Annotated in this window: 47 protein-coding genes (2 of these 47 only partly in view); 21 read left to right on the top strand and 26 right to left on the bottom strand. The window is 47.3% G+C overall.

Annotated elements, in window-relative coordinates:
• The 4 genes from F0316_RS07070 to hcp-2 form a co-directional block, all read right to left on the bottom strand.
• Positions 1-373: the start of a phospholipase effector Tle1 domain-containing protein gene (locus F0316_RS07070; RefSeq protein ID WP_149560348.1), read on the bottom strand. Its footprint begins 1,757 nt before the window's first position; the window shows 373 of its 2,130 coding nt (coding positions 1-373); its start codon is at positions 371-373; the stop codon falls past the left edge of the window.
• Positions 370-1,158: a DUF4123 domain-containing protein gene (locus tag F0316_RS07075; protein ID WP_149560349.1), complete on the bottom strand. Its 789-nt coding sequence runs from the start codon at positions 1,156-1,158 to the stop codon at positions 370-372. Before F0316_RS07075 ends, F0316_RS07070 begins: the two co-directional genes overlap by 4 nt.
• Positions 1,155-3,206 carry a type VI secretion system Vgr family protein gene (locus F0316_RS07080; protein ID WP_149560350.1) on the bottom strand — a complete coding sequence of 684 codons (2,052 nt, stop codon included), beginning with the start codon at positions 3,204-3,206 and terminating at the stop codon, positions 1,155-1,157. Before F0316_RS07080 ends, F0316_RS07075 begins: the two co-directional genes overlap by 4 nt.
• 127 nt (positions 3,207-3,333) lie before the next feature.
• Positions 3,334-3,852 carry a type VI secretion system effector Hcp-2 gene (gene hcp-2, locus F0316_RS07085; RefSeq protein ID WP_001142930.1) on the bottom strand — a complete coding sequence of 173 codons (519 nt, stop codon included), beginning with the start codon at positions 3,850-3,852 and terminating at the stop codon, positions 3,334-3,336.
• Between the two features lie 287 nt (positions 3,853-4,139).
• Here hcp-2 and F0316_RS07090 point away from each other — a divergent pair, with 287 nt between their 5' ends.
• On the top strand, positions 4,140-5,624 hold the full coding sequence (locus F0316_RS07090) for a carboxypeptidase M32 (protein ID WP_000991030.1): 1,485 nt from the start codon (positions 4,140-4,142) through the stop codon (positions 5,622-5,624).
• Positions 5,625-5,845: 221 nt separating this feature from the next.
• The gene (locus tag F0316_RS07095; protein WP_149560352.1) at positions 5,846-7,582 is read left to right on the top strand and encodes a methyl-accepting chemotaxis protein; all 1,737 of its coding nucleotides are present in this window, start codon (positions 5,846-5,848) and stop codon (positions 7,580-7,582) included.
• Positions 7,583-7,656: 74 nt separating this feature from the next.
• Here F0316_RS07095 and vceB read toward each other — a convergent pair whose 3' ends face one another.
• The 3 genes from vceB to vceC are packed head-to-tail and all read right to left on the bottom strand — an operon-like array spanning position 7,657 to position 11,857.
• Positions 7,657-9,192: a multidrug efflux MFS transporter permease subunit VceB gene (gene vceB, locus F0316_RS07100; protein WP_000019058.1), complete on the bottom strand. Its 1,536-nt coding sequence runs from the start codon at positions 9,190-9,192 to the stop codon at positions 7,657-7,659.
• 9 nt (positions 9,193-9,201) lie between these two features.
• Positions 9,202-10,389 carry a multidrug efflux MFS transporter adaptor subunit VceA gene (gene vceA, locus F0316_RS07105; RefSeq protein WP_172625982.1) on the bottom strand — a complete coding sequence of 396 codons (1,188 nt, stop codon included), beginning with the start codon at positions 10,387-10,389 and terminating at the stop codon, positions 9,202-9,204.
• Between the two features lie 13 nt (positions 10,390-10,402).
• Complete coding sequence (gene vceC, locus F0316_RS07110; protein ID WP_149560354.1) at positions 10,403-11,857, bottom strand: multidrug efflux MFS transporter outer membrane subunit VceC; 1,455 nt, start codon at positions 11,855-11,857, stop codon at positions 10,403-10,405.
• 106 nt (positions 11,858-11,963) lie between these two features.
• Here vceC and vceR point away from each other — a divergent pair, with 106 nt between their 5' ends.
• A complete protein-coding gene (gene vceR, locus F0316_RS07115; protein ID WP_149560355.1) occupies positions 11,964-12,566 on the top strand; it encodes a TetR family multidrug efflux transcriptional regulator VceR in 603 nt (200 codons plus the stop codon).
• Positions 12,567-12,624: 58 nt separating this feature from the next.
• On the opposite strand, the gene F0316_RS07120 is transcribed toward vceR, so the two are convergent.
• The 3 genes from F0316_RS07120 to F0316_RS07130 all read right to left on the bottom strand — a co-directional run bounded on the left by F0316_RS07120 (position 12,625) and on the right by F0316_RS07130 (position 17,085).
• Positions 12,625-13,818 carry a DEAD/DEAH box helicase gene (locus tag F0316_RS07120; protein WP_149560356.1) on the bottom strand — a complete coding sequence of 398 codons (1,194 nt, stop codon included), beginning with the start codon at positions 13,816-13,818 and terminating at the stop codon, positions 12,625-12,627.
• Between the two features lie 181 nt (positions 13,819-13,999).
• Positions 14,000-15,298, bottom strand: coding sequence for a methyl-accepting chemotaxis protein (locus F0316_RS07125; protein ID WP_033930944.1), 1,299 nt, complete (start codon positions 15,296-15,298; stop codon positions 14,000-14,002).
• 95 nt (positions 15,299-15,393) lie between these two features.
• Positions 15,394-17,085 carry a methyl-accepting chemotaxis protein gene (locus tag F0316_RS07130; protein ID WP_000870881.1) on the bottom strand — a complete coding sequence of 564 codons (1,692 nt, stop codon included), beginning with the start codon at positions 17,083-17,085 and terminating at the stop codon, positions 15,394-15,396.
• A gap of 591 nt (positions 17,086-17,676) precedes the next feature.
• Here F0316_RS07130 and F0316_RS07135 point away from each other — a divergent pair.
• From F0316_RS07135 to F0316_RS07180, 10 genes are read left to right on the top strand one after another with little or no spacing between them, the layout of a single operon-like run.
• Positions 17,677-19,602, top strand: coding sequence for a methyl-accepting chemotaxis protein (locus tag F0316_RS07135; protein ID WP_001185437.1), 1,926 nt, complete (start codon positions 17,677-17,679; stop codon positions 19,600-19,602).
• 12 nt (positions 19,603-19,614) lie between these two features.
• Positions 19,615-21,177, top strand: a complete 1,563-nt coding sequence (locus tag F0316_RS07140; RefSeq protein WP_000200007.1) for a chemotaxis protein CheW — start codon at positions 19,615-19,617, stop codon at positions 21,175-21,177.
• A gap of 20 nt (positions 21,178-21,197) precedes the next feature.
• On the top strand, positions 21,198-22,274 hold the full coding sequence (gene cheB / locus F0316_RS07145; RefSeq protein WP_149560357.1) for a chemotaxis protein CheB: 1,077 nt from the start codon (positions 21,198-21,200) through the stop codon (positions 22,272-22,274).
• Positions 22,261-22,917 carry a HEAT repeat domain-containing protein gene (locus F0316_RS07150; RefSeq protein WP_000974697.1) on the top strand — a complete coding sequence of 219 codons (657 nt, stop codon included), beginning with the start codon at positions 22,261-22,263 and terminating at the stop codon, positions 22,915-22,917. Before cheB ends, F0316_RS07150 begins: the two co-directional genes overlap by 14 nt.
• A gap of 10 nt (positions 22,918-22,927) precedes the next feature.
• Positions 22,928-23,773: a CheR family methyltransferase gene (locus F0316_RS07155; RefSeq protein ID WP_001002907.1), complete on the top strand. Its 846-nt coding sequence runs from the start codon at positions 22,928-22,930 to the stop codon at positions 23,771-23,773.
• Positions 23,773-24,144 (top strand): response regulator, encoded by a 372-nt coding sequence (locus tag F0316_RS07160; RefSeq protein WP_000757478.1) that lies wholly within the window; start codon positions 23,773-23,775, stop codon positions 24,142-24,144. Before F0316_RS07155 ends, F0316_RS07160 begins: the two co-directional genes overlap by 1 nt.
• An 8-nt stretch (positions 24,145-24,152) precedes the next feature.
• A complete protein-coding gene (locus tag F0316_RS07165; RefSeq protein ID WP_001178896.1) occupies positions 24,153-26,426 on the top strand; it encodes a chemotaxis protein CheA in 2,274 nt (757 codons plus the stop codon).
• Positions 26,416-26,676, top strand: coding sequence for a hypothetical protein (locus tag F0316_RS07170; RefSeq protein ID WP_001143862.1), 261 nt, complete (start codon positions 26,416-26,418; stop codon positions 26,674-26,676). The genes F0316_RS07165 and F0316_RS07170 overlap by 11 nt, the downstream gene beginning before the upstream one ends.
• Positions 26,669-27,049, top strand: a complete 381-nt coding sequence (locus F0316_RS07175) for a response regulator (protein ID WP_000045526.1) — start codon at positions 26,669-26,671, stop codon at positions 27,047-27,049. The genes F0316_RS07170 and F0316_RS07175 overlap by 8 nt, the downstream gene beginning before the upstream one ends.
• A 7-nt stretch (positions 27,050-27,056) precedes the next feature.
• Positions 27,057-28,292: a methyl-accepting chemotaxis protein gene (locus F0316_RS07180; protein WP_019830140.1), complete on the top strand. Its 1,236-nt coding sequence runs from the start codon at positions 27,057-27,059 to the stop codon at positions 28,290-28,292.
• A 54-nt stretch (positions 28,293-28,346) separates the two neighbouring features.
• Here the strand turns inward: F0316_RS07180 and F0316_RS07185 are convergent, their stop codons facing one another.
• The 3 genes from F0316_RS07185 to F0316_RS07195 form a co-directional block, all read right to left on the bottom strand.
• On the bottom strand, positions 28,347-28,661 hold the full coding sequence (locus tag F0316_RS07185; RefSeq protein ID WP_000312388.1) for a DMT family transporter: 315 nt from the start codon (positions 28,659-28,661) through the stop codon (positions 28,347-28,349).
• Between the two features lie 145 nt (positions 28,662-28,806).
• Positions 28,807-30,321: a cryptochrome/deoxyribodipyrimidine photo-lyase family protein gene (locus F0316_RS07190; RefSeq protein WP_000411507.1), complete on the bottom strand. Its 1,515-nt coding sequence runs from the start codon at positions 30,319-30,321 to the stop codon at positions 28,807-28,809.
• A 155-nt stretch (positions 30,322-30,476) separates the two neighbouring features.
• Positions 30,477-31,883, bottom strand: coding sequence for an MDR family MFS transporter (locus tag F0316_RS07195; protein WP_000555325.1), 1,407 nt, complete (start codon positions 31,881-31,883; stop codon positions 30,477-30,479).
• Between the two features lie 86 nt (positions 31,884-31,969).
• Here F0316_RS07195 and F0316_RS07200 point away from each other — a divergent pair, with 86 nt between their 5' ends.
• Complete coding sequence (locus F0316_RS07200) at positions 31,970-32,920, top strand: LysR family transcriptional regulator (RefSeq protein WP_001891726.1); 951 nt, start codon at positions 31,970-31,972, stop codon at positions 32,918-32,920.
• Here F0316_RS07200 and F0316_RS07205 read toward each other — a convergent pair.
• From F0316_RS07205 to hrpA, 5 genes are all read right to left on the bottom strand, one after another.
• Positions 32,898-33,077 (bottom strand): DUF2256 domain-containing protein, encoded by a 180-nt coding sequence (locus F0316_RS07205; protein ID WP_032468907.1) that lies wholly within the window; start codon positions 33,075-33,077, stop codon positions 32,898-32,900. The two genes, F0316_RS07200 and F0316_RS07205, sit on opposite strands and share 23 nt — an antisense overlap.
• A 233-nt stretch (positions 33,078-33,310) precedes the next feature.
• The gene (locus F0316_RS07210) at positions 33,311-34,327 is read right to left on the bottom strand and encodes a lipoate--protein ligase A (RefSeq protein WP_149560358.1); all 1,017 of its coding nucleotides are present in this window, start codon (positions 34,325-34,327) and stop codon (positions 33,311-33,313) included.
• Between the two features lie 124 nt (positions 34,328-34,451).
• Positions 34,452-35,804 carry a molecular chaperone gene (yegD, locus tag F0316_RS07215; protein ID WP_000469656.1) on the bottom strand — a complete coding sequence of 451 codons (1,353 nt, stop codon included), beginning with the start codon at positions 35,802-35,804 and terminating at the stop codon, positions 34,452-34,454.
• 216 nt (positions 35,805-36,020) lie between these two features.
• On the bottom strand, positions 36,021-36,503 hold the full coding sequence (locus tag F0316_RS07220; RefSeq protein WP_000751962.1) for an outer membrane beta-barrel protein: 483 nt from the start codon (positions 36,501-36,503) through the stop codon (positions 36,021-36,023).
• Positions 36,504-36,642: 139 nt separating this feature from the next.
• Positions 36,643-40,572, bottom strand: coding sequence for an ATP-dependent RNA helicase HrpA (hrpA, locus tag F0316_RS07225; protein ID WP_149560359.1), 3,930 nt, complete (start codon positions 40,570-40,572; stop codon positions 36,643-36,645).
• Positions 40,573-40,773: 201 nt separating this feature from the next.
• Here hrpA and F0316_RS07235 point away from each other — a divergent pair, with 201 nt between their 5' ends.
• Entirely contained in the window at positions 40,774-41,124 is a 351-nt protein-coding gene (locus tag F0316_RS07235; protein ID WP_000647616.1) for a VC1380 family protein, read from the top strand.
• Between the two features lie 52 nt (positions 41,125-41,176).
• A complete protein-coding gene (locus F0316_RS07240; protein WP_172625983.1) occupies positions 41,177-41,635 on the top strand; it encodes a tellurite resistance TerB family protein in 459 nt (152 codons plus the stop codon).
• 100 nt (positions 41,636-41,735) lie between these two features.
• Here the strand turns inward: F0316_RS07240 and F0316_RS20305 are convergent, their stop codons facing one another.
• The 3 genes from F0316_RS20305 to F0316_RS07250 are packed head-to-tail and all read right to left on the bottom strand — an operon-like array spanning position 41,736 to position 44,051.
• Positions 41,736-41,864: a hypothetical protein gene (locus F0316_RS20305; protein ID WP_001911535.1), complete on the bottom strand. Its 129-nt coding sequence runs from the start codon at positions 41,862-41,864 to the stop codon at positions 41,736-41,738.
• Between the two features lie 55 nt (positions 41,865-41,919).
• Positions 41,920-42,450, bottom strand: a complete 531-nt coding sequence (locus tag F0316_RS07245; protein WP_001108807.1) for a 3'-5' exonuclease — start codon at positions 42,448-42,450, stop codon at positions 41,920-41,922.
• Between the two features lie 17 nt (positions 42,451-42,467).
• Complete coding sequence (locus F0316_RS07250) at positions 42,468-44,051, bottom strand: sensor domain-containing diguanylate cyclase (protein WP_000912203.1); 1,584 nt, start codon at positions 44,049-44,051, stop codon at positions 42,468-42,470.
• A gap of 536 nt (positions 44,052-44,587) precedes the next feature.
• On the opposite strand from F0316_RS07250, the gene F0316_RS07260 reads away from it, so the two are divergent.
• From F0316_RS07260 to F0316_RS07270, 3 genes are read left to right on the top strand one after another with little or no spacing between them, the layout of a single operon-like run.
• Positions 44,588-45,220: a DUF2760 domain-containing protein gene (locus F0316_RS07260; protein WP_148553266.1), complete on the top strand. Its 633-nt coding sequence runs from the start codon at positions 44,588-44,590 to the stop codon at positions 45,218-45,220.
• Positions 45,220-47,121 carry an Hsp70 family protein gene (locus F0316_RS07265; RefSeq protein WP_148553267.1) on the top strand — a complete coding sequence of 634 codons (1,902 nt, stop codon included), beginning with the start codon at positions 45,220-45,222 and terminating at the stop codon, positions 47,119-47,121. The genes F0316_RS07260 and F0316_RS07265 overlap by 1 nt, the downstream gene beginning before the upstream one ends.
• A gap of 59 nt (positions 47,122-47,180) precedes the next feature.
• Positions 47,181-49,997 carry an Hsp70 family protein gene (locus F0316_RS07270; RefSeq protein ID WP_172625984.1) on the top strand — a complete coding sequence of 939 codons (2,817 nt, stop codon included), beginning with the start codon at positions 47,181-47,183 and terminating at the stop codon, positions 49,995-49,997.
• 111 nt (positions 49,998-50,108) lie between these two features.
• On the opposite strand, the gene F0316_RS07275 is transcribed toward F0316_RS07270, so the two are convergent.
• Positions 50,109-51,185 carry a GGDEF domain-containing protein gene (locus F0316_RS07275; RefSeq protein WP_033837795.1) on the bottom strand — a complete coding sequence of 359 codons (1,077 nt, stop codon included), beginning with the start codon at positions 51,183-51,185 and terminating at the stop codon, positions 50,109-50,111.
• Between the two features lie 475 nt (positions 51,186-51,660).
• On the opposite strand from F0316_RS07275, the gene F0316_RS07280 reads away from it, so the two are divergent.
• A complete protein-coding gene (locus tag F0316_RS07280; protein ID WP_000434285.1) occupies positions 51,661-52,341 on the top strand; it encodes an MSHA operon transcriptional regulator in 681 nt (226 codons plus the stop codon).
• A gap of 50 nt (positions 52,342-52,391) precedes the next feature.
• On the opposite strand, the gene F0316_RS07285 is transcribed toward F0316_RS07280, so the two are convergent.
• The 3 genes from F0316_RS07285 to F0316_RS07295 all read right to left on the bottom strand — a co-directional run bounded on the left by F0316_RS07285 (position 52,392) and on the right by F0316_RS07295 (position 55,117).
• Entirely contained in the window at positions 52,392-53,723 is a 1,332-nt protein-coding gene (locus F0316_RS07285) for a GGDEF domain-containing protein (protein WP_149560362.1), read from the bottom strand.
• Positions 53,720-54,736, bottom strand: coding sequence for an ABC transporter substrate-binding protein (locus F0316_RS07290; RefSeq protein ID WP_032473871.1), 1,017 nt, complete (start codon positions 54,734-54,736; stop codon positions 53,720-53,722). Before F0316_RS07290 ends, F0316_RS07285 begins: the two co-directional genes overlap by 4 nt.
• Positions 54,737-54,892: 156 nt before the next feature.
• The gene (locus F0316_RS07295) at positions 54,893-55,117 is read right to left on the bottom strand and encodes a hypothetical protein (protein WP_000498504.1); all 225 of its coding nucleotides are present in this window, start codon (positions 55,115-55,117) and stop codon (positions 54,893-54,895) included.
• Positions 55,118-55,368: 251 nt separating this feature from the next.
• Here F0316_RS07295 and F0316_RS07300 point away from each other — a divergent pair, with 251 nt between their 5' ends.
• Positions 55,369-57,315: a tetratricopeptide repeat-containing diguanylate cyclase gene (locus F0316_RS07300; RefSeq protein WP_000780779.1), complete on the top strand. Its 1,947-nt coding sequence runs from the start codon at positions 55,369-55,371 to the stop codon at positions 57,313-57,315.
• On the opposite strand, the gene queC is transcribed toward F0316_RS07300, so the two are convergent.
• Positions 57,287-57,671, bottom strand: partial view of a 7-cyano-7-deazaguanine synthase QueC gene (gene queC, locus F0316_RS07305; RefSeq protein WP_000710448.1) — the 3' portion only. The gene runs 311 nt beyond the window's last position; 385 of the gene's 696 nt are visible here — the last part of the coding sequence; the start codon falls outside the window, past its right edge; it ends in the stop codon at positions 57,287-57,289. The genes F0316_RS07300 and queC overlap by 29 nt on opposite strands.

The following is a 57,671-nucleotide window of genomic DNA, read 5'->3' on the forward strand; positions in this document are numbered from 1 at the left end:
CTTGCGGTAATTTGGTCAAATCACCCGTCGTAATTTCTTGATAAACCACCGGGCCACTCTTGTGGGCACTGTAACTGCTAGAAAACTCTTCAACCGGTTTAGCTGTCTCTTCATTTCTTGGGTGACTTTTATCTTGCGCAGCTTTTAACCACTGATCGTAATCCAACTCAATTTCAACAGGACCGGGCGCAAGATTTTCAATCAGGATAGGTGAAGCATTAAGTTCAATTGGATGCTTATTTTTCATTGCGTCAATCAAAACACCACTCACACCTTCAAAGGGCTGGTTATGTTCATCCCGCACAATAATTTCAATCCAATGTTTGAGATTCTCACAAGGTTGACAATGTGGATGGGCACCTGTGCTACTCATGCTAATTTCTCCCGAATTTGCATTATTTCCTGAAGTTCTTGTTGATTAAGATGAAGAGCATCACTCATCTGCTCTAGAGTGGTTAATGAGGCTTTCCACAAGTGATTTAAAACTAAGTACTCTGCATTATCGTGCCCCAAATTAGCCTTCTTAGCTTCATCTAAAATGGTTTTAATCGATTGTTGTGGCTCATCAAGCTGTTCCATTACGTAAGGAAGCTTTTCCCAAAAACGTCGTTCTAAAACTTGGGCATGCACTTCGGTTCGATAAAGTGGCATCAAATGATAAGGCTGAATTTTCCACCAAGGGGCAGGTTGATAGATAAACTCGAAACTACGCGTATTTCCCCATTCCTGAAATACTCCTTGCTTAACGGCGGCTAATTTTTCTACCGGCCCTAAAAAATCGTTACGTTCCAGATCTCGCATCGCATCCAGCATAGGCAAAATGACCTGCCTATTATAAAAACGAAACAGTACTTCTTCGCCTTCCAGTGCTGCAACCAAAAGGCTTTGGAGATGGCTTAATAATTCACTTGTAGAACTATGACTGGTTAAGAAAATACCTTGCTGTAACAGCTCATCCGACAATTCCAGCACCTTGTCGGAGACAGGAATTAACCAAGGAGACAAACTCATCACAGGAGCAAATGTCTCGCCGTGAAATAGAATCTGAGTGCCGTCAAATCCTATTCCGTTATTCGCTGCGATGACGCATTTAAAAGCTTGTTGATCTAATAACCAGAAGGTGGGTGTTTTTTGCTCCATTAGCCACTGCTGAATCATGAGTTTGCTCCCGCTAAAGGACACACCTTCACCGCAGGAACATTCGCTTGCTCGGCCTGTAGCAACGCTTGGTAAGAGAGGGTTTGCGGTGGAGCCAGTGTCACGGCAGGCTCTAAGCCGCCCGGTAAGGCGGGCATTGCACCGCCAAAGCCGCTACCACTTCCGGCACTGCCGCCGGAATTGAGATTGACCAAAGCACCGGACAGATGCACCCCAGCCGGATCGACTTTAACAAAGCTGCCGCCCGCTTTAACGGTAATCTCGGAGCCCGCTTCAATCACGACTTTCTGTCCCGCTTTTACATGGATCTCTGTACCCGCTTCATTGACCCAAACTTTGCCTGTTTTCACATGCAGCGAGCCTTCAATACTCAGCACTTGCTCGCCAGTCACCGCTTCTCGACTTTCCCCTTCCACCGTCAGGTGTTGGTTGTGCTTAATCTGGGTGAACTGGTCGTTTTCAACCGTCAGATGTTGGTCGTGACGAATGACCGTGGTATGGTCGTTTTCAATCAAACCATCGAAGTCTTTCTGCGCATGCAGGTAGATTTGCTCTTTGCCCGCTTGGTCTTCAAAACTGAGCTCGTTAAACCCTTCCCCTTGGTGCGTCTCGGTGCGCAGCACGGTTTTGGTTTTGTGCTCTGGCAAGGTGTATGGCGGCGTGTTGGTCGCGTGATAAGTGCGTCCGGTAATAATGGGCTGGTCTGGGTCGCCGTTTAAGAAAGAAACAATCACTTCATGGCCGATGCGCGGAATGGCGATAAAGCCGTATTGGCTGCCCGCCCAACCTTGCGACACCCGTACCCAACAGGAGCTCTGCTCGTTACCGTTCGAGTAGCGGTCCCATGGGAAATGGATTTTCACGCGCCCGTGTTCATCACAGAAGATTTCTTCCCCTTCAGGGCCAACAACCGTCGCTATCATTGGGCCATCGACTTGCGGTTTAGGTTGTGGCTCGGCGCGCCAGTGAAGATGGCCCGGAATTAAGCTGAACTGGTTGTTGTAGGTCGTTGCACCACTGCCGCCCTCTTCTTGTAGCGCTTGCGGCTGCTCACCTTGGTGGTTAATAGAGACCACCACCCAATCGCGGTTCATCGCGGGGTCAAGGTGCTCTTGCAGGTCAAACTTATAGCCGGCACGCAGTAGCGGCTCGTTACTCTGCCCTGCAGCAGTGTGGGCATGGCGGCGCAGGTAGTCTAAACGGATTTGGCTAAAGGCGGCGCCGTTCACATCATCTTTGTAGCGTCCCGGCGCATCAAAATGTTGGTAGCGGGTTTGCTGATAATCCAGCTCAGTGCCCAGCACGGTTTGTAAAAACGAGTACGCCGGCTTTTTGAAGCTGTAGTCTTTGAGTTGAACTTCGCTCACTTCCGCTTGGGTGCGATAGGTTAAGCCGTGGATGTACGGCGTATCCATCGTGCCGCCCGCTAAAGCGTTGTACGGGATGGGCTCCGGCAATTTGCTTAAGCTGTCACTGGCATCACTGAAATAGAGGGTATGTTTGCCCGCTTCATGGACAAAGCTGTACACCAAGCCTTCTTCGGCAGCGAGGCGGTGCAGAAAGTCGATATCACTTTCACGGTACTGCACACAAAACTCACGCTGCACGCAATCACGCTTGAGTGCAAAAGCGTAATCGTTGATGCCCATCTCTTGCAGCAAGATAGAGAGAATTTCAGGGACAGTCTGCTTTTGGAAAATGCGGCTGTTGTGGCGCAGGGATAAGCGCTCTAAGGCAGGGACTAAAGTGAGTTCGTAGAAGGTGTGGTGATGGCCGATATCGCCTTGGCTAAAGGCACGTACAATGCCGTGCACGCGCTGCACCAACTGTGAATTGCGGTAAAGCTTGAGCTCAGCACGCTTATCGACCATCTGCTCAGCGGTCAGATTGGATACCCGACTCGCCAGTTGCACTTCGTAGCGAAACCCATAACAGGCTTGCCCTAAAAAAACACTATTAGAGAGTGACTCCTGCCCGTGAAAGCCTCTGACCACCAGAGTCTCATCTTCCAGCCCTTCCACCTCAATGCTGTACGCTAATGTCGCCATCCTGCCTTTCCTTCCCCTACATTAAAAATGGCAAAACCTTAAACCCACAATACCGCGCCAAACGATACTCTGGGTTTAAGGTTCACAGCCGCCCACCCGAAGGTGAGCGACATTCTCGCAGCGTAAATTACGCTTCGATTGGCTTACGCCAGTCATCAGAGCCTGAGGTGCCCGCGTTAACGTGGTCCCAAGTGATTTTGCGGTATGACAGAGACACAGTCACATTCTGAGTAAAGTCAGATTTTGCTGGGTCTTGGCAGTGTGGCATTTCACAGTGGATATCGACGATAGACGCGTTTTCCAGCTTAGTGGTGAAGAAGTTTTCTTGTTTGCCTTCGATAGAGGTACGGTACCACTTCAGCTCAACCGACTTCAGCTTCTCACCTGAAGAGAGCGCGTTGTACAGCAGAGGAACCGCTTTGTTCAGCGCCACAGTGAATTTGAATGGCTTGTGCACACGTTGGCCTGAAGGCTGACCAGATTGTGGGTCAGTCGGTACGGTTACGACGTGGTCAAACTGCTGAACCAGCATCTCATCTTCGTGGCCTTCAACGAATGAATCGCCGATAGAGTCAGCAGTACATGCGCCTGCAGTGATAAGACCCTGAGTTTGGCCTTCGATAGAGATATAACATGGAGTTGGCATGGCTATTTCCTTTCAATAAATCATTTTTAAATAAATGAATGAGTTAACGCGCTCTGCGCACCGTCGCGATACAAAGAGCAAGTGGGATGCCAACTTTTACACCATTCAAAATCAATAAGTTATAGAAATAGTCCCATCAACAAAGCAAAAAGCTGCCCAACGCTGAGCAAGATCTTGCTTGGCGGGCAAAAATCCTCTTGATGAAAAAACGCGCTTCTGATCACTTGGTTATCTGCACCTTGATTGATACACTTCGCTTTCGTTTATCGTCACGGAAGGCTATTTCCATGAATGCGTTCAATAAATTAGTAAAACATTCTAAAAAGATTTCTAACTTTAATCATTTGTCGTCCATCGTAGGTTGGGACCAAGCCGCCGTCATGCCCAGTGGCGGTGCTGAAGCGCGCTCACAAGCCATGGCAGAGCTTTCTGTGCATATCCATGGCCTAATGACCCAGCCACAACTGGCTGATTGGTTTGCCGAGGCAGAAAGTGAAACGCTCAATATCGAGCAGCAAGCCACCCTGCGCGAAATGAAGCGCCAATGGCAACAAGCGACGGTTCTGCCTGAAGCCTTAGTCGAAGCGCAATCCCTAGCTGGCTCCAAATGTGAACACGCTTGGCGTAGCCAACGCAAAAATAACGATTGGGCAGGTTTTGAGAAAAACTGGGCGGAAGTGGTCAAGCTTTCTCAAGAAGAAGCGCAAATTCGTGCCGAAGCAACTGGGAAAACCCCTTACGATGCGATGCTGGAGCTTTATGAGCCGGGCACAACAACCGAACAGCTCAATCGTGTATTTAGTGATGTGAAAACTTGGCTACCAAGCTTAATTGATGTGGTGATTGAAAAGCAGAGTAGCGAAAGCTTTATCGCACCTAAAGGCCATTATCCTGCTGAAAGCCAAAAAGCGCTGGGGCTGGATGTGATGAAGCTACTTCAGTTTGATTTTAACCACGGCCGACTTGATGAAAGTGTGCACCCCTTCTGTGGCGGCGTACCGAGTGATGTGCGCATTACCACACGCTACAACGAAAGCGAGTTTGTGCAATCGCTGATGGGCATTGTGCATGAAACTGGCCATGCGCGTTATGAGCAAGGTTTACCTAAGCATTTGGCCGGCACTCCGGCTGGCGAAGCGCGTTCGATGGGCATTCATGAATCACAATCTCTGTTCTTTGAGATGCAAGTGGGTCGTAGCCCTGCGTTTATTGCCCATCTAGCTGAACTGGCAGGCAAACATTTTTCGGCGATGAATGATCCGGTCTTCCGAGTGGAAAACATTCAAAAACTTTACACGCGCGTGCAGAAAGATTTTATCCGCGTCGATGCGGATGAACTCACCTACCCAGCCCATGTGATCCTGCGTTTTGAAATCGAACGAGATTTGATGAACGGCAAGATCAAACACACTGATGTGCCAGAACTTTGGGATCAAAAGATGCAGGCTTATTTAGGCCTAAGCACCAAAGGCAACGATCAAAATGGGTGTATGCAGGATATTCACTGGACAGATGGCAGCTTTGGTTACTTCCCAAGCTACACCTTAGGTGCCATGTATGCGGCGCAATTTATGGCGGCCATGAAGAAAACCGTGGATGTGGATGGCGCGATTCGCCGCGGCGATCTCTCACCGATTTTTACTTGGTTGTCTGAGAATATTTGGAGTAAGGGCAGCTTATTCAGTACCGATGAATTGGTTAAACAAGCGACGGGGGAAACCCTCAATCCAGAGCATTTTAAAGCTCATTTGAGTCAGCGCTATCTGAAGTAATCTTTCACGAACCCCACGAAATGTGGGGTTCTTTATTTCCTCAAAATCTCACGTCTTCACTGTCATTTTTCAGCGCAAACTAGATAATTTTTGTAAATGAATGCAACGTAATTGCAACAATGACACAGCTCACTTAATATGTGACCCGAACTTTTGTATGAGTTTATCAACGGCGCAGGAAATGCCGTTCAAATCGATCACTTTTAAGGATGTAAAGTGCTATGGCCCAACTCTCGTTTAAAAACAAGATAATTGCGCTGATCATCGCGATTATCTCGCTGACCATCATCACCTCGTATTTTAGTGTTAACTATTTTATCAGCGATTACATCAAACAGGCGGATAGCCAAAACATCACGCATAACATTGATTTGATGCAACGTAAGCTTGAAAACGAACTGAACAGCAAATTAGCTCTCGCACAAAGCCTGAACTTCAGCATGATGGATATTGGTGAAACTAAAGCGAGCTCTGGATTCAATAAAATCATAAAGATCGTCAACGGATATGCCTTTGATGATACGGGCAATATGAGCGAAGAAGATGCACAGCAGTATGTGAGTCTCGCTGAAAATCATGGTGATGCTGTGATGGTTAGCCCTGTGACATTCAATGAGGGACAGCCGACGATTACCTTTTCAGTCAAGCGTTTCGATGAGTCAGTAGATTTCTTCGTGTTCAACCTTTCCACCTTTAGTCAAATGATGACCGATTACGCAACCGAGGGCAGCTTTGCGGAATTGATGGCTAATGGAAATGTGATTTTCTCGGATAAGCAAGGGGTAAACCTCACGCCCATTACTCGTCCAATCAATTTTGCTGGACAAGATTGGCAGTTGATTGGCTACATCGATTTAACCGCGATTCAAGTCAATACCGATCAGCTCAACTGGAAAATTACCCTCGCGCTTTTAATCTGTGCCTTCGTCATTATTGTTGCCAGCGTGACTATGCTGCACGTTTCATTTAAGCCATTGAGCCGCCTTAACACTTTGGTTGCCAACCTATCACAAGGTAATGGTGATCTAACCCAACGTCTCGCCGTTGAATCAAAAGATGAAATTGGTCAAATCTGCAACTCCATCAACCTTTTCATTGAAAAACTGCAGCAGATGTTTATCGACGTAGCTGACTCATCGAAAGAGATTGATCGTGCCGTTGTACATTTAAGCAACCAAGCTCGTTCCAATCTCAATACGCTTAATCAACATACGCAAGAAACTGAACAAGCGATTACCGCCATTGAAGAGATGAGTGCTAGCGCAGGCTCTATTGCGCAAAGTGCGGATGATGCCGCACTACTTACCGAACGAACAAATCGTTATGCTGATGAATCAAAACAAACCGTTACCGAAGCTGTCAACAGTGTCAATGGACTGGTGAACCAAGTCTCCTCGATGGCAGAAACTATCACGCGTATGAGCGAGGACACGAAGCAAATCAATTCCGTATTACAAGTCATCGGCGCGATTGCAGAACAAACTAATCTACTGGCGCTCAATGCGGCGATCGAAGCTGCTCGTGCTGGTGAACAAGGCAGAGGTTTTGCGGTAGTCGCTGATGAAGTTCGTGCATTAGCCTCTCGAACACAACAGAGCACTTCGCAAATTAATGACATGCTCGCGACCTTAAAAACCACGACAGAAAACGTAGTAAAAGAGATGGACTCAACCCGTATTCATTGTGAAGAAACCGCTGAACGCACCAATCATGTGATGGATTCGCTCAATGTGGTGACTGATTCAGTCGCTGAAATGAATAATCTGAATACTCTTATCGCCACATCAGCGATGGAGCAGCGGCAAGTTACACACGAAGTGAGTAAAAACATGGCGGCAATTCAAGAGATGGTGCGTAAGCTCAACATGAATGCCGCGCAAGTCACCTCGGTCAGCAATGAGTTGCAAAATACCTCACATGCATTGAGTGATGTGGTAGGACGGTTTAGAGTTCAATAACGCTTTAGTCTTCACCACATTCATAAGCTCGAGAGAATAAAGGCGTAATGCCATGTGTATTACGCCTTTGACGTTTAATGAACAGCAGAGGTATCCACCGCTTGCTTGGGTTTTGGCGCAAACCAAATCATGCAGGCTGCAAATACAAAGATCAGTGCAATCACGATAAACAACTGGTTGGTTGCCACCATCACACTCTGATTTTGCAATATCCAGTCCATCGCAGAGCGCGTCTGCTCGGCACTCATTCCTGAATTTTGCATCGCTTGTGTCGCAACACCCGCTTTATCAGTTAAGCCTGCCAACTCAGCATGCACATAACGTGTTTCATGCTCCCATGAAGTGTTGATCATTGAGGTGGCAAACGCACCGGACAAGGTTCGGATAAAGTTCATCAAGCCTGCAGCTGATTCCATTTCGTGCGGTTTGACACTACCAAGGGCTATCGCAGTCAATGGCACAAAGAACAACGGCATGCCGATGCCTTGGAAAAATAAAGGCCAACTGATTTGCGAAAACGTCATATCTACTGTGTTAAAGCCACGCATGAAAGTCCACAGTCCAAGCCACATCACGCCAGCAAAAACAAAGGGCCGAGGGTCAAATTTCGAGGATAGATTGGCCACTATCGGTGCCAAAAATACCGCTAGAATCCCCATACTGGCGGTAGCGTGGCCTGAGATGGTCGCTGTATAACCCATGTAAATTTGCAACCATAAAGGTGTTACCACAGAAATACTAAAAAAAGCGCCGAACGCGAGTGACAACGTCACCATACTAATACTGTAACCTCGATGTCGGAATACCTTTAAATCCACGACAGGGTTTCGCTCCGTTAGCTCCCAAATCAAGAATGCAATGAAACCAATCACAGCAATCACCGCCAAAAACACAATGCGCGATGACTCAAACCAGTCATGATCCTTACCTTCATCCAACATTAATTGCAATGCGGCGACCCACACGACCAATAACGCCAGCCCCACTTTATCAATTTTTGAATGCGTCGTTTTGGTTTCAAATTTTTTCAGCAATTTCCAACACAGTAACGCCGCGGCAATAGCGAAAGGCATTTTGATGAAAAAGATGTATGGCCAACTGAGTTGGTCACACAACACACCGCCAAGAATAGGTCCCATGATAGGTGCCACGAGCGTGGTCATCGACCAGATACCAATCGCAGCATGGCTTTTGTTTTTGGGGAATATTCGCATCATCAAGGTTTGTGAAAGTGGCATTAAAGGCCCTCCCACGAAACCAAGCAGCACTCGAAACATCACCAGCGTGCTCATGCTATTGGCTAAACCACAGAGTAATGAAAAAACACCGAATAACAGAAAACAGGTGACAAAGACTCGAATAGAGCCAAATCGCGAAGCCAACCAACCCGTAAGAGGTACCGAAATCGCCTCTGCGACCGCATAAGAGGTAATCACATAAGTCCCTTGGCTAGTTGAAGTTCCTAGGCTACCAGCGATATTGGAGACAGAGACGTTAGCAATAGTGGTATCCAAAATAGCGAGAAAGTTGGCCATTGCCAGACACAGGGCACCGAAAAACAGTGCCCATCCTGACAGAGGTTGCATCTCATTGTCAGCGTTATGACTCATGGATTCACCTTAGCCTTGCTCTGATACTTTGGCGGCGCGGTACTGCACTAAGGTTTGTGGATCGGTAGTTCCAGCAGTATCTATCGTGGCAACCATAGATAATCCCACCTGCAATGGATAAGCTTGCAAATCTTTCGGATCCAACTCGATACGGATCGGCAAACGCTGCACCACTTTAATCCAGTTGCCTGTGGCGTTTTGTGCAGGGATCATCGAAAATGCGGAGCCCGTACCGCCGGAAAAACCAGCGACCACACCATGGTAGGTCACATCATCACCATACAGATCTGCCGTTAAGGTAACGGGTTGTCCAACTTTCACATCGCGCAATTCCACTTCTTTAAAATTGGCATCGACATAAATATGGTCAGTAGGCACCACGGTCATTAAAGGCATCCCCACCTGTACACGACGCCCAACTTGTACTTGGCGTTTAGCGACGATTCCACTGATCGGCGCACGAATCACCGTACGCTCGAGATCGATTTTCGCTTGTTCATAACGCGCTTTTGCCAGTAAGACTTCAGGGTTGCTATCGACGGTCGTGTTATCGGTCAACGCTGCATTAGCTTTTTGTGAGCCAATGGTCGAGAGCTTAGTTGCCTGTGCTTGCGCCATAGCCGCTTTTGCCGCATTAAGGTTTGCTTGTGCCTGCGCAAAACCGGTTTTGGCATTCGTCAGCTCTTCACCAGAAACGGAGCCGGAACGCACTAAGTCTTCCCGACGAGATAAATCGATTTTTGCTCGTTCAAAGTCCGCTTGCGCCGCTTTTAACTGCGCTTTCACACGCTGCTCATTGGCTTCTTGTGCTTCCACCATAGCACTTAAACCTTCGTCATTAGCGAGATAGCTACGTACATGGCGTTTTGCGAGTGCCAAATCCGCCTCAGCTTGAAGCAAAGCTAATCTCGCATCGGTATCATCCAGCTGTACAAGTACGTCGCCTTGTTTGACGTACTCGGTATCCACTACATTCACTTGCGCGATAATCCCGCCCACGGCCGGCGTGACTTCGGCGATTTCCGCCGCAGCATAAGCGTTGTCGGTGGAAATGTAGCGTGAACCGATAAAGTGCCAATAGAGTGCATAACTCCCCCCGGCAACCACAATTGCGGCCGCTAATCCGAGAAACCCTTTTTTACGCGATTGAGCTGCGCGTACACCATCAAATTCGGTGTTGCTATTATTTGAATTCATTGAAGATAACCTATTAAGATTCTGTTGTTTCAAAACCGCCGCCTAGCGCATGGATCAGCGCAAGATCTAAACTAAAAGCGCGTGACTGCAAATTGACCAATGCTCTTTGGTTATTGAGTAAAGACTCTTCAGCTACCAAAACATCGAGATAGGTGGCTAAACCGCCTTGATAACGGTTCGTCGCGATATGCAGTGCTTGTTCAGCTTGCTGTACGGCTTGTTCGGTTTTATTAATTCGCGCTTGCAGAGCTTGGCTACTGGTCACCACATCGGCGATTTCATGCAAGGCTTGCACTAACGTGCCATTGTATTGAGCGACCGCTTCTTGGTAACGAGCTTCTGCCGAAGTCAACTGCCCCTCTAAACGCCCACCCGTAAATAGTGGTAAGTAGATCGCAGGCCCAATTGCACCTGCGTCATTACCACTATCAAACAAATGATCCAGACCAAATGCCTGATAACCAATAAACGCTGACAAAGTGACATCTGGATAGAATTGTGCTTGCGCAATACCGACTTGCTGTGCTGCGGCTTCTGCCCGCCAACGCGCAGCGGTGATATCAGCACGATGCCCTAATAATCCAACGCCAGCCTCCGACGGCAAGCCATAACGAGAGGTCAAGGTGATATGGGGTTCTTCAATCGATGCAGCGCGATCAGGCCCTTGCCCCACCAAAGCGGCCAAAGCATTTTTCTGTAATTGGATCGATTCTTGAATACCAAGCAACTCCGCTTCCACACTCGCAGCAACCGCTTTCGCTTGGCTGACAGAACCTAGCGTTTCTAAGCCATTGGCATAACGTTTTTCTAAAAGCTCAACGGTTTTGTTGCGCACTTGTAGCGCGGCATGCACGGTCTCTTGATTGGCATAAAGACGAGCTAATTCGGCATAAGCATTAGCAATCGATGTGCTGATCATCAAACGCGCAGCCACACTCTCTGCCTCAGCGGCAGCAAGCTCGGAAGTCGCCGCAACAACCGCTGCGCGATTTTTTCCCAAAAAGTCAAAGTCATACTGAAAATTCAAGGTTAGAGTGCCATAGTCATTCCAACCATCGGGAGGCGTAGCAGATTGATAACGTTCACTGACTTTACTTTCCGTGGCGGATGCCGCTAACCCGAGATCAAATGATCGAATTGCGCCTGCTTGACGAGCAAAACCTTGTGCCCCTTTAAGCCGAGCCATTGCCATCTCTAACGATGGTGAGTGCTGCAACGCTTCCTCAATCAGATGGTTTAATTGTGCATCTTGATAGCGTTGCCACCAATTCGCTGATGGCCAGTCCATTTCAGCTTGGTGAGAAAATGTGTTTGTCGAGCTAAGCTCATTCGCTTCCCACATCGTCGCAAGATCAGGGTAATGATCGGGTACTGAGCAACCCGTTAAAACGAAAGCACTCAATAGAGAAGCCGTAAAATAAGGCGCTGCTTTATGCAACAAACCTACCGTTTGAACGCTATTTTTCACATTTGAAAACCTTATAACTAAACCGTACCGTACAGTTATACTCTTGACAGAAGGAAACCGTCAAGGGAAACTTATCCACAATTTCTAACTGGAAATAGATGAACTCATGCGGGTAAAAAGTGAAGAAAAAAGGCAAGCAATTCTAGAGATTGCTAAAGATTCCTTTACAAAACAAGGTTTTGAACAGACTTCCATGTCGCATATTGCGAAGATGCTAGGGGGCTCGAAGGCCACGTTATACAACTATTTCAGCTCGAAAGAAGAGATTTTCACGGCGGTTATGGAGTCATCAGCGACAGAGCAAATCGCCCTCTCTTTCCTCTCACTTGACCATAATCGAGAGTTAAAACCCGCCTTATTAGAATTTGGTTACAATTTTTTGAACTCGGTTTTAACGCAAGATGCGATGTCCATCTATCGAATGGCGATTCATGGAGCCGACCGATCTGCAATCGGCAGACATTTTTATGAAAATGGCCCGAAACGAGGTTGGGCACGTTTAAGTCGCTACATTACGTGCCAAATTGAATGTGGTTCATTGAAAGAGTGTGATCCTTGGATCGCCGCCATGCATTTCAAAGCATTGCTATCTGCACAATATTTTGAGCCCTTTTCATTAGGTGCGATTGAAAAACCGACCTCAAGTGAACTTAAAGCTACGACCCAACGCGCGGTAGAGGCCTTTTTATGCCTGTACGCAGCTGATTGAACTGAAAAATAGAATAGAAAAAGCCGGGAAATTCCCGGCTTTTTCTGAAGTGTTCGTATTAATCTTGCACCGCACGCTTATGTTTGGGCACATAGTTCAAAATCGAAATCGGCACGGGCTTTTTCGGCTCAAAGCCTTCTACCACGCGACGCTCAATCAAATGGCCTAAGCGGCTTTCAATCATGCACAGATTTTTGAAGTTGTCTTTTGAGACAAACGAAATGGCTTCGCCGACAGCCTCTGCGCGCCCTGTTCGACCGATTCGGTGGACATATTCATCGGCTGGGAAGGGCAAATCGTAGTTCACTACACGCGATAGCTGGTCAATATCAATGCCGCGTGCTGCGACACCTGTTGCGACCAAGTATTTGATTTTTCCTGACTTAAAATCTTCAAGTAGTTGGGCGCAAATGGCTTGGCTACGGCCACTATGAAACGCTTCCGCATGGATGCCCCGCTTTTCAAGTTGAGAAACGAGCTTGGCTGCACCATGTTTGGTTTCAATAAAAATCAATGCCTGATCCCACTGCTGCTCATTGATTAAATGGCTCAACAATGCGGATTTGGTGTCTTTATCGACGGTGATCAGCCATTGGCTAATATTGCTTTTTGAGGCTTGGTTGGCGGCAATACTGATTTCATGCGGATCGCGTACTGCGGTTTTCGCTAACTCACGCACTTTACGTGACAGTGTCGCGGAAAAAAGCAGAAACTGTACTTCACTCGGCAGGCAGTCAATGATTTTGTTGATCGACTCAATAAAACCCATATCCAGCATGCGGTCGGCTTCGTCGAGTACCACCATTTCTATCTCTTCGAAATAGACGGCGCGTTGCCCATAGAGATCCATCAAACGCCCCGGTGTGGCCACCAGCACATCCACGCCATCAATCAAGCGCTGCTTCTGTGCTTGTTCATCGACGCCACCAAACACCGCAAGGCTCTTTAAGCCCGTGTCTTTACCGTATTGCTCTACTTTTTCCGCCACTTGCATCGCAAGCTCGCGGGTTGGCACTAAAATCAAGGCGCGGACACGTTTTTTACGTTGCGTTTGCCCTTGGCGCAGTTTTTCCAAAATAGGCAGGACGAAACTGGCGGTTTTACCCGTGCCTGTTTGCGCAGCGGCAATCAGATCACGTCCCTGCAAAATCACTGGAATCGCTTGGGTTTGAATATGGGTCGGTTTTTGGTAACCAAGTTGCGCTACGGTTTGTACCAGAACGTCACTTAATCCAAGTTGAGAAAAAGACATGAATTTACTCGAGCTTACTGCCAGACCTAACAGAGGTCTAGCCTAAATATAGAAGGGTCAGATTCTAACACTAACCCAAGCAACCGCTGTGTTTTTTCTTCTTACAACGCTATTGTTTCAACATGAGATGATGAATGAAGCCATGGTTTAGGCTCACTACTGGATGGCTTTTCGGCTCATCTTATTTATCCACAATATCACTCACCGTTTTTTGTACATTTTCCGCTGCATGCTGAATTTGCTCAATCAAAGACTGGGTTTGTTGCAGCATATGATTGAATTCAGTGACTTTGGCTTGGATCTGCTCCATGGTTTGCCCTGACTGTTCGGTGAGTTGGCTGTTGCGTTTGACAATATTGTCAATTTCGCTAGTTGCTTGACTGGTATTCGACGCTAAACTGCGCACCTCATCAGCCACTACAGCAAAGCCACGTCCATATTCACCTGCTCGAGCGGCCTCAATGGCGGCATTTAAAGCTAACAAATTGGTCTGCTCAGCAATTTTGTTGATGGTTGTGACTATTTGCGTGATTCTCTGAGATTGAGATGAGAGGTCCGTCATCAATGCATTTGCACCCGCAATTGACTCTGTAATACCACTCGCTATCGTTGCCGCAGCGTCAATCATCTCGCGCCCCGACTCTGCCACACGAACCGTTTCTGCAGACGTTTGCTGAGCCATTTGCGACGCTTCTTTGGTTGCATGAGCTTTTAACACTTGATCTGTAACATCTGAAGCAAATTTAACAACTTGAGTCACGACACCGGCATCATTAAAAATCGGGTTATACGTCGCCTCTAACCAAAGATCTTGACCGTGGCGAGTGCGCCGATGGAATAAACCGGATTTAAACTCCCCTCTTGCGAGCTCACGCCAAAAGTTTGGATTTTCTTTATAGAAACGGTCATCACAAAACATACGGTGATGTTTGCCAACAATCTCTTCCAGTCGATAACCCGTGGCTTTGAGAAAGTTCTCATTCGCCTCTTTGATGGTTCCATCCGGATTAAACTGAATCATGGCTGATGAACGATCCAGAGCATGAAATACCGCAGCCTGCTTGTCCGCCGTAATTTTGGCTTTCGTCACATCATGGGCAACTTTGGTCACCTTATATACATCGCCCACACGATTACGTACTGGCATATACGTTGCCTCTATCCAGATACTCGAACCATCTTTCTTGAGTCGGTGAAACATTTTTCGTTGCGCTTGTCCTTGGGCTAGGCTTTTCCAAAATTGTGCATATTCCAAGGAGTTAACAGTCTCGGGATCACAAAAAATTTTGTGATGTCGACCAATCACTTCTTCTTTGCTGTACCCCATTGCGCTCAAAAAAAGTGCGTTTGCATCTAAAATTTTGCCTTGCGGATCAAACTCGATATACGCAAGGTTCTTTTTAAGTGCAGAGACAATGTCGCTGTCATGATTGTGTTGTTCCACCTCTGATTGGGCGGCAGCTTTTTTCCAAAATGGCATAAATGGCTTCCAAATCAATGACTCTCAAACTCATTATAGTAAAGAGCCTTATCTTTTATGTTGTAATACTCTACTCGTTTAGTGACAACACACTATTACGAAATAACAAAGCGTCCCATCAATAATTTTAATCCTTGGGCTTGTTGTGCCAACTCTTCACTCGCTTGAGCCGTTTCTTGTGCACTGAGCATGATGGTTTCCCCAGCATCGCGAATATCCGTCATGTTGTGGCTAATCTCATCTGCGGCAACCGATTGTTCCTCACTGGCTGCCGCTACTTGGGTATTGGCGGACGTGAGTTCTAGAAGAGCAAGATTAATCGAATCGAGCTGTTTTTTTGCGGCGGTAATCGATGAAAAGCTTTCTTCTATCTGACGATCGCTTGAGTCAATCATCTTAGTAGCCGATTGCGCACGTTCCACTAAGGTCTGGATCAAGCCCTTAATTTCATGTGTTGCCTGTTGGCTGCGAGATGCCAGAGCTCGCACCTCATCCGCAACCACAGCAAATCCACGGCCTTGTTCACCGGCACGCGCCGCTTCGATCGCTGCATTTAAAGCCAGTAGGTTAGTTTGTTCCGAAATTCCTTCTACGACTAACACAAAACTTTCGATCTGCCGAGTACTGGCCTCTAACTCAACAATCATTTGCTGTGATTGCTGGGCATTAGCAACCAATTGACTAGAAACCGTCTCAGTTTTACCCAAGACATCGCAGCTGTAGCGTGCATTTTCCTGTGCCCTTGCTGTCGCAGCGGAGGACTCTTCCGCACTGCTCGCCACTTCCGTAATCGTGATTGCCATTTGCGCCATTGCGCTGGTGACTTGTTCTGTATTGGCTTGCTGCTGTTGTACTGACTTCTTATTGCTTTCTGCCGAAGAAGCAAGTTGTGTCACGGTTGAGGCAATCGTATTTGCTCTGTCTATTACCTCACCGACGATGTGGCTCAGAGATTGAGCCATGGTATTCATACTGGTAATGAGCTGGCCAATTTCGTCACCTGTAGTGACTTTAGCTCGCTTGCTAAAATTTCCTTCAGCCATTTCATTGGCCAACTTACGGGCTCTAGCAATCGCCATAACGATTTGTTTACTAAACGCAAGCCCGAGAATTAACCCGAATAAAATCGCAAAGGCGCTTAAATAAATCATTCCCCATAGCGCCTCACGTTCTTCTTGCTCTGTCACTAAGACAGATTGCTCAGTTGCTTGCTCGATTTTACGCAGAATATCGATTAAACGCTGATCTAGGCTGATTTGTAATTGTTCAATCTGCTCGGCATCTGCTACTAATAATTTAACCTCTCGGCCAGAACGAAGTTCATTCAGCAACTCATTGAGCTTTCTTTCAAATTCTTCATGTTCACGACCTAATGAGTCAAGGTCTTGCTCTAGATTAGCCAGATAGCTACGTATTGAGGGGGAAATCGTATGTTCTATAGAAGATTCAAGTAGTTGACGAGATTGGTTAAATTCTTGCTTGAATTTATTCACTAACTCCATGAGCTGTGCTTGATACTGATTTTGCTGCTGCTTGCCTTGACTACTTTCGATGCCTGCTGCGCGGAAGACTCGTTCAAGAGTAATCGCCCCTTCGAGTTGATGAACGGTCATGTCGGTCATCAATTTGGCCAAAGGTAAGTTATCGTGAGCTATCGCCTCTATCTCAACCGCTACTCGTTTCATCTTAGTAATAGAATAAGTGGAAACCATTAACGTTAGAGCAAGTAAACACCCAACCAGAGCAATCATTTTTTGGGTAATCGATAAATTATTAAACCATTTCATCACAGTGCGCCTCACGTTCCATGTCACATGCCATAAAATATGGCTCCAAAAGTGTCTCAACCTACTCGGCATCAAAGCCTTTAAGTAGATAGAAAAAACCGCTAGCCGACGCGAGGTACTAACCTCTAGTACAAATTTTTCTTTTTGTTTGTTTTAAATTTAAGCCTTTGCTTAAGTATTTTAGATTATGAAACAAAGAATGCTTAAACCCGTTCACCACAATTCATCTAATTCATTGTTTAATAAGAATATAAATAAGTTACCACTTTAGTTTAATGAACATGTAAAGCTTTGCATCTAGAGCAAATCATCGATAGAGACATATGCAACATAGTTGGAAAATCTTGAAATTCAAGAGCAAACAATTATAAAAATATCAACTAAAAAATATCGATTCAGATTTGGCTCAAATCCTCTTCCCTATCCTCAATAAAAATAAAGTAAATCCTTGTTTTTAATTAGTTTAAATTTAATTAGTTTGAAACTGGAAAATTTAAATCATTGTCTATACTGATCTAACATCTTGGATGAATATCTCATTTTGGAGATGGATTACATCTGTTACATCAATGGCAAACAACGAGGTTTTCCATGGCGCTCAAGAAACATATCACTACCAGTGCTAGCTCATCATTTAGTCCGAGCAACCATAGCACTTCGGCTAATGCCCCCAAAAAAGAAGCTGATGATTTGCGTCGCCAAGCAAGAACATTAGCCAGAAAACAACAAGCTGCCGAACGAGTGGCTTCTGCTACAGCAGAATTATTGGCTGGATTAGAAGAAAGTTCTTCTGCCATGACTCAACTACGTAGCTCTATGGAACAGATTGCGGTGGGTGCGGAAGAATCTTCATCGGCTACAAAACAAAGTGAAACGGCGGTATCACAGATGAATAACTTCATCAATGAACAAGCCACCTATGCCACTCAATCTAAGCAAATTTTGACTAAACTCGAACAAGATATTGTTGATGTGGCTAATAAAATCAATGAGATGGTATCGAACGTCCAAACCTCTTCAGAACGACAAAACGATTCGGTCAAACGAATGATCGAACTTTCCGAACAAGCAGCCAAAATTAATGATGCAGTGAAACAAGTCATACATATCGCGGATCAAACTAACTTATTGGCGTTGAATGCGGCGATTGAAGCGGGTCGTGCAGGTAAACATGGGAAAGGGTTTGCGGTGGTGGCCGATACAGTTAGAACCTTAGCTGAGAAGGCCGAAAAAAATGCGGCCAACATTGAAAGTCTCATCAAGGACATTTCTAACGGTGCGGAAATGGTTTCAAACGGAGTGAAATCAAGCTCTCAAAAAGCAGAAAGTGAAGTTCAGAAAGGCCATGTCGTCAATAAACAACTTACGCTCATTCGCAATGAAATGGTTGATTTAGTGAAAGATTCAGAAGTGTTATTGAAAGCTGCGGATGAGATGTCTTCTGCAGCAGTTATTGCCTTAAAAGGTTCCGAATCTGTCTCACAAGCCGCTCAAGAACAGTCGGCCGCCTGTGAAGAGAGCTTAAAAAGTCTAGATCAACAACAAATCGCGCTTGATGGTGCTGTCACAGCAGCTCAGTCACTTGATGAATTAACCGATGAGCTACGCACATCCACCGATATCGTTAAATCATCTGAAGAAGTCGCTGCCGCTGCCGAAGAGCTCTCTGCTGGCATTGAAGAGATCAACCGCTCATCGAATGAAATTATGGGTGCTCTCAACCAGATCAGCTCTGGTGCACAACATATGGCCAAGTCGGTTGAAACCGGGATCACTAGCTTAACGCAGATAGAACAAGGAGCTCGCCTTGGTAAAGAACGCGCAGAAAGCAGCCTGAAAGCTTGCGAGAAAATGTTGACAGGTATAGAAGAAAACAAAACTACTGTTGACGAGATGATATTAGCCATTACGGAATCTACCAAAGCTGCAACGGAAAACCTGAATGAAATGGCGAATATTGAACGTATTTCGCGACAGATCGATAAAATCGTCGATGGTATTTCCAATGTCTCCATTCAAACCGCCATGTTGGCTGTGAATGGTGCTGTCGAGGCAGCACGCGCAGGTGAATATGGAAAAGGTTTTGCTGTTGTTTCTACCGATATTCAAAACCTCGCCAACGATGCTGCTGAAAACGCTGAACAAATCAAAGATCAAGTTAAGAATATCCAAGAGCAAATCAACATTGTTCGTAAAGATTTAGCTGACATCCTTTCGACAGTGATGGAAGAGGCTCAAAAAGCAGCTCTGACCATCAAACAACTGGATAATGTTCGCTCTAGGATGAGTGATGTGGTGTTAGGAAGTAAACGTATTTCTGAAAGTGCCGAGGGCATCGAGCGTTCGATTGCTGATGCACGCGCGGGAATGCAACAAATAGCCACTGCAGCCGAAGAATCCTCTCATGCAACGGGTGAAGCCGCTACTGCGGCTCGTCAGCAAAGCTCAAGTACTTCGGAGCTGGCATCCGCAATTGAAAATATTGCCGCCGTTGCCGATGAACTTCAATCAATCTGATTGAGGTGAACTATGACCAGTGAAGCCCTTGTAGACAACGAGCTTGAGCATGAAGAGAACCTCACACAGTATGTCAATTTCATGCTGGGTGATGAGTTTTTTGCTTTACACATGCAAGAAGTGGAAGAAATTATCCGCCTCCCAACTACGTTTTCCGTACCACTCACACCCAGTTATTTGATTGGGTTATCCAACTTAAGAGGACAAATTCTTCCCGTCCTGTGTCTACGGACTTTACTGTGCATGGACAGAGCCTCTGCGACGGAAGCCACGCGAGTGATTGTCATTACAATTGGCAAGACCAAGATTGGATTCACCGTCGATCGTGTTGTGAATGTCGCAACCCCTGACCCTGAGATGATAAAGCCGACCAATACCGCGGGCGGCAAAATTGATCCAACCTTAATTACCAACACCATTCACTCGGATAACCAGATTATCCAAGTACTGAATTGTCATCGTTTGTTAGACAACTCTGTCGAAGAAGAATTGGAATTAAGCACGCAGCGTTTTAACCACCTCTCTTCTCAGTCTCATTTTGGGGATGTGATCGATGAAGAACGAGATGATGATGAAGACATGCGACAGCTCGTGTGCTGCATGGTAGATGGGCAAGAATACGCCTTTCCACTAGAGGACACTCAAGAAATTGTGCGTATACCCGAGATTATCACCAAGGTCCCTCTTACTGAATCCGCCATTCTTGGAGTGATCAATTTACGTGGCAAAACGCTCCCATTGGTCAGTCTGAGAACGCTGTTTGGATTACCTAGCATTAGCTTTAGTGATAGTCACCGTGTCTTGGTGGTGAATATATCCCTCTCAGAGAAAGAGCGGCTTCCCGTGGGGGTTGTTGTGGATGCCGTACGCGAAGTCATACGTCTGCATGTAGACGTGATGGATAGCGTTCCAGAAATCATGAGTAAAATGGGACAAGCCAATGACATTTCGGCCATTTGTAATCTTGATGATGGCCGACGCACACTCAGCGTTATTTCTGTAGAGCAACTTTTTGACGCTCAAATCGTAGATCAATTCTCCGAAGCTTACCCACAGGAAGGAACTGATATGTCGACGATCGACGATGTAAGTATCCTAGAAGATGACAATACCGACATGCAGTTGGTGATTTTTAAGTTGGATAAAGAAGAATTTGGCATCTCCATTCATACCGTACAAGAAATTATCCGTATTCCAGAAAACATCAGCCGCGTTCCTAAAACCGATGATTTTATCGAAGGAGTGATTAATTTACGCGGTAACGTTTTACCTATCGTCGATATGCGTAAGCGCTTTCATCTACCCGAGATGGCACGCCATGAACGTCAACGTATCTTAGTTGTGAATTTTGAGAAGATTTCAACAGGTTTTATCGTCGATTCCGTCAGTGAAGTATTAAGAATACCGGAATCCCAGCTGGAAGATGCACCCGTGTTGAGCGAAGAGCAAGCACAACTAATGCGCCAAATGGTCAATCTCAGCCCTCGAATGATAGGTGTACTGTCCGCCGATCAATTGATCAGTAATACCGAGATGTACAAGTTACACATGGCTGCAAACGATATGGATAGCTAAGTTTTAAGGCTGGAGGGAACATGAAAATTTTAGTTGTCGATGATTCTGCGTTAATGCGCACCACCATTAGCGAAATATTGCAAAGCATTCCGAATGCCGAGATTAAAACAGCACGTGATGGTATGGATGCCATCGACAAAGTGATGAAATGGCAACCGGATGTGATGACGTTAGACATCAATATGCCCAACATGGATGGTCTAACTTGCCTTACGCAAATCATGGTTGAACGTCCCTTGCCAATTGTCATGCTCTCATCCCTCACCCATGAAGGTGCCATTACAACGCTCGAAGCGCTTTATCTTGGTGCGGTAGACTTTGTCGCCAAACCCGGAGGCACTATCTGCGGTCGATTACAAGAAGTCGCACCACTGATCCGTGAAAAAGTTCGCGCGGCAGCGAAAATGAGAGTCAAAGTTCACACGCAGCTTTCGGTATCACCAGCAGAAGTAGAGCACAAACATAAGTCACCTGTGGTGGAAAATAATGAAGACCACCAGCTTGCGATCATGGGGGTTTCGACAGGAGGGCCCGGCACTGTTGAAACGATACTGCGCCATCTGCCCGCCGATTTCTCATTACCTATTATTGTTAACCAACACATGCCAGAGAGCTTCACTGCCGCCTTTGCACAAAGGCTTAATCGCCATCTGCAACAACCCGTGAAAGAGATTAACCGTGCTTTAGTGCTTGAGGCTGGTACCGTTTATGTTTGCAAGGGTGACCGAGACTGCATTGTCACGCTACGTGATGGTAAATTGGCTGCCATGCCCACGCCAAATGATAGCCATTTTTCATGGCATCCCAGCGTCTCCAAACTGGTTGCCAGCGCCATACGCACTTGTGGAGAAGATAACTTATTGTGCGTCATGCTCACGGGAATGGGCGACGACGGTGCCAATGAAATGGCTCAGGTTGCTCAAGGAAACGGTATTGTTTTTGCCCAAGAACCCACAACCTGCGTAGTCCCCAGTATGCCGGAAGCATTACTTAAACGTGTACCCCATATTCCAACAGGAACTCCAGAGCACTTAGCTTATCTGATGACCGAAGTGGTGAGACAGTCCAGTAGGGAGCTTCACTATGGCAATCATTAAACGCAGCGCTGCTACAGACAACCCAAATATTGAGATACCTTCTACTCCCGAGCAGATCGATGTGCTGAGCGCAGAAGCGCTGATGGAAGCTCTACAAGGTGATGACCTCGAGCAAATTTTACGTGCGATTCATCAGTTGGAAGCTGCGGACTCAGTTGAGTTTCAACAACATCAAGCGGCTTTATTTACTTTGCTCGATCGCGATACAGAACAAAACCCTTGCAGTGATGCTGTTTTCTCACTGTTAGCCATCCGAAACAATGATGAAATCACGACTCGTTTGATCCCCCTGCTCGATTCAGAAGCTCCCTATTTACGTAATCAAGCGATTGAGATTTTACAACATAGCCCGCAACAGCTGGAAAGGCACATTCAGGATTTACTGAACCATCAAGATCCTGATGTTCGGATCTTTGCTATCGATATTATCGGGCTTTTACCTCATCAATCGGTGCCAGAATGGTTAATGCAAGTCCTCCAGCACGAAGAACACATTAATGTGATTGGTACAGCGATCGACAGAGTCGCTCAGCTCTCCGACCCTAACTTCTCGACGATATTGGGGGAGGTCAAGCAACGATTTTCTCATGTACCCTATCTCGTTTTTGCCTGTGATGTGGCTATCAAACGGTTAAATACCTAAGGTCAGCATTATGAATGAGATTGTCATTACCGATACTGACTTCTGCCGATTCCGTGATTATTTTTATCAAAAAACAGGCATTTTTTTTGAGAACAGCAAACGTTATTTTGTTGATAAACGCTTATTACAGCGCATTGAATTAACCGAACACCAAAGTTTTCGTGGTTATTTTACTTATCTACGCTTTCAAGCCAGCGGAGAAGAGCTGCAAGCCGTTATCAACGCACTCACCGTCAATGAAACCTATTTTTTCCGCGAGATTAGTCAGTTGGAGTCCTTGGTTGAAGAGGTTTTGGATGACATCGTACGCCATAGGCCAGGTGAGCTAATACGCATATGGTCTATGCCCTGTTCTAGTGGCGAAGAGCCCTATTCAATTGTGCTGTTTTTACTGGAACATTGGCCAAAGCTAGAACAGGTCGATATTGAAATTATCGCCTCAGATATTGATACCGGCATTTTACAAAAAGCAGCACAAGGTATTTTCAGTGCTCGTTCTGTTAAAAATTTACCCAATAGTTCTCTCAACAAATATTTCAGCTTACGGGCTGATGGCAGTTACCAATTAATTGACGATATTCGTCAATCGGTACGTTTTACTCAAACTAACCTCAACAACCGAGCAGAAGTTCAAAAATTAGGCGCTATGGATGTTATTTTTTGCCGAAATCTGTTGATTTATTTTGATGATATTTCGCGCCGTAACGCAGTGGAATCTTTTTACGAGCAACTCAATCCCGGTGGTGTTCTCTTCCTCGGCCACTCAGAGTCGATGAGCCGTATATCCTCAATTTTTCATGTAAAACGCTTTCGTAAATCAACGGGATACTACAAACCGCACAAGGGGAAAAAGTGATGAAAAAAGTAATGGTCGTTGATGACGCTTCTACGGTGCGTATGTATCACAAAGCTTTACTCGAAGAGATCGGAATATTCATTTTAGAAGCCAGTAATGGTGTTGAAGCCTTAGAACGAGCGCTAGAAATGCCCGTGGACCTATTTCTGGTGGATATCAATATGCCCAAGATGGATGGCTTTACTCTCGTTAGGGAAATACGTTGTCGCCCTGAGCTGGCGGGCATTCCGACTGTCATGATCTCAACCGAATCCCAAGAAAGCGATAGACAACAAGGTATTCATATGGGAGCGAACTTGTATATGGTGAAACCTGTGAATCCTGAAGAATTACAACAAACTGTTACCTTGATGCTTGGGGGGTTGAAATGAACCCAATAATGCAAAACTTCATCATCGAGAGCCGAGATTTAATTGAATCCGCGGCACGAGGTCTACTTGCGTTAGAAGCGAATCCCGATGACAAAGCCATCATTAACGAGTTATTCCGAGAAATACATACCGTAAAGGGAGCCTCAGGTATTCTCGATAATATTGCGCCTTTCACCCAATTAGCGCATCGAATGGAAGATTTGATGCAAAAAGTGCGTGATGGACATGTGGCTTTAAACGGTACAATGCTTGACCTGATGTTGGGCTGCTGCGATCAATTTCTCTTATGGATTGAAGAATTAGAACAACACCAAGAGCTCTCAGCAGAGGCGGTATCGATCAGTAAACAGATGATTGCTCAGTTAGCGCCTTTAACTCAAGCCGCGCCAACACACACGCCTATCTCTGCCGTAGCGGCGCAAGAAGAGACGGCCACCCTCTCCATCAGTGAATTAACGGAGCTATTAGGACGAGATTGCTTCAACGATGTAGAAGCGCTTTTGGAATATCCCGATGCTTTACTCTTGATTTATACCCCCGATAAACAGTGCTTTTTCTCTGGGGACGACCCATTGGCTTGGATGCGTAGTGTTGAAAAGGTCTCTTGGCGTAAAGTGGTGCTCATCCCAGATTCTGAGCCTTTCGATACCTATCAGGCTCAAATGCAGTTTCTGCTGCTGACTCAATCAGCGAAAAAAGACCTAGAGCAGCAACTTGCTCCGATAGAAGGCCAATACCGCCTTTACCGCATTCAATCGGACAACCTACCCACAGCACCGATTGATCAGCGCACACAATATGTCGAGCGAATTGTTAAACAACAAATCGCGTTGCTTAGAGAAGAACAAGTTTCGGAATCCGTACGTGCTGGTACCTTCTTATCGATTAAAAATCTCTACTGTGCCCTGAGCCAACAAATCAGTGATCGCCCTGCTCCCTTGCCAGAATCTGTCTCGGCCGATGAACTTATCACCTTGTTTGATAACATTTTACTCTCTTTTGCTCATCGAACCGCCATCATCGATAAATGCGAAAATGAACCTGCTCAACCCTCCGCTATCACGGTTAACGAGCAGTTAGACAAGGTGAAGAAAAAACAGATAAAAACACTGAAGGTGGATCAGGAAAAAGTCGATTTATTGATGGATTTGGTCGGTGAGCTGATTGTTGCGAAAAACTCGATGCAATATCTCGCCTATCGTGCAGAAAATGAGTTTGGTGTTCGTAAACTTGCACAAGATATTAAAGCAGAACAGAGTGTGATATCGCGTCTTGCTGAAGACCTACAGTCTGTTGTGATGCAGGTCCGCATGGTACCACTTGCGACCGTTTTTCAACGCTACCCACGCTTGATCCGCGATATCTCACGCAAACTGGGTAAACAAGTCGATCTGATCATCGAAGGTGAAGACACTGAGGCAGATAAAAGTATTGTTGAAGATCTCTCCGAACCTTTAGTGCATCTGATCCGTAATGCCCTCGATCACGGAATAGAATCACCCGACATACGTCGCGAACAAGGGAAGAATCCAACAGGAAAAATTACTCTAAGCGCTTTTACTCTTGATGATTCTGTCATCATCAAGATGAGTGATGATGGTAAAGGCGTTGATGTCGAACGTGTCAAAACCAAAGCTTTGGAACGCGGGTTAGTGGAAGCGAGCAAACTTGAGCGGATGAGCCAACAAGAGATTATTCACTTGATCTTTGAACCCGGCTTTTCAACGGTTGAACAAGTCAGTGATCTCTCAGGACGCGGTGTGGGTATGGATGCAGTTCGTACGGCTATTGAACGCAACGGCGGCACTCTCACACTCTCCTCAGAGCCGGGGAAAGGCAGTGAAATTACCATGATCCTGCCACTTTCTATGACCATTTCACGCGTCATGATGTTTGAACTTGAGCAGCAGTCCTTTGCTATTCCCATTGAGTCGGTTATCCAAACGTTAAAAATTTCCCGACACAAAGACATTCGCCGTGTAAAAAATCTCGATACGTTCATTTTACGCGGTGAAACTGTGCCTATTTTGTATCTCAAGCGTGCGTTTGAGATGAACTCTGCCCAAATTTATCCCGACATCCAACCTATTCTTGTTGTCCGTGTGGGTGATGATGTATTGGGACTTGCCGTAGATCGATTACAAGAGGGACAAGATGTCATCATCAAACCTCTTGAGGGTGCTTTGGCCACATTCTCCATCTACCGTGGTGCCGCCATTATGGGAGATGGGCGTGTCCTTTTAGTGCTCGATACTGAGGAGGTAGTAAAACATGCCCGTTGAATATAAAAACCGAGTGGCCTATTTAGTCGATCACGTCGGTGTTGAAGAGGCAGAAACATTATTAACATGGATGGAATCGACACCAGGGTCTAGTGTTAATTTAAAGCACTGCAAACATGTGCACTCAGCGGTATTACAAGCACTAATGTTTGAGAAGCCTCGCGTGACTGTGTTGCCCAATGATCCCGAACTTAAAGTTTGGTTATCGGCGGCCAACATCATCGGAAAAGGAGAAAATAATAATGTCTAAAAGCATTCTGATTGTTGATGACTCTAGTACTGTTCTTATGAGTGTCGATGCCATGCTCTCTAAACTGGGTTTCCAAGTCGAGAAAGCAAAAGATGGCGTTGAAGCAGAAACTCGACTCAAAGGTGGTCTAAAAGTCAACCTCATCATTACCGACATCAATATGCCTCGTATGGATGGTATTGAGTTGATTAGCAAAATTCGTGCGATTGCTTCATATCGCTTTACCCCAATTTTAGTGCTCACTACAGAACAAGAACAAGCCAAACGCAATGAGGCTCGCGCCAAAGGTGCAACAGGTTATTTAGTTAAGCCCGTAACCGGAGATCAATTGAAAGCCGTGATTCAACAAGTTCTCCCAGGTAGTATTTCGTGAGGTCGTTATGATTCGTTACCTATTTGAACGGCTAGAGAATAATAAAAAACGCTATCTTTTCTTCACTATCACTCTAAGCTGCACAGTGCTTCTGTTGGGCTTAGAACTGGTTCGACACTGGACTCCGCAATGGTTTTATCTACCGTTTGCGATAACCGCACTTATCTTAACGATGACCGCTTTGGTTTTCTCTCAGGGCAATCTTTTTGTGCGTTTCCTACAACAAATCCATGAACAAGAAACCATGAAACAAAAAGAAACCGTTTCTGCCATTTGCGATTGGATCGATGAATATCGCGATCTCAATGGCTTAGTCGCGGATCATATTGAGAACGTAAATTCTGATGCACAAAAAGCCACTGAGGATATTCTCAATCACATTTGCTCATTGGATCACGCAGCCGCTAATTTTACTCACTACCTCAAAGACATGGAGTTCGATTCACAAAATATGGTATCGAGCTTGGATGAACACACCTTAGTTATCTCAAATCTAGCCGATAGTACTCGCAGCCTGATGAGCAATATCCAAACAGAGCGCAAACAGGTTAATGATGTATTAAACCGAGTAATGGGACTTAACGAGATCACCGAAGTCATTTCAAAAATTGCTAATGAGACCAATCTACTCGCCTTGAATGCCGCTATCGAAGCAGCTCGCAGTGGTGAAATGGGACGTGGCTTTGCCGTTGTCGCAGATGAAGTGCGACATCTTGCTCAGAGAGCTGGTGAGGCAGCCTCACAAATTAGCGAAGAAATAGAAAGCCTTCGTGCAGAAGTGACTCAACGTTTTGAAGTCGCCAATAAAGAGAGCAGCGAGCAAAACATCAAAGCTGATATGATGATTGAGTCCGTACAAAGCTTAAGACAAAGTTTCTCTTCTGTTCGTGAATTAAGCGAACGACAAATCACCCAAATCATGTTGTACAACAATGATCTTGAGAAAAATATCAGCGGTAGTATGGCCTGTACTCAGTTCCAAGACATCGTCCGTCAAAAGCTCGATAGCATCGAAGCTTTAATGCGTGAAAAACACTTATTGGTGGGTGATGTCTTTAACGGTATGCGCCTCAATGATCTGCGCCATCGGGAACTAGAATACACAGAAACCCTGCGCCGCCTGTCATTGGAGTATAGGCACGACTTTGAAAGACACTGTAACTATCGCGATTCAGATATGAACAGCACAAAGCAATCGACGTTATCCACTTCAAATCCATTACCGAAAATTGAGCTGTTCTAGCCTAACTAGCCAGAGCCGAAACTCACGGCTCTGGCTTTATACTAACTTCTGCCGTTAAGCACTCATTTTGAGTCCAGCAATACCCGCGATGATCAGAAATAGACTGATCAGCTTAATCAAGGTTAAGGTTTCGCCAAACAAAAATGCGGCAGCCAGTGCCGTTCCTACTGCGCCAATTCCCACCCAAATGCCGTAAGCCACGCCAAGAGGCAGAGTGCGCAACGCGATCCCGAGTAACACAAAACTAATGACCAGCGCCGATAAGGTAGCGACAGAAGCCAGCGGTTTGCTAAAACCTTCACTGTATTTGAGGCCAATAGCCCAAGCGATTTCACAAATACCGGCGAGAAAGAGGATTAACCACGCCATATATACACCTCATATATGGGGTCGTCCCCGAAGAAAAGATGGAGCGGTGAGGTCGTCCTCACTTCCTGATGTGCCGCTAAGACTAGCAAAGCTTACGGGTCTTGGCTAGCTTGGCTTGGCGCGATGCAAAACTCGCAAAGCCGTGTTAATCCATCTCCGGTTGACGCTTGTTGGGTTGTCGCGGCGAAGTTCTCGGTTTAGCTTGCCGCACATGGCGCGCGAGGATACGCATCGCTTCGGCTTGTACCGCAGGCAGTTTCTGCCATTGCCATAAGCGATCCCGCGCTTGCTTGGCACTGGCTTCCAAATCCATCACCGGCTTGAGGTAAGGGCTCTCAAGCGGTACTTGATACATCTGCGCTTCAAGCGGTGTCATCAGCCAGGGTTCAAAGAGCAGCGGTACAGGCACTTGCGCCAACTCTGGCACCCATTTGTGAATAAACTGCCCTTCACTGTCATGCTCTTGTGCTTGCTTGGTCGGGTTATAAATGCGGATAGTATTGGTACCCGTGACCCCTGCTTGCATTTGAAACTGCGGATAATGAATGCCCGGTTCAAAATCGAGGAACAGTTGCGCCAAATAAGTCACGCCCGCTCGCCAATCGACATTCATATGATGAGTTAACACGCTCACCAACATCGCGCGCATACGAAAGTTGAGGTATCCGGTTTGAATTAAGCAGCGCATACAGGCATCGACCAGTGGAATGCCGGTGTGCCCAGTTTGCCAAGCCGCTAACTGCGCGGCGGGGGCATCGCTTGATTGCTGCAAGAGTGAATCATAAGCGCGGTTGACGCAGCGAAACTCCATCTCACATTCTGATTCAAATTTTTGGATAAAGTGACAGTGCCAATGCAGACGTGATGAAAGCGCAATCAGGCTGCGGCGAAATCCCGCTACCGACCAGTGTTTGAGCAAAGTTTGATACATCTCCCGCAGTGAGATATTTCCCCACGCAAGATAAGGCGACATCCGCGAGCACGCGTGGCGCGCTAAGCTCGGACTTGAGATGGAGCGGTAATACTCTCGCCCTCGACGCACGAAAAAATCCTCCAGCGTCGCCCACGCCATATCACTGCCACCAGTTTGCATGCCCGCTTGTTTACTCTGCCATGTGGCAGGGATATCGCTGCGCAAACCAAGCGTTGCGGCATCCAGCTTCAGCCAATTGGCGCGTGTTAAATCAGGATCGCAGCAAGGGGAGCGCATTACTTGCTGCCAATGTTCATCCCAATTTTTTCGGGTTTGCGCCCCGCGGATCACGGCAGCATAAGGAAATTCATGCCAGACGATGTCGTGTTGCTGGCACCACTGTGCCAGCGCAAGATCGCGCTGAAAAGTGCAGGCTAAACCGACTTCTTGATGAGAATAAATCGCCTCAATGGCGTAGCGCTCAGCAATACGTGCAAAGCAGGTTTGCCAATCGGATGTGACGATCAACACCTCCCCTTTGCTCTGCGCCAAATCACGATTGATGGCTTGCAATGATTGCCACACAAAGCGCCAGTGTCGTTCGCTGTAATGCGCATCGCCAAGCAGCATTGGCTCAAACAGATAGAGTAGTAACGTCGGTCGCCCCGAAGTTAACGCCGCTTGTAATGGCGCGTGATCGGTCAGCCTTAGGTCACGCTTGAGCCACACCAGATTGATCTTTTCCATACTCTTTCCTTGTTTTCTCTGCCGCTTGTACGCGACAGAAGAGGAAAAGATCGCTCCCGTGTTCTATCTATCGCCTCGCTTTCTATTACCTCACTTTCTGCCTATTACCGCGTTTTCTATTTATCACCTTATTTTCTATTGAACACAGAGAGAGGCTAGTGCCCTTTCAGCGCATCTTTACGTAGACGCCAAGCGGTCAGTACCATCGCTACAACCGCCAGCACGCTCATGCCGATGTACACCAAACTAAAACCTTGGGCGAGCACGTCAGGCGTTACTGATGAGGCTTGGCTGCCATGCTCACTCACGGTAACACTTTGCGGCACACGCAGATAAAACAGCGCAGAACAGAACGCCACCCCAAGCGCACCACCAAGCTCACGGCCAAAGTTAAACAGTGACATGCCAATCCCCCGATCACGGGCAGGCAACACACTCTGTACCACCACATTAAGAGAAGGCAGAGTAAAACCAAGCCCAAGGCCGCCAATACCTAGCGAGAGATGAACCCACAAATCGTAGTGAATCTGCCAGATGGCGAGCGCAGCAAGCAGAAAACCGCTCACCACCAGCGCTTTGTATCGCCCTGAGCGAGCCACCCATTTGCCACCAAGATAAGCCCCGATGGTGATACTGAACATGAAAATCACCATCACGGTGCCACTTTGCGACGGTGAAAAGCCTTTCTGCCACTGCAATTGCAGCGGCATATAAACCAAAAGCGCGAACATCAACATTTGTGAGGCCATGATAAGACCAATCGCGGTCAGGTAACTGGGTAAGCGTGCCAAACGCGCAGGCAAAATCGGGTCACTCACCTGTCTTTCCACAAGGATTAACAGCACCAAGCAGAGTAACAGAGCAAAGGCTCCCCACCCCGCAGGCAAAAAGGAGTGTGAGGAAAGCTGAAGCAGCAGCAAAGTTGTGGTGAGCATTAAAAGCCCAGCGCCCAGCCAGTCAAATCGGCTGTGGCGTTTTTGGTTAAGGTGTTTAAGATGGCGGTTGACCATATACAGAGCCACCATTCCCAGCGGTAAATTAATGCCAAACACCCAGCGCCAACTGAGATGGTCAGCAAAATAGCCGCCAAGCAAAGGGCCCGCGACACTGGAAACCGCATACACTGCCGAGATATAGCCTTGGTATTTGCCGACTTCACGCGCCGGAATGGAATCGGCAATCACGGTGAACGCCAAAGCAATCAAACCGCCGCCGCCAATTCCCTGCACCACTCGCGCCCCTATCAAGGTTGGTAAGTCAACGGCAAAAGTACACATCGCTGAGCCAACAATAAAAATACCGATGCTGATATTGAGCATGCGTACACGCCCAAACAGATCGCTCAATTTGCCATACACAGGCAATACGGCTGTGGCGGCGAGTAAGTAGGCGGTGATCACCCAAGTTAAGGCGCTTCCCGCCGAGAGATCTTGCCCAATCAAGGCCAGCGGTGTGGTCACTATGCTTTTTTCTAGTGAACCAAGGGCAATCACTAGCGCAACGCTAGCAAAAATAATTCGCGGATGAGGGGCATTGGCAGCGGGAATAGGATCGGAATGCATGAGCTCTCTTTCAAGATAAAGTCAAAGGGAATGTATTTGTTGTGGCACAAGATAACCAAATCACAGCCATCCGAAAATAGGATAGAATGGGACGCGAAATTGCAAAAATGGGATTAATCATGAAACTTGATGATTTGGCGCTGTTTTTAACCGTGGTGCGTTGCGGCAGTTTTGCGCTAGCAGCGAAACAGAAATCGATGTCCACCAGCACATTGAGCCGCCGTATTCAGCAACTTGAACAAGATACGGGCAGCATTTTACTGATCCGCAACAGTAAAGAGTTGGTACTGACCAAAGAAGGTGAACAGCTATTTCACAGCTACGCCGAGCTGTTTGCCCAAATTGAGCGCAAACAAGAAGAGGTCGAGCAAGCGAAACGAGATTACCGCGGCGAAATCGCGATAAGTGCACCCGTGTTACCTCTGCGCCACCAATTAACCCCTTTGGCGCTGGAATTTGCCGAGCTGCATCCGAATGTCACATTGCGCATGCAAGTTGGCTCAGGGCTCGACTATTTCAGCCAGCGGGATCTGGATATCGCGCTGCGTTTTGGCCCACAGCCGGAATCCGACTGGGTGGCGCGTAAACTGGCGCGTAACCCTTCCGTACTCTGTGCCAGTGCTGAGCTTGCTGCCAAACTCAGCACAGTAACGCCTGCCTTAGCGCATCCCGAGCAGTTAAAAGAGCATCCCCTACTCAGTCTCAACCATAAGCTGCCGTGGATTTTTCATCACCACAGCGTTGCGCAAAAAGTGCAATTTATTCCGACGGCGCGTTTGTGCTCCGACGAACTGGACACGATAGTGCAAGCCACCTTGCAAGGCATGGGCATCGCCCGCTTACCAAGAGGATTAATGGAGCCACTCCTGCGTAGCGGTCAGCTCATAGAGCTGCTCCCCGAGTGGGAAATTGAAGGCGCAGATGTGTATTTGCTCCATCCGCAGCGCCGTTTTTTACCTGAGCGCACTCAAGCCCTGATTGATTACATCATGACGCACTGGTCACGTGTCGCATTCAGTTATTGGCATCAACCTTAACAGCACCAAGCGACTGCGATGAACGATGACGCCGACAGCGCTCCGAACAATATTTGACTTCATCCCAACACTGCTGCCATTTTTTACGCCAAGCAAAAGGTCTCTGACAGACAGGACATATTTTCTGCGCCAAATAGGCTTTTTTATGCGAACTCACCCTAAACCCGGCATCACATCAGTTATTCAATTTGAAGATATACGAACGTTGCGTCTGATTGGCTCACCGCTTGTCAGGGTTTGGGAATAATAAGAGAGCAAAAGAGAACAATAAAGAAATCAGGGCAACATACTTTGTGAATACGCTTGGTGAGCCCCTCCTCTGAGTGAGGAGGGAATCGAGAATAGGAAATGATAAGCAGGAGCGCGGTTACAAAAACGTACAGGTGAGGCTCAATCAATCTGGTCGATGAACCAGCGCTGAAACTCTTCTAGAGGCAATTGGTATTGTGGCAATTCCTGCATCAATTGTGAAAGGCACGGTTCAAGCGCCGTTTTGTTGTAGGTGAGCCCGCTTAAACGCAGCGCCAATTGCTCCATCGGATAAGGGTCCAGCATGTCGCTGAAAATCGTGGCTTGCACAATCGTGCCGCGCTCAACTTCAAGATACACCTCGACGCCACCCCAGCTAAATCGTTCATCCATGTGGTGAGTAAAAGGTGGCGTTTGTCCGAAGTTCCAATCCCAACTGCTTTGCTGAGCGAATTTTTGCTCAAATCCCGGCAAATCAAAAAACGACTGCGGCGAGATCAACTCAGGCTCAACCTGCTGTTGGTAATATTCGCAATAAGCTTGCATGATCGCTTCACACACTTGTTGGTGCTCAATATCCGCTTTTACCGTGTTGAGGTTGATAACTCGCGATCTCACCGAGGTAATGCCTTTCGCTTGCAGCTTTTTAAGATCGGGATTGAGGTAATCGGCTAAACGGTTGAGATCGGCACTCAGCAGCAGCGTGCCGTGGTGAAATCCGCGATCCAGCGTTTCGCGATAAGCAGAACCGGAAAACTTACGAATACCCTGTTCATCTTCTAGTACCAGATCATTGCGCCCGTTGGCGACCCCATGAATCCCCAACTTTTGCAGCCCCGCCAACACAATCTTGGTTGAGACCTCTTTATCGTACTCCGGTTTACCCGCCATAAAGGTGAAGTTGGTATTGCCCAAATCATGGAAAACTGCCCCGCCCCCAGTCTGACGACGTGCGAGTTTCACTTTGTCCTGCTCCATACGATCCGTTTTGCATTCGCGCCACGGGTTTTGCGCACGACCAATCACGACGGTATCGGCGTTACGCCACAAAAAAAGCACACGCTGATCGGCGGGCATAGAACGAAAAATCGTGTCTTCGACGGCAAGGTTAAACCAAGGGTCCGTGGAGTCAGAGAGCAGAATGCGAGTCTTAGTCATGGTTGTTGCGTACCAAGCAATAGAAAAGATGCACCATGTTACGCAATTCTGCGCAGATAGCCAAACGCCTTGCTTTCAATATATTCGCCACACAAAAAAGCCTTCCGAAGAAGGCTTAAGATCATCAGCGAAAACAGACCTGTGCCCAGCGCGCCAGACCCGCCGTAACCGAACCAAAGTAGTTACCACTGACGATAGGCACGTTAGGCAGAGCTTGCTCAACACCAGCCCGTAAAATCGGTGAACGTGCGCTACCGCCGGTCATAAAGATCACATCCGGCGTCACGCCGCCGAGCGTCACCGCTTCTGTCACCAACTCAATCATTTTGGTCTTGGGCACGTCAATTGCTTCGATCATCGCTTCGCGTTGAATTTCAACTTCTAGCAGTTCGGATAGCACTTTGATTTGCGCAATCGCTCGCGCCGTGTCAGAGAGCGCAATCTTCGCCTCTTCGGCTTTTTTGACAAGGCTGTAACCCAAAGTATCGTGATAGACCGCCAGAAGTCGCGCCAGTTTTTCCGGCTCACGCGCCTCTTTGTGCAGACGTTTTAAATCGGCCAAATTTTCACGGGAAAAGAATTTGGCTTGCGCACTCACATCGTTAATCGCAATCGGATTCCAAAATTGGGTGATCGGCATGTCTAGTCCGCTTTGCGTTTGACTGCCAAAACCAAAGGGCGTCATCAGGGCTTTGAAAGCGAGATGAATATCGAGATCGTTACCGCCTACGCGCTGACCTGTATGCGCAATCAGACTTTGCGTGCGATCCGCTTTGCCGCGCCATGATGGCCCCATTTGAATAAGTGAGCAGTCGGTGGTACCGCCGCCAATATCCACCACTAACACTGTTTTGTCTTCGGTCAGTGTGGCTTCGTATTCTAGCCCAGCAGCGACAGGCTCAAACTGAAACTCAAGATGACGAAAACCAGCGCGAGTGGCCGCACGGCGCAGAATCTTTTCCGCTTGCTGGTTAGAGTCTTCCCCGCCTCGACCATGAAAATTGACCGGGCGACCAATGACCGCATCCTGAATCACTGCATTAGAACGAGCTTCTGCTTGCGCTTTGATGTTGGCCATCATGGCGCAAACCAGATCTTCAAAAAAGCTCAGTTGAATGTCGTGTAGCCCCATCGCCCCCAAAAAGGATTTGGGCGATTTCACGTAATACACTTCATGGGGATCGGAGAGGTAGAGATCAAGCGCCGCCTGACCAAACACTACATCAGCAAACTGTAAATCGATGCCTTCTTCACGATTAGACGCCACCGAACGACGCAGAAGTTGCTCACCGAGTGCATCCGCTGGGGCAATTTGACGATGGCGAAATAGATGCTCAGATACCGACTCACGCGTGGGCGCAGCAAGTGTCGAAGGAATATAGAGGCTGTCACCTTCAAGTGGGATCAGCACAGGATTGCCATCCTGCATGCTCGCTACCGAGCAGTTGGCCGTACCATAGTCAAATCCAATAAACATCTACCCACTCCTACTCTTAAGCGAAAAAAGGCCGGCGATCCTATCGCAAGCCTTCTCTTATCTCTAGAAGAAATTGTTGTTTTTGATACTCACTCACGGCGCGCCCTCTCCTAAAGCCCCTTCCCAGATTCAGGTCATCGCTATGCCATTACTTGGAACAGCAGACATGAAAAAGCCAGCATGACGCTGGCTTTAGCATTGCGATTAAAGCAAATCTTACAAGAAGTGGAACGTCGCATTGAATGAGAGCGTGCCAACGTCTGTGCTATCCATGGTGTAGTTCATGTAGCTTGCGCCTACTGAGAATGGCCCCATGATGAAGTATTCGGCACCGATGCCGTACATCACGTCGATACCATCATCGATTTTGCCACCGTTGATGTCTTTATCCCATGAGTGCAGGCCGCCTTTAGCGTAAACGTGCAGAGGGCCGAAATCCATGCTTGGTTTCACTGCAAAGTAAAGAGAAGAGGCTGACAGCTCTTGAGTTGCATTGATTTCAAAGTCACCGTGGTTCACGTAACCCGCTTCTAAACCAATGAATGGCAGAATACCTGTGCCAGCATGCACAGAGTAAGCCGTACCATGTTTGCCTTCATAATCCGATTGACCTACTGACGCACCGCCATAGATCCATGAATCCGCCATCGCGGTTGAAGAGGCACCCAGTAATGCCAGAGCAAGTAATGTCTTTTTCATAATTAACCTTCTTTAAATAGTGGGGCAACGTTGACGGCGGCCAGTCGTTGCCACATTGAGTGCAAATTCCGTCATCTCAGCTTGTTAAGCAAATTTCGTACCTATTTCTTATCGAGTGCCACGAAATTCGCCTTCATGACTAACAAGCCTCAATCGCGTTGATGATCCGCTTATCCGAAACCGGATACGGCGTACCCAATTGCTGAGCAAAATAACTCACGCGTAACTCTTCGAGCATCCAGCGGATTTCTCGCACGTTATCAGGAATCGCCATCCCTTTCGGGATCTTGTTCAGCAGCTCTTTATACTTGTTGGCTACCGATTCAATTTTCAGCATATGCAGACGATCTTTGTTGGGATCGACCGGCAGTTTTTCCATCCGGCGTTCAATCGCGCGCATGTAACGCAGAATGTCCGGCAGACGTTTCCAACCACACTCAGTCGCAAAGCCGCTGAAAATCAGCCCTTCGATTTGTGCTTTGACATCCGAAAGCGCAAAGGCCATCGTGAAATCCACCTTACCTTTCAAACGTTTATTGATGTTGTAAGCCGTAGTCAAAATAGTTTCTACCTGCTTGGCAATCTCAACTACCGTATCGCCAAGCTCGGCACGCACATGCTCTTTGAGCGCTTCAAATGCTTGTGGCTCCCACACCATGCCGCCGCGCTCTTCAATCAGCTTATCAACGCCGCAGGCAATGCAGTCATCAATCAAATCGAGCACTTTGCCATACGGGTTAAAGTACAAACCGAGTTTAGATTTGTTCGGCAGATTGGCGTGCAGATATTTGATCGGCGATGGCACATTAAGCAGAATCAAACGGCGCTGGCCGGCACGCATCGCGCTAAGCTGCTCTTGCTCGGTTTCAAACAGTTTGATTTCGACGCTGTCTTTCTTATCGACTAACGCCGGATAAGCTCTAACTTCAAAGCCACCACGCTTTTGCTGGTACACTTTCGGTAGCTCACCAAACGACCACGTATGCAGATCGCGCTGCTCAATATCATCATCGGCGACTTGCGAAAGTGTCTCTTGCACTTTCTCTTTCAAGCTCTCTTTCAGCTCATGCAGATCGCAGCTTTCATTGAGCTTGCGATTGCGATGATCCACCGCGCGATAAGTAATTTTTAAATGCGCAGGCAGTTGATCCAGTTTCCAATCTTCGCGCAATACCGTCACACCCGTCATGCGGCGCAGCTCTTTTTCCATTGCATCGAGCAGCGGCATTTCAAACGGTGTTACACGCGCCAAAAAAGCGTCAGCGTAATTGGGGGCTGGCACAAAGTTTTTACGCAGCGTTTTCGGCAGCGATTTAATTAAGCTCACCACCAACTCATGGCGCAAACCGGGAATTTGCCAGTCAAAGCCATGTGGCTCAACTTGGTTTAAGATTGGCAGCGGAATGTGTACCGTCACACCGTCACTGTTCTCGCCCGGCTCAAACTGGTAACTGAGTTTGAGTTTCAGATTGCCTTGATGCCAGAAATTCGGGTAATCCAGATCGGTAATGTGGCTGGCATCGCCTTTGAACAGCATCTCTTTTTCAAAGCTAAGCAGATCCGGCGTTTTACGGCTTGCGGTTTTCCACCACGCATCAAAATGGCGACCAGACACCACTTCGGTGCCGACACGTTGGTCATAGAATTGGAACAGCTCTTCATCATCAACCAGAATATCGCGGCGACGCGATTTATGTTCTAACTCTTCTACTTCGGCGAGCAGCGCGCGGTTTTGTTTGAAGAAGGCGTGTTTGGTTTCCCAATCCCCTTCTACCAGTGCGCTGCGAATGAAAATTTCGCGGCTGAGCACAGGATCAATCGTGCCGTAGTTGACCAAGCGTTTCGGCACAATCGGGATGCCATACAACATCACCTTTTCATACGCCATCACCGCCGCATTTTTCTTCGACCAATGTGGCTCACTGTAACTACGTTTGATCAGGTGTTTCGCCAGTGGCTCAATCCAATCCGGTTCGATTTTCGCGACCACGCGTGCCCACAGTTTGGAGGTTTCCACCAGCTCTGCCGACATGACCCACTTCGGCTGCTTTTTAAATAAGCCAGAGGCAGGGAAAATGTTGAAACGTGCGTTACGTGCGCCGTGGTACTCGTTCTTCTCCTGATCTTTCATACCGATGTGCGACAACAAACCGACCAAGATCGCACTGTGCACCGCATGGTAACTGCCCGGCTCATCATTGAGCTTAAAACCCATTTCCCGAGTCGATTGATGCAGTTGGGTGTACACATCCTGCCATTCACGCACGCGCAAATAGTTGAGGTAATCGAGCTTGCACTGACGGCGGAACTGGTTACTGCTCAACGCTTTTTGCTGCTGTCCGATGTAGTGCCATAAATTCACTAACGTCAGGAAATCTGAATCTTCATGGTTAAAACGGCGATGTTTGTCATCGGCCGATTGCTGCTTGTCGCTCGGTCTTTCACGCGGATCTTGAATCGACAACGCGGAAGCAATAATCATCACTTCTTTCAAACAGCCGAATTTCGACGCCTCAAGCACCATGCGTGCCAAACGTGGATCAATCGGCAAACGCGCTAGCTGCTTACCACTTTCGGTGAGGCGTTTTTTCGGGTCTTTGATTTGATCGTTGATAGCCCCTAACTCTTCGAGCAGACGCACGCCATCTTGAATGTTGCGCTTATCTGGCGCTTCCACAAAGGGGAAGGCTTCAATATCGCCCAGCCCCAATGCCGTCATCTGCAAGATAACCGAGGCTAAGTTGGTGCGCAGAATCTCAGGGTCAGTAAACTCAGGGCGTGACAAGAAATCCTCTTCCGAATAGAGACGGATACAGATCCCCTCTTCGGTACGTCCACAGCGGCCTTTACGCTGGTTAGCGCTGGCTTGGGAAATCGGCTCAATCGGCAAACGCTGCACTTTGGTGCGATAGCTGTAACGGCTGATCCGCGCGGTACCTGGGTCGATAACGTATTTGATGCCCGGAACCGTTAGCGAGGTTTCCGCCACGTTGGTGGCCAGCACGATGCGACGACCCGCATGAGGTTGGAAAATCTTGTTCTGCTCACCGGCTGACAAACGCGCATACAGTGGCACAATTTCCGTATCACGCAGGTTGCGCTTTGAAAGCGCATCCGCGGTATCACGAATTTCGCGCTCACCGTTCATGAAGATCAGAATGTCGCCCAGCCCTTCATCGCACAGCTCATCCACCGCTTGGAAAATGCCTTCCAGTTGGTCGCGATCGCTTTCGCTGTCATCATCCCCCGCCAGAGGGCGATAGCGCACTTCCACCGGATAAGTACGGCCTGAGACTTCAATGATCGGCGCATTGCTAAAATGCTTCGAGAAGCGCTCAGGGTCGATGGTCGCCGAGGTGATGATGACTTTGAGATCGGGACGACGCGGCAAAAGCTGCTTGAGATAGCCCAAGATAAAGTCGATGTTGAGGCTGCGCTCGTGCGCTTCATCGATAATGATGGTGTCGTACTGGTTGAGGAAACGATCGTTTTGGATCTCCGCCAGCAAGATACCGTCAGTCATCAATTTGATTTGAGTCTGATCCGAGATTTGATCGGTAAAGCGAACTTTATAGCCCACAAAGCTACCGAGTTCGGTTTCCATCTCTTCGGCAATGCGGTTTGCCACTGATCGCGCAGCAAGACGGCGCGGCTGAGTGTGGCCAATCAAACCGTATTTACCGCGGCCTAATTCTGCGCAAATTTTCGGTAGCTGAGTGGTTTTGCCTGAACCGGTTTCACCGGCCACAATCACCACTTGATGATGAGCAATCGCCTGCGCAATATCATCACGTTTTTGGCTAACTGGCAGCAGCGCAGGATACTCGATTTTGGGCATCTGCTGTTTACGCTGCTCAACCACCATCATGGATTGCGCAATATCGAGCGCGATTTCGTCAAATACCGCGTTGCGTGCCGATTCATTTTTAATTTTACTGGCACCATCAATGCGTTTACTGAAACGAAAACGGTCTTTGATCAGGCACTCTCCGAGCGCCTTTTTTAAACTGGCAGCGCTATTGGCTTTGGGCTGAGCTGCCGAGTCGGGTGTGGGCTGTGACGAAGTCAAAGCATTTCCTATTGTTATCTTTCCAAAAAACTGCGCGGATTGTACCACAGAGTTTTAGTAACACGCCCATGATCCCACGCTTTAGCCACCTTTACCTGCCTACAGAAACAGCAAATGCAAGCCTAATACTCAAAAGAAGCTTCGTTTTCGGCGCGATTGGCCGCTAAAATGAAGATAGAACCTTAAGGAAACGAAGCGATTGTGAAAGCCTCTGAACTGAAAACGATTTTAAACCAGCTCCCCGATGACCTTGATCCTGATGTGGTGATGGGGGAAGTGTGGCTTCCAGAGCGCTTAATTGAAGCGCAGCTTGACGATGACATGCTGTTTCTCACCTTTGATAACGCGCCGGAAGAAGGAGAAGGCGAAGAGGAAGGCCGCGGCTTTGTGGAACATGAGATGGAATTGATCCGGTCACAGCTCATGACGATTTTGGCTGAGGACAGCGGCCCCAAAACCAAAGCCGAAGCACTACTGGCGTTGATTACTCTTGCCCACGAACGCACTAGCTCAGAATTTATCGAAATTTTAGGTGCTATGCTTGAAGAGTGACGCTCAAGGCCACATTGTTTAACCTACGACTCCCAATCTCCAAGGCTTGCCTATGTTTAATGCACTCACTTCCCTGTTTAAGCAGCTTCTTGAAGGCCAAGACTTAGCTCAACACTCTGCCACACCGGATCTGGCCATCGCCTGTCTGCTCAGCGAAGTGGCTGGCGCAGATCAACAAATTTCAGCGCCAGAGCAACAAGCTAAGCTGGCACTGTTGCAGCATTTGCTCCAATGTACGGCTGAGCAAGCCAGCGACTTACTCATGCGCGCAGAGCAAGAAGTCAAACAATCGGCCTCACTGTACGATTTTACTTCCCAGCTACGTAGCCTCTCCCAAACACAAAGGTTTGAGCTGATCAAAGCGATGTGGGAAGTGGCAAATGCCGATGGCACGATTGATCCGCTTGAAGATGCGGTGATTCGTAAGGCCGCTGAGCTGCTGTATGTCGATCATAGTCAGTTTATTCGCGCCAAACTGATGGCCGCAGACAAACATCAAGCACCAGAATAACGCCGCGCGTTATCGGCTCAGACACACTCTCCTATTTCTCAAAGACAAAAAGCGCGAAATTCGCGCTTTTGTACTTGGGCTTTGCTCTAGAACTTCTTGTCTAAAAAGTCACTAGAGTGGTGGTGTCATTCGCCAATAGAGCATCACAGCGATACAACTTAGAGCATTCACCAGCCAACAGACGTAGAGTGTATTTTCCATTCTTGTACTCGGCTTTGTGGACAACCATACAAAAGCCTAGAACAAGATCTGAAACGTTGCATAACAATTTGCTGAATATCACATTACAGCATGGTTAACGCTAACTTTGCCAAGTTGTAGGCATCAACATAGCCTGAGTGCTGACGCCCTTCCCATTCAATACCTTGCGATTCCTGAGCCGCGCGATGACCAATGCGTTTGTCTTTCAAACGATGTTGAATACGATACAGGGTGGCAAGGTTCAGAAACTCTTGGAACGGGACAGAAAGGCCCTTTTCTCGACACTCGTTAAGCAAAATGAGGTCATCGCGCCCCCATGAGGCGTAAATTTTATTCGAACCACCGAAGTTTTTGACCATAGACTGGATCACCTCAGCTAAAGGCCGACCCTGCTTTTCGATTTTGCGCGGTGTGATCCCAGTAAGTTCGGCGCAAAACAGCGAGATTTCATCTTTTTCCGGTTTGACAAAGTATTGCGCGCGCTTGACGATTTCTCCCGCCGCGAGATCGATTTCTGCTAGACCAATTTCAATGATTTCACCCGTGGTTCCCACTCCGTTTTCGTTCCAACAACACATTTCTAAATCGAAGCACACAACACGGTTGTAATTCATTCTTGGCTCTTTCTCTGTTACATAAAGTCGAACATCCTACCTGAATTGAAGGCATAATTCGATTCTACCTTGCTGCATTGCTGCGCAATCGATACACGATTTCGACCTTTCGATTTACTGAGATAGAGCTGATCATCAACACTCTGTAAAATCTCCGGCTCACTGTACTCACAGTTAATGCTCGCCCCAATACTGATGGTTAAGGTTAATGGTGTTTCGGAATTGAGCATCACAGGTTCTGCTTCGACCACTTTACGGATCCGCTCTAGATAAGTATAAAGCGCCGTTTCATCGGTCACGGATGACAAGATGGCAAACTCATCACCGCCGAAACGGGCAAAAATATCCGATTCAACCAACTCTTTTTTCACCACATCAACCACATGCGTTAAAGCGTAATCCCCTGCTAAATGCCCATAGCTGTCGTTGATTTGCTTAAAGCGGTCGATATCAAATGAAATCAAGGTAAAGGATTGTTTTTCATCTAACATTTTGCACAAATGCTGACTAAAGAAGCGGCGGTTATAGATGTTGGTCAAACTGTCATGCTCCACCAGATAACGCAGCTCTGCGGTACGCTCCTCAATCATATCTGTCAGCCGTTGTTTCTCTTCCAGTTGCATTCGCATGATGTAGCTAAGCAGCAGAGAAATAATAACGCCACCCAACCCTAAGCCCAGTAGCACCCACTCTTCACTATGGTTAATCGGCTGATGCAGTTCAAACTCCAGCACCCAATCACGGTTTGGCAACACCAATTTGCGCTCTATTTTGGGTTCATCATCCGCTCGCCACATCGGGCTTTGATAAAGAACCGGACTGTCTTCCGAATCAAATCCGGTATCAATCACGCGCATATCGAGATCTTGTTCCATGACGCTGATTTGGACCAGTTTCTCGAAATAGGTGGATAGGCGCACCACCCCGACCATCACACCAAGTAAGCTGCGATCATCTTCTGAAGAAAAAACAGGGTGATACACCAACATGCCATCTTTGACGATCGACTTATCAATTCCGTCTTGTAGCAGGCGCACTTTATCCGAAACATTCGGCCGACGATTAACGACAATATCCGCCAATATTCGTTTGAAACGTTCACGCTCCGAGTAAAAGCCTAACAGTTTACGATTGTCATAATTGAGTGGATATATATCCGATAAAACGTATTTCGCTTGGTCATCCGTACCGAAACCGTATTTGATCTCTCCCGTTTTTGGCACCGTGTACAAAGTGAACTCAGGAAAACGTTGCTGCATTCGCGCGGTAAAAGTTTCAGCCTGAGGCGGCTCAACTTTCACTAACCATTGTAAAGCAATCAGGCTTTGTGAACCTTTAAGAGTCTCTTCTGCGAAAGTGTGAAAACGCACCCAGTCATCGCTTGTGCTTGAGCGGAAAAAGTTGGCGGCAGAGCCGATAAAATGGATATCACTATCGACAAACTGCTGCAGTGCCATAGTTTGCCTATCCGCAAGGTTTTCCAACAGAGTACGATTATGGCGCAGCTGTAATGAGTATGCGGTGTAAACCACAAACACAGTCAGAAGCAGAGAAAACAACAGTACCAGCAAGGGCACAATCACGCGCACATGTTTGAGCATCCACTTCTTCCTTATTATGTTATCTATCATGAAAAATCATGATGAAGATGTGTGATATATCAATATCCTTACTTCAGTTGGGACGCTAGATTCAAGTCATTTTCAGAGCATTCAGTGATAAACCGAGCGCTTACTCACGAAATGCAGGGGTAGATGGTGCAAAATTGACCACACTCACTGCTCACAAAGCCACCAATCAAACCTTATCCCAGCCTGTAAATCGGGATTCATCGCTGCCTTTCGCCTTGAATATGGTACTATCCGCCCCTATTTTGAGCTTAGTCTATAACGCAGCTTAGCGAAAAAGCCTGAGTTAACACTGGCACAATGAAACAAAGTGCACCTGATACTCATTATTTTCGCTAAGCGTATACCAACCGACTCGACGCTTCAGGTCAGTGGTAAGTCTGTCAATCTCCGTAAACACATAGACAAACTGTGTGATGAAAGAGAGCAAACAGCCCGCCCGTAGCTTCAAGTCCGGGTATAGAAACTTGTTGTGCCTTGAGCACAGAGTCTGCAAAAGAGAATTCACGATGAATATCGACCTAAACCTGATCCCAACCACTTTTGATATGCTCCATGCTGGGCTAGCAGCTTCGTCAGTACTGCTATTGATTGTTGCCATTGCTCGTAAAGGCAAAGTGACAGAAAAGATCGTAGAAAAACCCGTCGAAAAGATTGTGACGGTTGAAAAGCCAGTAGAAAAAATCATCGAAGTGGAAAAGATCGTCGAAATTGAAAAAGTCGTGGAACGAGTCGTTGAAGTGGAATCCAAACTCGCAACCACCTCAACCGATTCAGCACTGCAACTTCTCGCACTGCTGCAAAAAGAAGCTCGCCTGATTGACTTCTTACAAGAAGAAGTGAGCCAGTTTTCGGATGAAGAAGTGGGCGCAGCCGCTCGCGTGATTCATAGTGGCGGCCAAAAAGTGCTGCGCGAATACCTCACGCTATCGCCTATTCGTAGCGAACAAGAAGAGAGCCGCATCAGCGTCGAAGCGGGCTTCAATACGCAAGAAATTCGCCTAACCGGTCAAGTGACTGGCCAAGCGCCATTCGTTGGCACTCTGATTCACAAAGGTTGGCGTGCAGATTCCATAACCCTGCCGAAACTGGCGGACAATTACGACACCTCGATCCTCGCGCCTGCGGAGGTAGAACTGTAATGGAGATGCCAATTCATTCCGCCAAATACAGTGTAGGCATCGACCTTGGTACAACCCACTGCGTACTCGCTTATCAAGATGTACAGAGTGAAGAGAGCCGTGTTGAAGTGATGTCGATTGCGCAAATGACAGCGCCGGGCACTGTGGAAAACCTCAACCAGCTCGGTTCTTTCGTTTATCAACCCCATGAACATGAAATGGCCGCCGCTTCACGCCGTTTGCCTTGGAGCAGTGAACCAACAGCACTGATCGGTGCAATTGCGCGCAATTTGGGCTCAAAAACCCCGATTCGCCTCGTCGCAAGCGCCAAATCATGGTTATGCCATGCGGGCGTTAATCGTCGCGAAGCCTTTTTGCCATCGGGCAGCCCTGAAGATGTCAGCAAAATTTCCCCACTGCGTGCCACTGAGCTTTATTTAGAACACTTGCAAGCGGCATGGGATCACGCCCATCCTGATGCCCCATTGGCTGAGCAAGATGTCACCATTACCGTTCCTGCTTCGTTTGATCCTGCCGCCCGTGACTTAACCGCGGAAGCGGCACGTAATATTGGCCTGCAGCATTTTACTCTGCTCGAAGAACCACAAGCGGCGCTGTACAGCTGGATTGATAACCGCCACGAACAGTGGCGCAGTGAAGTGAGCGTTGGCGATGTGGTGCTAGTGATCGATATTGGCGGCGGTACCACTGACCTTTCACTGGTCGAAGTGACCGAAGAAGAAGGCAACCTTGCCCTCAAGCGTATTGCCGTTGGCGAACATATTCTGCTCGGTGGCGATAACATGGATCTCGCCCTCGCCTATCGTCTGAAAATGAAGTTGGCGCAGGAAGGCAAAGAGCTGCAAATGTGGCAAGTACAAGCCATGACACACGCATGCCGTGATGCAAAAGAAGCACTCCTCAGCCAACCGGATTTGGCCGCAGTGCCGATCGTGGTACCAAGCCGCGGTTCTAAACTGCTCGGCGCAACACTGAAAACCGAACTGACTCGTGAAGAAGTTCAGCAAACGCTGGTCGATGGTTTCTTCCCTGCGGTTTCCATCAACGAGCATCCACAACACAAAATGCGCGGAGCTTTGACTCAAATGAGTTTGCCTTACGCGCAAGATGCCGGCATTACTCGCCACATCGCAGCATTTTTAAGCAAACAGGCTAATGCTCAAGGTCAGAACCACGCAGAAAGCATGCCTTTCGCGATGGCAGGAATTCCGGGCATGGCCGCTCCACAAGCCGATTTCATTAAGCCAACTGCTATTTTGCTAAACGGTGGCGTGCTTAAATCCACTCTGCTTGCCGATCGTTTGCTAGAAACCATCAATGCTTGGCTAACTCAGGCTAATGCGGCGCCTACCAAACTCTTAGCCGGAGTGGATTTAGATCTGGCAGTGGCACGCGGCGCGGCTTACTACGGCGTTGTGCGTCAAGGCCAAGGCGTACGCATCCGTGGTGGTATTGCTTCGGCTTACTATGTCGGCATTGAAAGTGCGATGCCAGCCATTCCGGGCATGTCACCGCCGATGGAAGCACTCTGTGTTGCTCCATTTGGTATGGAAGAAGGCTCGAGCGCGCAAGTCGCGGATCGCCAGTTTGGCCTAGTGATTGGTGAGCCTGTGCACTTCCAATTCTATGGTTCAACCGTACGCCGTGATGATGTTGCGGGGACTCACCTTGTCGATTGGGCCAACGATGAACTAGACGATCTGCCAACCATTCAGATCACCTTACCTGTTTCTGAAGGTCGCCGAGCAGGAGAAGTGGTTCCGGTTACGCTGGCATCACGAGTGACTGAGCTCGGTACGCTCTATCTTGAAGCGATTGCGGCTGATAATGGCCAAAAATGGCATGTGGAATTTGATGTGCGTGACAACCCACAAGACGAGCCTGCACCACAGCAACATTAGAAAGACTACAGCGGCATCCTTCGGGGTGCCGCTCATCCTTTATGAATACGAGGTATAGCATGTCATCACCACGTTTTCTGGTTGGCATTGATTTGGGCACGACCAATACGGTGGTCGCTTTTTGTGAACTCAACGATGCTCTAGAACAATCTCCCGTTGAGATTTTCCCCGTTGATCAATTGGTTGGTCCTGGCGAAGTGGTTCGCCGTCCACTTCTTCCTTCTTTCCGTTATCACCCTTCACACGGACAATTCACAAATTCTGATTTAACCCTGCCTTGGGAATCACAGTTGGTGAATGGCGATCTGCCGCAAGTGATTATTGGCGAATGGGCACGTGAGTTGGGCGCAAAAGTGGAAGGCCGACAAGTTTCTAGTGCCAAAAGCTGGCTTTCACATCCGAACGTTGATCGCAGCCAACCCATTTTGCCGTGGGCAGGAGCAAATGATGTCGAAAAAGTGTCTCCTATCATTGCCAGCGCCAGCTATCTCAACCATATCCGCCAAGCGTGGAATCATCGCCATCCTTTAAACCCGTTAGAACAACAAGAAGTGGTAGTAACCGTTCCCGCTTCATTTGATGAAGGTGCACGTAAACTGACCATTGAAGCCGCTCAGTTAGCCGGATTGCCGAAAATCATGCTGCTCGAAGAGCCGCAAGCCGTTTGTTATGACTGGCATCATCGTCACCAAGCTCAAGCGAACGATATCTTGCAAGACGTGCCGCTGATATTGGTGTGTGACGTGGGCGGCGGTACAACCGATTTAAGCCTGATTGCCGCGCAATTTGATGAGCAAGAAACGCTGCAACTCAACCGGATTGGTGTGGGCGATCATTTGATGCTTGGCGGTGATAACATTGATCTGGCTTTAGCGCATGTGGCGGAACGTCGCTTTAACCAAAACAAAAAACTCAGCGCGGCAGGTTTATCCAAGCTTATCCAGCAAACCCGCCAAGCGAAGGAAAGCCTGCTCTGTGCAGACGCACCAGAGCAGATGAAAATCACCCTGCTCGGCAGCGGCTCAAAATTACTCGGCGGTACTCAAAGTGTCGCCCTACACCGTGACGAAGTACACCAGATCGCGCTTGATGGATTTTTTCCACTGACCCAGCGTGACGTACTACCAGAGAAACGCCGCAGTGCGGTTGTGGAGTTTGGCTTGCCTTATGCGTCTGACCCTGCGGTCAGTAAACATATCGCTGAGTTTTTGAGCCATCATCAAGGCGTGGTGCCCTCTGAGCCCAATACAGAGTCCACCGACCTGTTGCCGACAGCGTTATTACTCAACGGTGGCGTCTTTAATAGTTCGCTCATCACGCAAAGACTCATCGCGTTACTGAGTGACTGGTTAGGCCGACCAATCACCCTACTTAATAACCCTCACCCAGACTGGTCTGTGGCATTAGGCGCTGTGGCTTATGCCAAAGCAAGACGCGGTGCGCAACTCAAAATCGGTGGTGGCGCAGCGCGCTCTTATTTCCTTCATCTACAAGAAAAAAATAAACTCGGCAAAGCCTTATGTTTGCTCGCCAAAGGCAGTGAAGAAGGACAAGAAATTCGTTTAACCAGCCGCCGCTTTGCCCTCACGGTCGGTGAACCGGTGCGCTTTAATTTGTTAACCTCGACGCACGAGCACATCACACAAGATCAACGGGTACAAAATGGCGCTCTGTTTACCATTGATACCGATAAGTTTCAGCCCCTGCCGCCTTATATTGTTACGTTACCCGCACTCGATCCCACCGAGCTTGCCGCCAACCAAAAGCAGCGCGTAGAAGTGCAATTGGCCTGCCAATTAACCGAGGTGGGCACGCTGCAAATCGTGTGTGTCAATCCCAATGATGAAAAGCAGCGCTGGCAGGTCGAATTTGATATTCGTCACAGCGTAACCCAAGCCGGAGAGCTGGAGGACAGCGTCGCTACTTCTCCTAAGTTACAAGAGGCGAAAGATCTCATCAGCAAAATCTACAGCGCCAATAAAACCAGTGCTGACCAACAAGCGATCAAAACGCTGACCAAAGAGCTAGAAAAACGCTTAGGTAAACGGGAAACGTGGGATTTTTCCACCTTACGCAGCCTATTTGACACGCTTGCCCTTGGCCGTAAGCGCCGTCGCCGCTCAGAGCCCCATGAAAAAAACTGGCTACGTCTGGCCGGCTTCTGCTTACGTCCCGGTTTTGGTGATGCAACCGATGGTTGGCGGATTGAACAGATTTGGGCGCTGTACCAACAAGGTATTCAGTTTACCAATACGCAAGGTTGGACAGATTGGTGGGTATTCTGGCGTCGTGTTGCGGGTGGTTTGAATCAAGAACAGCAAGAAACCTTGCTGGCAGATATCGCCAAGTATCTCCATCCCGGAGCAATGCGAACGCCTGCTTCAACCAAAGAAGCCCAAGAGAAAAGCTATGAAGCCATGGTGCGTCTCGCCGCCTCTTTAGAGCATTTGCAGGTGGAAGACAAAACTCTACTCGCCACTTGGTTTTTAAATAAGGCACTCAACCATACTCAATATCAACAAGCACATTGGTGGGCATTAGGACGATTGGCCGCTCGCACACCTTTTTACGGCAGCCTGCATACCTGTCTGCCCAAAGAGCAGATCCAGCAGTGGCTCCCTAAGCTCTTAGAGCAAGACTGGCAACAAGAGCCAATGTGCGCTTTTGCCACTGTGATGATGTGTCGCAAAACGGGGGATCGCACTCGCGATATATCGGAAGAATGGCGCACACAAGTGTTGGATAAGCTCAAGCAGAGCCGCGTGGCCGATTCATGGATTAATCTGGTTAGTGAAGTAGTCGAACTGGATGAAGCGGAAACTCAACGCGCCTTTGGAGAAAGCTTACCCAACGGGTTGATTTTGCTGGCTCACTGAGCGAGAGCGACAAGCCCAAACAACTTGAAGTCGCAGATATACCAAAACTACTGGGAGTTGCAGGTATTGAAATTAGGAGCCGTTAGGCTCCCATCCTATAAACAATCTGAGCTAACTCGCGCTTACGTCTTGCAGCATGATTCGGTTTCGTCCTTGTTGCTTCGCTTGGTATAACGCCTTATCCGCTTGGCGTAATACTTCGCCATATTCATGTGAACTTTCGAAAATCACCGCGCCGATACTGACCGATACTTTGAGTGGTTGCTGTTCAACATGAAAACCAACCGAAATCGCATCACGCACCGAATCAAGGGCTTGCGATACTCGCTCAAAATCATTTTCACGGGCAAAGATCGCGAACTCTTCACCGCCATATCGAGCGACCAAGCATTCCGTTAATGCCAGTGACTCTAAATGGCGAACCACATAGGTGATCACTGAATCACCAATATCATGTCCATAGGAATCATTGATCTGCTTGAAATGGTCAATATCAACTAAAGCCACTATAGATTTCTGCTTAGACTGCTTCAATTTTTGCTGTACTTGCTCTTTAAAATGACGACGGTTAAACGCACCTGTCAGTTCATCTTGAATAGAGCGTAAGCGATGCCATTCTATTTCCTCGAACAAAAACAGCATTAGCATGGTGCCAAGAATGATAAAAAAGAACAGGTTCTGCACCACTATGGTCGAGGCGCGAAATACCGCCAACAAAGGTAAAGTTTGATAAGCGACGAAAGGAACGTAGAGCATGACCATCATCACCGCCAATACAACAGCGAAAAGGGTTTGCTCTGGCCGCCCACGCTGACCATTTTTTGCCGCAACGATTGCAGAAATCAGATACACCGAAGACAAGCTTAACGAAGCAATCAAGATGCGCAGTCCTATGTCTTCAGGATTCAAACGGAACAAGAGATATAACAACAAAGCAAACGACAAGGAGTGCGCCATCATCAGTAGGTATAAGCCACTTTTGATCGGCTTTTGATACCAGCGCAATACGGCAAATAGCATGCAATAACCGCCAAGTTGATAGAGCAAGTTATTGACAAAGATGGCAAATCCCATCGGTAAAATAAAACGCAGCGAAGAGGTGGTATAAGCCAAGCCGTAAGCCAAAAACAGCAGCACAAACCAAGTGGCCGTATCCAATTTATGTTCAATCAGCTTGCTTCTTAACATATAAAGAAAGAGCGCGGCTATTGCACTGCATGCGATGTTATTAATCACCGTGGCAATTTCTAAAAACGAAAGATCCATCATGCTTGGTCGTCCTGAATGCACAAAAATAAAATCAACTTAAACAACATTTTGGCGCTCTTCTCCCCAAATAACTACTAAAATATAAATTATCTAACAACTTAAGCTCGCATTAACGACCTGAACGGGTGTAGAATTCGCCTCCCAAACAAAACTATAGTCTTATTAAAGACAAGTAGACTCGCGTCGTTGGTTAGTAACTGCTGTGACAGTTTGCTCTTTTGCTTAATTTCGATTTTCGTGAATAGCCTCACCTATGCAGGAAATCGAGGTATCAATAAAACATAGATTCTATGCCCAGATAACCTAACGTTGCGGAAAAGCGGATACCCTTCGATCTTCCACTCTTTCGCAATCATATAGGCTGGGTATACAAGCTCAGGTTGCAAATAAGCCAATGGAACAAGATAAATTTACACATGTTTTTCGTTTGCCAGGGTCAATCCAAGTGCGCATTGCCAAATGGCAGCAAACTTTTCGAGGTAAGTCTGATTTAGTGCTCCATCAAGCACTGGTCGCACGCAATCATCAATATCAACAAGATGAATTTCTGCCTAAGGGTTGGTGCGTCAATCTGTTTGATCCGGACGACATTTCGATTACTCATCACGGTGATTATATTCAAACCGCAATGCGCACTATGATCGATAGAAAAGTGTCTTATAAGCGCATTTATCTGTCTCGTTTACCCTTAGAGCAGGCAGAAGCAGAATTGCGTCAATTTAAAATAGTGTGGATCAAAAAACATAACACGGTTGCGCAGCGCTTTAATCAAACCCAAAAAGCCGCATTCTTAAATTATGCTCAAGAAGAAATTGAGACACTCTACCCTGCCATTCCTGAACAAGGCTTTGACCGTGGATTGTGGAATCGCTTGGTCAAACAAGAATTTGGCCCAGCCGAACACTACGAAGACCCCTATTTTGTCGTCGAAAATGTGGCGGCAAAGAAAGCCGCCGAGCAGAGACAATCACAGCATAAACCCGCAAAATTTGCCGCTCGACGTAAACCGAATCCGACGAAGCCTTTTCACGCGAGACCCGCAGCGCCCAAAAACGCGCGCTACTCATCGTCATGACAGAAACCGCAGCAACGGGATCAGAACTCGGTTGCTGCGGCCTTTGTGCATCAGCTCACTAAACTGGTGTGATCGTGCTTATCTTGGTGGGCGCAATACACCGTATTGCCGGATTGATGTTTTGCGCTGTACATCGCCTCATCAGCAATACGCAATAATTCAGGTACTTGGGTCGCTTGCTCTGGATATAAGGCAACACCAATACTCACCCCAATCTCTAAGCTCTCTTGGTTAAGTTGAAGCGGCTTTTGTAATTTTTCTAGCATCTGATAAGCCTTATTGATAACGCCACTGTGATCCTGCAGCAGATCTAGGCATACCACAAATTCATCCCCCCCTAAGCGCCCACAAAAATCCGATTCTCGTATCGACCCTTTGAGCCGTTGAGCGATTTCTTGCAAGACAAGATCACCTACTTCATGCCCTTTGGTGTCATTGATTTCTTTAAATTTATCTAAGTCAAAAAACAGTAAAGCCAGCTTCATGTTTGAGCGCTTCGCTTTAATTAACGCGTGACTAAGCTGCTGTTTAAAGGCACGGCGGTTCAAAATACCTGTCAATGAATCTCTTTCTGACAAGAAACGTAATTCCGCTTTTTGACGTTCTAATTTGGCGGTTTTTCTTGCCACTTCCGCTTGTAACTCGTCTTTGGTAACGGTTGTGCTTTGCAGCGAAGCCTTCATTTGATTGAAAAACTGAGTTAATTGAACAAACTCTTGTTCATTATTTTGAGTGGAAATTCGGCTGGCGAGATCCCCTTTCGCCATTTGTTCAATCCCTTCTTGGAGAGTTTTACATCCATGTCGGAAACGGCGTAACACCACCAGCGCGATACCACAGACAACCGAAGAGAAGAGCAGTAAGTGCGCCATGGTGGTTAACAATAAATAGCGTTGATTATTAATGCTCTCTTCCATGACTTGACGCTGAAAATAGGCCAGCTCCTCATTCATATTTTGCACCAAAATATTGTATCGAGAGTGAAGTAGCTCATAAGTTCCGATGCCATCGACCAACTTAGTAATGCCCGATTCTTCTGCCATGTAGCGCTCTTGTTCTAATAGCCCGGCTAAACTGTTATTCATTCTTTGGATGCCGGCTAAGTGTTGGCCAAAGACCGTTTCCATCTCGAGCTGGCCAGCCAAAACCTGCTGCGCACGATAAACTTGCTCTAAGCTATGAGCATCGTTGTATTGCAGAAAGACCCAGAGCTGGCTACGCAACATGGCAATGCTGTTTTGGATTTCCAAAATCGTATCCAGCTCAGCATTGGTTTGCTGCTGCCGCTGATCTAAGTTCAGTAATGAGAAAGCAATAAAACCAACTAACAGCAGTGATGCAATAAACAGTAACGTCATTTTGCGGTTTAATGAGTTGATCAAGGCTGGCCTCCATCGTTTTTCACCGCTTCGCTCAACAGGTCGTCAGCCATTAATTGCCGATAATCGGGCAATTGACCATGCACTAACTTGTTTTCTAATGCCCAGCGTCCCTGAAGTTGTAAGTTCGTTAATAACGTATTACCGAGCGAGAGACGAAATGAATAATCTTGCCATGACCATCTCAGCTGTTTTTCATCAATATTCAGCACACCTGCCACTCGGTATCGAGTGCGTTCTGGGTTTTGATGAATCCAATCAATCGCTTGCTTCAGGGCTTTTAAAATCGCAAGACTGCGCTGCTTTTCTTCTTCCGTCGTCGGTTTTATGGTTAATAAATTAAACGATAAGGTGTAAATGCCCGGCAAACTCAGGTTGGTCACTTTCGATTCCGCAGCAACCCCAATTTTGTATCCCCAAGGCTCCCAAATCGAAATGGCATCCAGCTGTTTATCAAATAACTGCTGATAAAGCTGATCCGCAGTGCCATACACTTTATCGATTGGAATTCCTTTCAAATTATTGGCCAAAAGTAATGAATCAAAATAGAACTCACTTGCGCTCGCTCTGATCATACCGACACGTTTGTTGTGTAAATCCGCAACCGAGCGAATCGTCTCGCTTTCTAATGCAAGGAGCTTCAAATCGTTATCTGATTGCACAAAGCTAGCAAGAATAAGAAAATCCTGACGCTCGAAGCTGCTAAACATTGCCACAGATTCTGACGCCGTCGCGTAACTCACCTCCCCTTGAAACAAGGCTTGGCTGCATTGCACTCCACCACTGCATGCCACGAGCTCAACATCAATCCCCTGCTGCTTAAAAAAGCCCAGCTGATCAGCAAGATAAAAAGGGGAAGAAAGAGGTGTTTGTGATACCGCTATTTTGATTGGAGCAGCATTGGAGTTAACGCTAATCGCGGTTGCCAAAGGAGTCAGCCATCGCCACGCTACGAAAGCGATGGCGAGAATCGATAGGTAAACTATCCATCTTCGGGATTGCCGAGCCAAAAACATGCCAACCTCTGAATCTGTATGAATATTGTTCTATGGTTTAGTGTAGTTGCTAATCGGTGATTCGCGAGTGTTGCCCTTATGGGCAACACTCAGCGTTTGAATTGAGAAAGGATTGTGTGTCTACCGAGATGATTTGTCGGTCATTTACAGGTTTAACTAATGAGTGACATCATCAGTACGTTCACCAAAATCGGCTTGATCATAGATATCGGCCAAGGTTTTTTGGCGTTTTTGGTTACTTTTGCGATATTTCTTCGGTTCAAAGTATTGTTCAACGTGCTGCAAAGTTTCCTCATGCTGTTTGGCAGATTGAAGAAATTCAGGGTTATTCATCGCTTGCTGACGCAGACGATTAACACGTTCGAGTGTGTCCCAAAACATATTATGCCCTCCTTCACTGTACATAATTACAGCATAGTCAACTTTATACTCTTGTCAACCGGAATACTGTTTTTTCATACAGTTCGATAGGGCGTCAAATGATAAACAAGCCAATGATGTACGTTTCAATCGCACGTTTAATACATTACCCTGCTGCGACTATCACAAAATGAGATAGCAATCAGAATAACTCATTGTTTATCAAGTTAATGAGGAATATATTTTCCGAACTAACATCACATATTCAGAACATGAAACTCTATTTTAAACGCTCGTTGCTTGTCTTTAGCCTAATGTCCTCATTCTGCGTCGCCTCTGAACGATCTGCATGGGAAGAGGTTTACGCCAAATCTCAACACAAACAAACAGAGACGGCCCTAAAACTATTACAGGATCGCTACCATTCCCTTCCTGAAGGGGCGGAAAAACTCTATTTAACCTCTAAATTACACGGCTATTTCGTGCTCAAAGGGCAGCCCTATTATGGTGAATTGGTCAATTCCCATGATACTTACGCGCTGACAGAACAACGCTTCCTAGACGCGTTGAATCATGAAGAAAGTCTCGATTACCACTCTGCAGAAGAAACCTACTTAACCTTCTACGCCGAGATGAAACAAAAAAACGACCAAGATGGCATGGTGCTATTTGAATACCATCTTTGTCGTCTTTTCCAGCGGCATGGCCGCCCGTACCAAGCTCGTTTCTATTGCTCACAGATGGATCAGCGCCTTCTTAATGCTGAAGATCCCCTATTTCCTCGCTATCGCGGCCTACACCTCGTCGCCAATAATTTGGAGTTCTTAGGAGAATATGAAGAGGCGCTGCAAACTTACGATCTGCTTCTCAGTCTGCTGCCTGATTATGTCGACCCATCCGGTATTTATAACGATGTCGGGCTTCTGATGGGGACATTAGGCCAGTATGAATCGGCCTTGGACTACCTCAATAAAGCATTGGAGTATCGACTCGAACAAGGCAACCCACTACTTATCGCGCAAGTAGAACACAGTTTGGGTGATACTTACTTCAAGCAAGGTCGATATGAAGAAAGCATCCTCTATTTTGAACAGGCGAAAGCCCATCTTACTCCCGCTAATTATCTGTTTGGGTTGGCTTACGTGCACCTAGGTTTAGGCAAAGCGTACATTGAACTCAATAATTTCGTTGAAGGCGACCAACATCTCTTTCAGGCTCTCGAGTATGTCAATCAACATAAAGACCAACATTTGCAGGGACTGATTTACTTATCACTTGCGCAAGCCCATTTCAAAGAGCAGAAATACGCGCAAGCGATTGACTATGCCAATCAAGCTGTCGCGATTAGCGAGAGCGCTTCTCTGCCACGCATTAAAGCGCAAGCTTATTTACAGTTAGCCAAAATTGCGGAGGCTGAGCAGCAATACCAAGAAGCATTAAGCTGGTATCGCCAATATGCTGAGAGTGAGCTGTTGCTGCGCAACACAGAGCAGCGTAAAGCTTTTGAAGCGCTCGATCTGGCGAAAGCGGAATTAGAACAAAAACGCGGCGTCAATTTTTGGCGAGAAAACTACCAAGCGTTGGCCGAAAAATATGAAATGTTGAAGTGGCAACGTGTTTCACTTTCACTATTAGTGATTGTGTTTGCACTGATTCTGCCCATTGCCCATTATCGTCGCAGAAAAGAGTGCGATCAAAACCGACAAGATAGCTTGCATGGGGTATTAAGCCGCACCAGTGGATTAGAGCGATTAACTCATATTGAAGCCTGCCAGCAAACTGAGCATGTCCATTTGCTTGCTCTATTGGATATTGACCAACTGAGGCAGTTCAATGAACGTCACGGCTATGAACGGGGCGATATTGCGTTACAAAATACAATCAATACCTTGCTGCACCAGTTGCGTGCCAAGGAGTTTGTGTGTCGCTTAGGGGATGATGAATTCTTGGTGGTTATGCCAAACTGCAGACGTACTCTTTCGGAAACACGGCTGTTTGCGCTTCATCATGCGTTAAATGGCAAAACACCAACCGATGCTAAATCAACAGTTGGCTTGAGCGTTACCCTCAGCTATTTAACGGTAGAGAGTGGTTTGGCGAGTTTTACGCACTTTTATCCTAAGCTGGATAGCGCTCTAAGCATCGCCAAACAGAGCGGCAATGGCGGCTTAATCGATGCCGCCGATCCCACTAATGCGCTGCTGACTGCTTGCTCTTAAGCGCACTCATTATCACATCCCGATTATCGAGATACGCTTTAAGCCCAGCCTGACGTAAACCACAGGCTGGGCATTCTCCACAGCCATCACCTATCAACCCGTTATAACAAGTGAGCGTTTGGTGACGAACCAGATCCAATGCTCCCAGTTGATCGGCCAATGCCCACGTCTCAGCTTTATTCAGCCACATCAATGGAGTGCGAATCATTAAAGGCAGATCCATGCCTTTCGCGAGTGCTTGGTTCATCGCTTGTACGAATTCATCACGGCAATCGGGATAACCGGAAAAATCCGTCTCACAAACCCCAGTAATGACCGTGGTCGCGCCGATTTGGTAAGCATAGATACCCGCTAAA

Source organism: Vibrio cholerae, from assembly GCF_008369605.1.
GTDB lineage: Bacteria > Pseudomonadota > Gammaproteobacteria > Enterobacterales > Vibrionaceae > Vibrio > Vibrio cholerae.

Excerpts from the sequence above, each read along its gene's own strand:
- F0316_RS07180 (WP_019830140.1), top strand. The coding sequence starts at position 27,057 with ATGATTCGTTACCTATTTGAACGGCTAGAGAATAATAAAAAACGCTAT.
- F0316_RS07250 (WP_000912203.1), bottom strand. The coding sequence starts at position 44,051 with ATGCTCAAACATGTGCGCGTGATTGTGCCCTTGCTGGTACTGTTGTTT.
- F0316_RS07240 (WP_172625983.1), top strand. The coding sequence starts at position 41,177 with ATGTTTAATGCACTCACTTCCCTGTTTAAGCAGCTTCTTGAAGGCCAA.
- F0316_RS07140 (WP_000200007.1), top strand. The coding sequence starts at position 19,615 with ATGACCAGTGAAGCCCTTGTAGACAACGAGCTTGAGCATGAAGAGAAC.
- F0316_RS07170 (WP_001143862.1), top strand. The coding sequence starts at position 26,416 with ATGCCCGTTGAATATAAAAACCGAGTGGCCTATTTAGTCGATCACGTC.
- F0316_RS07295 (WP_000498504.1), bottom strand. The coding sequence starts at position 55,117 with ATGTTTTGGGACACACTCGAACGTGTTAATCGTCTGCGTCAGCAAGCG.
- F0316_RS07210 (WP_149560358.1), bottom strand. The coding sequence starts at position 34,327 with ATGACTAAGACTCGCATTCTGCTCTCTGACTCCACGGACCCTTGGTTT.
- F0316_RS07150 (WP_000974697.1), top strand. The coding sequence starts at position 22,261 with ATGGCAATCATTAAACGCAGCGCTGCTACAGACAACCCAAATATTGAG.
- F0316_RS07165 (WP_001178896.1), top strand. The coding sequence starts at position 24,153 with ATGCAAAACTTCATCATCGAGAGCCGAGATTTAATTGAATCCGCGGCA.
- F0316_RS07275 (WP_033837795.1), bottom strand. The coding sequence starts at position 51,185 with ATGTTAAGAAGCAAGCTGATTGAACATAAATTGGATACGGCCACTTGG.
- F0316_RS07125 (WP_033930944.1), bottom strand. The coding sequence starts at position 15,298 with ATGCCATTTTGGAAAAAAGCTGCCGCCCAATCAGAGGTGGAACAACAC.
- F0316_RS07260 (WP_148553266.1), top strand. The coding sequence starts at position 44,588 with ATGAATATCGACCTAAACCTGATCCCAACCACTTTTGATATGCTCCAT.
- F0316_RS07220 (WP_000751962.1), bottom strand. The coding sequence starts at position 36,503 with ATGAAAAAGACATTACTTGCTCTGGCATTACTGGGTGCCTCTTCAACC.
- F0316_RS07190 (WP_000411507.1), bottom strand. The coding sequence starts at position 30,321 with ATGGAAAAGATCAATCTGGTGTGGCTCAAGCGTGACCTAAGGCTGACC.
- yegD (WP_000469656.1), bottom strand. The coding sequence starts at position 35,804 with ATGTTTATTGGATTTGACTATGGTACGGCCAACTGCTCGGTAGCGAGC.
- F0316_RS07155 (WP_001002907.1), top strand. The coding sequence starts at position 22,928 with ATGAATGAGATTGTCATTACCGATACTGACTTCTGCCGATTCCGTGAT.
- F0316_RS07075 (WP_149560349.1), bottom strand. The coding sequence starts at position 1,158 with ATGATTCAGCAGTGGCTAATGGAGCAAAAAACACCCACCTTCTGGTTA.
- vceR (WP_149560355.1), top strand. The coding sequence starts at position 11,964 with ATGCGGGTAAAAAGTGAAGAAAAAAGGCAAGCAATTCTAGAGATTGCT.
- F0316_RS07300 (WP_000780779.1), top strand. The coding sequence starts at position 55,369 with ATGAAACTCTATTTTAAACGCTCGTTGCTTGTCTTTAGCCTAATGTCC.
- F0316_RS07120 (WP_149560356.1), bottom strand. The coding sequence starts at position 13,818 with ATGTCTTTTTCTCAACTTGGATTAAGTGACGTTCTGGTACAAACCGTA.
- F0316_RS07200 (WP_001891726.1), top strand. The coding sequence starts at position 31,970 with ATGGGACGCGAAATTGCAAAAATGGGATTAATCATGAAACTTGATGAT.
- F0316_RS07160 (WP_000757478.1), top strand. The coding sequence starts at position 23,773 with ATGAAAAAAGTAATGGTCGTTGATGACGCTTCTACGGTGCGTATGTAT.
- F0316_RS07270 (WP_172625984.1), top strand. The coding sequence starts at position 47,181 with ATGTCATCACCACGTTTTCTGGTTGGCATTGATTTGGGCACGACCAAT.
- F0316_RS07245 (WP_001108807.1), bottom strand. The coding sequence starts at position 42,450 with ATGAATTACAACCGTGTTGTGTGCTTCGATTTAGAAATGTGTTGTTGG.
- F0316_RS20305 (WP_001911535.1), bottom strand. The coding sequence starts at position 41,864 with ATGGTTGTCCACAAAGCCGAGTACAAGAATGGAAAATACACTCTACGT.
- vceA (WP_172625982.1), bottom strand. The coding sequence starts at position 10,389 with ATGAATTCAAATAATAGCAACACCGAATTTGATGGTGTACGCGCAGCT.
- F0316_RS07280 (WP_000434285.1), top strand. The coding sequence starts at position 51,661 with ATGGAACAAGATAAATTTACACATGTTTTTCGTTTGCCAGGGTCAATC.
- cheB (WP_149560357.1), top strand. The coding sequence starts at position 21,198 with ATGAAAATTTTAGTTGTCGATGATTCTGCGTTAATGCGCACCACCATT.
- F0316_RS07090 (WP_000991030.1), top strand. The coding sequence starts at position 4,140 with ATGAATGCGTTCAATAAATTAGTAAAACATTCTAAAAAGATTTCTAAC.
- F0316_RS07080 (WP_149560350.1), bottom strand. The coding sequence starts at position 3,206 with ATGGCGACATTAGCGTACAGCATTGAGGTGGAAGGGCTGGAAGATGAG.
- F0316_RS07185 (WP_000312388.1), bottom strand. The coding sequence starts at position 28,661 with ATGGCGTGGTTAATCCTCTTTCTCGCCGGTATTTGTGAAATCGCTTGG.
- F0316_RS07175 (WP_000045526.1), top strand. The coding sequence starts at position 26,669 with ATGTCTAAAAGCATTCTGATTGTTGATGACTCTAGTACTGTTCTTATG.
- F0316_RS07130 (WP_000870881.1), bottom strand. The coding sequence starts at position 17,085 with ATGAAATGGTTTAATAATTTATCGATTACCCAAAAAATGATTGCTCTG.
- F0316_RS07135 (WP_001185437.1), top strand. The coding sequence starts at position 17,677 with ATGGCGCTCAAGAAACATATCACTACCAGTGCTAGCTCATCATTTAGT.
- F0316_RS07195 (WP_000555325.1), bottom strand. The coding sequence starts at position 31,883 with ATGCATTCCGATCCTATTCCCGCTGCCAATGCCCCTCATCCGCGAATT.
- vceB (WP_000019058.1), bottom strand. The coding sequence starts at position 9,192 with ATGAGTCATAACGCTGACAATGAGATGCAACCTCTGTCAGGATGGGCA.
- F0316_RS07265 (WP_148553267.1), top strand. The coding sequence starts at position 45,220 with ATGGAGATGCCAATTCATTCCGCCAAATACAGTGTAGGCATCGACCTT.
- hcp-2 (WP_001142930.1), bottom strand. The coding sequence starts at position 3,852 with ATGCCAACTCCATGTTATATCTCTATCGAAGGCCAAACTCAGGGTCTT.
- F0316_RS07095 (WP_149560352.1), top strand. The coding sequence starts at position 5,846 with ATGGCCCAACTCTCGTTTAAAAACAAGATAATTGCGCTGATCATCGCG.
- F0316_RS07290 (WP_032473871.1), bottom strand. The coding sequence starts at position 54,736 with ATGTTTTTGGCTCGGCAATCCCGAAGATGGATAGTTTACCTATCGATT.